Source organism: Leifsonia sp. KNZ12-8B, assembly GCF_056755495.1.
This window is the reverse complement of record NZ_JBPGXM010000014.1, coordinates 1-48,514: the sequence shown is the minus strand read 5'-3', so window position 1 is coordinate 48,514 and position 48,514 is coordinate 1. Positions and strand designations below refer to the sequence as shown.

The 48,514-nt window shown below is 72.1% G+C and carries 49 protein-coding genes and 1 pseudogene; 19 read left to right on the top strand and 31 right to left on the bottom strand.

The window, feature by feature from the left end:
* Positions 1-71: 71 nt before the first annotated feature.
* The 3 genes from ACR9ZG_RS04005 to ACR9ZG_RS03995 all read right to left on the bottom strand — a co-directional run bounded on the left by ACR9ZG_RS04005 (position 72) and on the right by ACR9ZG_RS03995 (position 3,197).
* Complete coding sequence (locus ACR9ZG_RS04005; protein WP_481283533.1) at positions 72-1,403, bottom strand: class II 3-deoxy-7-phosphoheptulonate synthase; 1,332 nt, start codon at positions 1,401-1,403, stop codon at positions 72-74.
* Positions 1,404-1,525: 122 nt separating this feature from the next.
* Positions 1,526-2,215, bottom strand: coding sequence for a lysophospholipid acyltransferase family protein (locus ACR9ZG_RS04000; RefSeq protein WP_481283530.1), 690 nt, complete (start codon positions 2,213-2,215; stop codon positions 1,526-1,528).
* Between the two features lie 28 nt (positions 2,216-2,243).
* On the bottom strand, positions 2,244-3,197 hold the full coding sequence (locus tag ACR9ZG_RS03995) for an ROK family glucokinase (RefSeq protein ID WP_481283529.1): 954 nt from the start codon (positions 3,195-3,197) through the stop codon (positions 2,244-2,246).
* Positions 3,198-3,376: 179 nt separating this feature from the next.
* On the opposite strand from ACR9ZG_RS03995, the gene ACR9ZG_RS03990 reads away from it, so the two are divergent.
* The gene (locus ACR9ZG_RS03990; protein ID WP_481283528.1) at positions 3,377-5,209 is read left to right on the top strand and encodes an AMP-dependent synthetase/ligase; all 1,833 of its coding nucleotides are present in this window, start codon (positions 3,377-3,379) and stop codon (positions 5,207-5,209) included.
* Positions 5,210-5,254: 45 nt separating this feature from the next.
* On the opposite strand, the gene ACR9ZG_RS03985 is transcribed toward ACR9ZG_RS03990, so the two are convergent.
* The 4 genes from ACR9ZG_RS03985 to ACR9ZG_RS03970 all read right to left on the bottom strand — a co-directional run bounded on the left by ACR9ZG_RS03985 (position 5,255) and on the right by ACR9ZG_RS03970 (position 11,460).
* Positions 5,255-6,100: an NAD-dependent epimerase/dehydratase family protein gene (locus tag ACR9ZG_RS03985; RefSeq protein WP_481283527.1), complete on the bottom strand. Its 846-nt coding sequence runs from the start codon at positions 6,098-6,100 to the stop codon at positions 5,255-5,257.
* Between the two features lie 24 nt (positions 6,101-6,124).
* On the bottom strand, positions 6,125-6,616 hold the full coding sequence (gene def / locus ACR9ZG_RS03980; RefSeq protein ID WP_481283526.1) for a peptide deformylase: 492 nt from the start codon (positions 6,614-6,616) through the stop codon (positions 6,125-6,127).
* Positions 6,617-6,665: 49 nt separating this feature from the next.
* Positions 6,666-7,973 (bottom strand): MinD/ParA family ATP-binding protein, encoded by a 1,308-nt coding sequence (locus tag ACR9ZG_RS03975; RefSeq protein ID WP_481283525.1) that lies wholly within the window; start codon positions 7,971-7,973, stop codon positions 6,666-6,668.
* Between the two features lie 82 nt (positions 7,974-8,055).
* Positions 8,056-11,460 carry a pyruvate carboxylase gene (locus ACR9ZG_RS03970; RefSeq protein ID WP_481283524.1) on the bottom strand — a complete coding sequence of 1,135 codons (3,405 nt, stop codon included), beginning with the start codon at positions 11,458-11,460 and terminating at the stop codon, positions 8,056-8,058.
* Between the two features lie 70 nt (positions 11,461-11,530).
* Here ACR9ZG_RS03970 and ACR9ZG_RS03965 point away from each other — a divergent pair, with 70 nt between their 5' ends.
* A complete protein-coding gene (locus ACR9ZG_RS03965; protein ID WP_301208160.1) occupies positions 11,531-12,352 on the top strand; it encodes a ParA family protein in 822 nt (273 codons plus the stop codon).
* A 98-nt stretch (positions 12,353-12,450) separates the two neighbouring features.
* Here the strand turns inward: ACR9ZG_RS03965 and ACR9ZG_RS03960 are convergent, their stop codons facing one another.
* From ACR9ZG_RS03960 to clsA, 4 genes are all read right to left on the bottom strand, one after another.
* Positions 12,451-13,002, bottom strand: a complete 552-nt coding sequence (locus ACR9ZG_RS03960; RefSeq protein ID WP_481283523.1) for a MerR family transcriptional regulator — start codon at positions 13,000-13,002, stop codon at positions 12,451-12,453.
* Between the two features lie 142 nt (positions 13,003-13,144).
* On the bottom strand, positions 13,145-13,837 hold the full coding sequence (gene ftsR / locus ACR9ZG_RS03955; protein ID WP_481283522.1) for a transcriptional regulator FtsR: 693 nt from the start codon (positions 13,835-13,837) through the stop codon (positions 13,145-13,147).
* On the bottom strand, positions 13,837-14,352 hold the full coding sequence (locus ACR9ZG_RS03950) for an FHA domain-containing protein (protein WP_481283521.1): 516 nt from the start codon (positions 14,350-14,352) through the stop codon (positions 13,837-13,839). The genes ftsR and ACR9ZG_RS03950 overlap by 1 nt, the downstream gene beginning before the upstream one ends.
* Positions 14,339-14,992 carry a cardiolipin synthase ClsA gene (gene clsA / locus ACR9ZG_RS03945; protein WP_481283520.1) on the bottom strand — a complete coding sequence of 218 codons (654 nt, stop codon included), beginning with the start codon at positions 14,990-14,992 and terminating at the stop codon, positions 14,339-14,341. Before clsA ends, ACR9ZG_RS03950 begins: the two co-directional genes overlap by 14 nt.
* A gap of 74 nt (positions 14,993-15,066) precedes the next feature.
* On the opposite strand from clsA, the gene ACR9ZG_RS03940 reads away from it, so the two are divergent.
* Positions 15,067-15,891 (top strand): DUF1295 domain-containing protein, encoded by an 825-nt coding sequence (locus ACR9ZG_RS03940; protein ID WP_481283519.1) that lies wholly within the window; start codon positions 15,067-15,069, stop codon positions 15,889-15,891.
* Here the strand turns inward: ACR9ZG_RS03940 and ACR9ZG_RS03935 are convergent.
* Positions 15,875-16,378: a hypothetical protein gene (locus ACR9ZG_RS03935; RefSeq protein ID WP_481283518.1), complete on the bottom strand. Its 504-nt coding sequence runs from the start codon at positions 16,376-16,378 to the stop codon at positions 15,875-15,877. The two genes, ACR9ZG_RS03940 and ACR9ZG_RS03935, sit on opposite strands and share 17 nt — an antisense overlap.
* 32 nt (positions 16,379-16,410) lie before the next feature.
* Here ACR9ZG_RS03935 and ACR9ZG_RS03930 point away from each other — a divergent pair, with 32 nt between their 5' ends.
* Genes ACR9ZG_RS03930 through ACR9ZG_RS03920 form a run of 3 tightly spaced genes read left to right on the top strand, consistent with a single transcriptional unit; the run spans position 16,411 to position 18,061 of the window.
* Positions 16,411-16,884 (top strand): hypothetical protein, encoded by a 474-nt coding sequence (locus ACR9ZG_RS03930; RefSeq protein ID WP_481283517.1) that lies wholly within the window; start codon positions 16,411-16,413, stop codon positions 16,882-16,884.
* Between the two features lie 2 nt (positions 16,885-16,886).
* On the top strand, positions 16,887-17,252 hold the full coding sequence (locus tag ACR9ZG_RS03925; RefSeq protein ID WP_481283516.1) for an RNA-binding S4 domain-containing protein: 366 nt from the start codon (positions 16,887-16,889) through the stop codon (positions 17,250-17,252).
* Positions 17,252-18,061, top strand: coding sequence for a DUF72 domain-containing protein (locus tag ACR9ZG_RS03920; RefSeq protein WP_481283515.1), 810 nt, complete (start codon positions 17,252-17,254; stop codon positions 18,059-18,061). Before ACR9ZG_RS03925 ends, ACR9ZG_RS03920 begins: the two co-directional genes overlap by 1 nt.
* Before the next feature lie 24 nt (positions 18,062-18,085).
* Here the strand turns inward: ACR9ZG_RS03920 and ACR9ZG_RS03915 are convergent, their stop codons facing one another.
* Both ACR9ZG_RS03915 and ACR9ZG_RS03910 read right to left on the bottom strand, forming a co-directional pair.
* A complete protein-coding gene (locus ACR9ZG_RS03915) occupies positions 18,086-18,472 on the bottom strand; it encodes a VOC family protein (protein WP_481283514.1) in 387 nt (128 codons plus the stop codon).
* Positions 18,473-18,550: 78 nt separating this feature from the next.
* Entirely contained in the window at positions 18,551-19,501 is a 951-nt protein-coding gene (locus ACR9ZG_RS03910) for a DnaJ domain-containing protein (protein WP_481283513.1), read from the bottom strand.
* A 153-nt stretch (positions 19,502-19,654) separates the two neighbouring features.
* On the opposite strand from ACR9ZG_RS03910, the gene ACR9ZG_RS03905 reads away from it, so the two are divergent.
* Positions 19,655-20,041 carry a VOC family protein gene (locus ACR9ZG_RS03905; RefSeq protein WP_481283512.1) on the top strand — a complete coding sequence of 129 codons (387 nt, stop codon included), beginning with the start codon at positions 19,655-19,657 and terminating at the stop codon, positions 20,039-20,041.
* Position 20,042: 1 nt separating this feature from the next.
* Here the strand turns inward: ACR9ZG_RS03905 and ACR9ZG_RS03900 are convergent, their stop codons facing one another.
* Genes ACR9ZG_RS03900 through ACR9ZG_RS03875 form a run of 6 tightly spaced genes read right to left on the bottom strand, consistent with a single transcriptional unit; the run spans position 20,043 to position 25,254 of the window.
* Entirely contained in the window at positions 20,043-20,924 is an 882-nt protein-coding gene (locus ACR9ZG_RS03900; protein ID WP_481283511.1) for a prenyltransferase, read from the bottom strand.
* Positions 20,921-21,244 (bottom strand): lycopene cyclase domain-containing protein, encoded by a 324-nt coding sequence (locus ACR9ZG_RS03895; RefSeq protein WP_481283510.1) that lies wholly within the window; start codon positions 21,242-21,244, stop codon positions 20,921-20,923. The genes ACR9ZG_RS03900 and ACR9ZG_RS03895 overlap by 4 nt, the downstream gene beginning before the upstream one ends.
* A complete protein-coding gene (locus tag ACR9ZG_RS03890; RefSeq protein ID WP_481283509.1) occupies positions 21,241-21,576 on the bottom strand; it encodes a lycopene cyclase domain-containing protein in 336 nt (111 codons plus the stop codon). Before ACR9ZG_RS03890 ends, ACR9ZG_RS03895 begins: the two co-directional genes overlap by 4 nt.
* Entirely contained in the window at positions 21,573-23,210 is a 1,638-nt protein-coding gene (crtI, locus tag ACR9ZG_RS03885) for a phytoene desaturase family protein (protein ID WP_481283508.1), read from the bottom strand. Before crtI ends, ACR9ZG_RS03890 begins: the two co-directional genes overlap by 4 nt.
* Positions 23,207-24,112, bottom strand: coding sequence for a phytoene/squalene synthase family protein (locus ACR9ZG_RS03880; protein WP_481283507.1), 906 nt, complete (start codon positions 24,110-24,112; stop codon positions 23,207-23,209). Before ACR9ZG_RS03880 ends, crtI begins: the two co-directional genes overlap by 4 nt.
* Entirely contained in the window at positions 24,109-25,254 is a 1,146-nt protein-coding gene (locus ACR9ZG_RS03875; protein WP_481283506.1) for a polyprenyl synthetase family protein, read from the bottom strand. Before ACR9ZG_RS03875 ends, ACR9ZG_RS03880 begins: the two co-directional genes overlap by 4 nt.
* Positions 25,255-25,349: 95 nt before the next feature.
* On the opposite strand from ACR9ZG_RS03875, the gene ACR9ZG_RS03870 reads away from it, so the two are divergent.
* Positions 25,350-25,907, top strand: coding sequence for a MarR family transcriptional regulator (locus tag ACR9ZG_RS03870; protein WP_481283505.1), 558 nt, complete (start codon positions 25,350-25,352; stop codon positions 25,905-25,907).
* Here the strand turns inward: ACR9ZG_RS03870 and ACR9ZG_RS03865 are convergent.
* Positions 25,888-27,381, bottom strand: a complete 1,494-nt coding sequence (locus ACR9ZG_RS03865) for an SDR family oxidoreductase (protein WP_481283504.1) — start codon at positions 27,379-27,381, stop codon at positions 25,888-25,890. The genes ACR9ZG_RS03870 and ACR9ZG_RS03865 overlap by 20 nt on opposite strands.
* An 80-nt stretch (positions 27,382-27,461) precedes the next feature.
* Here ACR9ZG_RS03865 and ACR9ZG_RS03860 point away from each other — a divergent pair, with 80 nt between their 5' ends.
* The gene (locus ACR9ZG_RS03860; RefSeq protein WP_481283503.1) at positions 27,462-27,803 is read left to right on the top strand and encodes a DUF7882 family protein; all 342 of its coding nucleotides are present in this window, start codon (positions 27,462-27,464) and stop codon (positions 27,801-27,803) included.
* 130 nt (positions 27,804-27,933) lie between these two features.
* On the opposite strand, the gene ACR9ZG_RS03855 is transcribed toward ACR9ZG_RS03860, so the two are convergent.
* The gene (locus tag ACR9ZG_RS03855; protein ID WP_481283502.1) at positions 27,934-28,845 is read right to left on the bottom strand and encodes a sigma-70 family RNA polymerase sigma factor; all 912 of its coding nucleotides are present in this window, start codon (positions 28,843-28,845) and stop codon (positions 27,934-27,936) included.
* Between the two features lie 261 nt (positions 28,846-29,106).
* Here ACR9ZG_RS03855 and ACR9ZG_RS03850 point away from each other — a divergent pair, with 261 nt between their 5' ends.
* Complete coding sequence (locus tag ACR9ZG_RS03850) at positions 29,107-30,543, top strand: MFS transporter (protein ID WP_481283532.1); 1,437 nt, start codon at positions 29,107-29,109, stop codon at positions 30,541-30,543.
* 33 nt (positions 30,544-30,576) lie between these two features.
* Here the strand turns inward: ACR9ZG_RS03850 and ACR9ZG_RS03845 are convergent.
* Both ACR9ZG_RS03845 and ku read right to left on the bottom strand, forming a co-directional pair.
* A pseudogene (locus tag ACR9ZG_RS03845) lies at positions 30,577-31,485 on the bottom strand (DNA topoisomerase IB); the annotation flags it as partial.
* 50 nt (positions 31,486-31,535) lie between these two features.
* Positions 31,536-32,492, bottom strand: coding sequence for a non-homologous end joining protein Ku (ku, locus tag ACR9ZG_RS03840; RefSeq protein WP_481283501.1), 957 nt, complete (start codon positions 32,490-32,492; stop codon positions 31,536-31,538).
* A gap of 88 nt (positions 32,493-32,580) precedes the next feature.
* Between ku and ligD the strand changes: the two genes are divergently transcribed.
* From ligD to ACR9ZG_RS03810, 6 genes are all read left to right on the top strand, one after another.
* Positions 32,581-34,593, top strand: coding sequence for a non-homologous end-joining DNA ligase (ligD, locus tag ACR9ZG_RS03835; RefSeq protein ID WP_481283500.1), 2,013 nt, complete (start codon positions 32,581-32,583; stop codon positions 34,591-34,593).
* Positions 34,594-34,671: 78 nt separating this feature from the next.
* The gene (locus ACR9ZG_RS03830; RefSeq protein ID WP_481283499.1) at positions 34,672-34,956 is read left to right on the top strand and encodes a hypothetical protein; all 285 of its coding nucleotides are present in this window, start codon (positions 34,672-34,674) and stop codon (positions 34,954-34,956) included.
* A 3-nt stretch (positions 34,957-34,959) separates the two neighbouring features.
* Complete coding sequence (locus ACR9ZG_RS03825) at positions 34,960-35,568, top strand: hypothetical protein (protein ID WP_481283498.1); 609 nt, start codon at positions 34,960-34,962, stop codon at positions 35,566-35,568.
* Positions 35,565-36,623 (top strand): peptidoglycan-binding protein, encoded by a 1,059-nt coding sequence (locus tag ACR9ZG_RS03820; RefSeq protein WP_481283497.1) that lies wholly within the window; start codon positions 35,565-35,567, stop codon positions 36,621-36,623. The genes ACR9ZG_RS03825 and ACR9ZG_RS03820 overlap by 4 nt, the downstream gene beginning before the upstream one ends.
* Positions 36,614-37,213: an ATP-binding cassette domain-containing protein gene (locus ACR9ZG_RS03815; RefSeq protein WP_481283496.1), complete on the top strand. Its 600-nt coding sequence runs from the start codon at positions 36,614-36,616 to the stop codon at positions 37,211-37,213. Before ACR9ZG_RS03820 ends, ACR9ZG_RS03815 begins: the two co-directional genes overlap by 10 nt.
* Entirely contained in the window at positions 37,210-38,298 is a 1,089-nt protein-coding gene (locus ACR9ZG_RS03810; RefSeq protein ID WP_481283495.1) for a hypothetical protein, read from the top strand. Before ACR9ZG_RS03815 ends, ACR9ZG_RS03810 begins: the two co-directional genes overlap by 4 nt.
* A gap of 49 nt (positions 38,299-38,347) precedes the next feature.
* Here the strand turns inward: ACR9ZG_RS03810 and ACR9ZG_RS03805 are convergent, their stop codons facing one another.
* Positions 38,348-39,922, bottom strand: coding sequence for a bifunctional phosphatase PAP2/diacylglycerol kinase family protein (locus ACR9ZG_RS03805; protein WP_481283494.1), 1,575 nt, complete (start codon positions 39,920-39,922; stop codon positions 38,348-38,350).
* Positions 39,923-40,043: 121 nt separating this feature from the next.
* Between ACR9ZG_RS03805 and ACR9ZG_RS03800 the strand changes: the two genes are divergently transcribed.
* Both ACR9ZG_RS03800 and ACR9ZG_RS03795 read left to right on the top strand, forming a co-directional pair.
* Complete coding sequence (locus ACR9ZG_RS03800) at positions 40,044-40,493, top strand: hypothetical protein (RefSeq protein WP_481283493.1); 450 nt, start codon at positions 40,044-40,046, stop codon at positions 40,491-40,493.
* A complete protein-coding gene (locus tag ACR9ZG_RS03795) occupies positions 40,490-41,854 on the top strand; it encodes an MFS transporter (protein ID WP_481283531.1) in 1,365 nt (454 codons plus the stop codon). Before ACR9ZG_RS03800 ends, ACR9ZG_RS03795 begins: the two co-directional genes overlap by 4 nt.
* Before the next feature lie 116 nt (positions 41,855-41,970).
* Here ACR9ZG_RS03795 and ACR9ZG_RS03790 read toward each other — a convergent pair whose 3' ends face one another.
* The 3 genes from ACR9ZG_RS03790 to ACR9ZG_RS03780 form a co-directional block, all read right to left on the bottom strand.
* On the bottom strand, positions 41,971-42,609 hold the full coding sequence (locus tag ACR9ZG_RS03790; RefSeq protein WP_481283492.1) for a putative glycolipid-binding domain-containing protein: 639 nt from the start codon (positions 42,607-42,609) through the stop codon (positions 41,971-41,973).
* Between the two features lie 5 nt (positions 42,610-42,614).
* Positions 42,615-43,127 (bottom strand): mycothiol transferase, encoded by a 513-nt coding sequence (locus ACR9ZG_RS03785; protein WP_481283491.1) that lies wholly within the window; start codon positions 43,125-43,127, stop codon positions 42,615-42,617.
* Between the two features lie 134 nt (positions 43,128-43,261).
* Positions 43,262-44,503 (bottom strand): citrate synthase, encoded by a 1,242-nt coding sequence (locus tag ACR9ZG_RS03780; protein ID WP_481283490.1) that lies wholly within the window; start codon positions 44,501-44,503, stop codon positions 43,262-43,264.
* Between the two features lie 52 nt (positions 44,504-44,555).
* Here ACR9ZG_RS03780 and ACR9ZG_RS03775 point away from each other — a divergent pair, with 52 nt between their 5' ends.
* Complete coding sequence (locus ACR9ZG_RS03775; protein ID WP_481283489.1) at positions 44,556-45,806, top strand: citrate synthase; 1,251 nt, start codon at positions 44,556-44,558, stop codon at positions 45,804-45,806.
* Positions 45,807-45,908: 102 nt separating this feature from the next.
* On the opposite strand, the gene ACR9ZG_RS03770 is transcribed toward ACR9ZG_RS03775, so the two are convergent.
* From ACR9ZG_RS03770 to ACR9ZG_RS03760, 3 genes are all read right to left on the bottom strand, one after another.
* The gene (locus ACR9ZG_RS03770) at positions 45,909-46,568 is read right to left on the bottom strand and encodes a methionine ABC transporter permease (RefSeq protein WP_481283488.1); all 660 of its coding nucleotides are present in this window, start codon (positions 46,566-46,568) and stop codon (positions 45,909-45,911) included.
* Positions 46,565-47,608 (bottom strand): methionine ABC transporter ATP-binding protein, encoded by a 1,044-nt coding sequence (locus tag ACR9ZG_RS03765; RefSeq protein ID WP_481283487.1) that lies wholly within the window; start codon positions 47,606-47,608, stop codon positions 46,565-46,567. Before ACR9ZG_RS03765 ends, ACR9ZG_RS03770 begins: the two co-directional genes overlap by 4 nt.
* Positions 47,608-48,514: MetQ/NlpA family ABC transporter substrate-binding protein (locus ACR9ZG_RS03760; protein ID WP_481283486.1), on the bottom strand; the 907-nt coding region annotated here is incomplete at its 5' end. The genes ACR9ZG_RS03765 and ACR9ZG_RS03760, both read right to left, overlap by 1 nt.

The window sequence follows — 48,514 nt, the reverse complement described above, 5'->3', positions numbered from 1 at the left end:
AGATGTGTATAAGAGACAGATTCCGGGGGAACAGCGGCAGAACGACGCCCCTCGCGGGTGGCCGGTGCGGCTCAGGACTGGTGCGAGAGCTCCTCGGCCACCAGGAAGGCCAGCTCCAGCGACTGCATGTGGTTCAGGCGCGGGTCGCACAGCGACTCGTAGCGGGTCGCCAGCGTCTCCTCGTCGATCTGCTCCGAGCCGCCGAGGCACTCGGTGACGTCGTCGCCGGTGAGCTCGACGTGGATGCCGCCGGGGTTCGTCCCCGCCGCGCGGTGCGCCTCGAAGAAGCCCTTGACCTCGTCCACGACGTCGTCGAACCGGCGCGTCTTGTAGCCGGTCGGCGTAGTCAGGCCGTTGCCGTGCATCGGGTCGGTGACCCACAGCGGTGTCGCGTCGGAGCGCTTGATCGCCTCCAGCAGCGGCGGCAGGGCGTCGCGGATCTTGCCGGCGCCCATCCGCGTGATGAAGGTCAGGCGGCCGGGCTCGCGCTCGGGGTCGAGCTTGTCGATGAGCCGGAGCATGTCGTCGCGCGTCGTCGTCGGGCCGAGCTTCACGCCGATCGGGTTGCGCACCCGCGACAGGAAGTCGACGTGCGCGCCGTCGAGGTCGCGCGTGCGCTCCCCGATCCAGATGAAGTGCGCCGACGTGTTGTACGGCGTCCCGGTGCGCGAGTCGATGCGGGTCATCGGGCGCTCGTAGTCCATGAGCAGGCCCTCGTGGCTGGAGTAGAACTCCACCCGCTTCAGCTCGTCGAAGTCGGCGCCGGCGGCCTCCATGAACTTGATGGCCCGGTCGATCTCGCGCGCGAGGCCCTCGTACCGCTGGTTGGCCGGGTTGGCCGCGAAGCCCCTGTTCCAGCTGTGCACCTGGCGCAGGTCGGCGAAACCGCCCTGGGTGAAGGCGCGGATGAGGTTCAGCGTGGAGGCGGCGGTGTGGTAGCCCTGCACCAGCCGGCGCGGGTCGGCCTGGCGCGACTCCGGCGTGAAGTCGTAGCCGTTGACGATGTCGCCGCGGTACGCCGGCAGCGTCACGCCGCCGCGCGTCTCGGTGTCGCTGGAGCGCGGCTTGGCGAACTGGCCGGCCATGCGGCCCATCTTGATGACGGGGACGGAGGCCCCGTAGGTCAGCACGACCGCCATCTGCAGCACGGTCTTCACGCGGTTGCGGATCGCGTCCGCGGTCGCTCCGGCGAAGGTCTCGGCGCAGTCGCCGCCCTGGAGCAGGAACGCCTCGCCCTGCGCGGCCCTGGCCAGCCGCGTGCGCAGCTGGTCGACCTCGCCGGCGAACACCAGCGGCGGGAGGGTCGCGATCTCGGCCGAGGCGGCCGCGGCGGCCTCGGGGTCCGGCCACTCGGGCTGCTGCTTGATCGGGAGCGTGCGCCAATAGTCCAGGCCCTCGATCACGGACGCGTCTGGGGTGACGACGGGGTCGGTGGTCGTTGCAAGCACGTGCTGGGACACTGGTCTTCCGCTCGGATCGAGGCGCCGGCACTGCCGCGCGCCGGTGGATGGGGTGACTTCCGAGCCTACCGTGAAAGCTGGGCCCGCTTCTCCTTCACCGTGGACGCGTACACGTCCAGATACTCCTGGTCGCCCAGGCGGTGCAGCTCGTACATGATCTCGTCGGTGACCGAGCGCAGGATGAAGCGGTCGCCCTCCATCCCGTCGAAGCGGGAGAAGTCGAGCGGCTCGCCGATGATGATGCCGATGCGGCCGATCTTCGGCAGGCGGGTGCCGATCGGCATGATCTTGGCCGTGTCGACCATCGCGACCGGGACGACCGGGACGCCCGCCTCCAGGATCATGCGCGCCACGCCCGTGCGGCCGCGGTACAGCTTGCCGTCGGGGCTGCGGGTGCCCTCGGGGTAGATGCCGAGGATCTCACCCCGGGCCAGCACCCGGAGACCGGTGTTGAGCGACGCCTCCGACGCCTTGCCGCCGGAGCGGTCGATGGGGAGCTGGCCGGTGGCGTTCATGAACGCCTTGGTCGCCCATCCCTTCAGCCCTCTGCGGGTGAAGTAGTCGCTCTTGGCCAGGAAGGACACGTGCCGGTCGACCACGAGCGGCAGGAAGATCGAGTCGATGAACGACAGGTGGTTGCTGGCGAGGATGACGGCGCCCTCCGCGGGCACGTTCTCGAGCCCGACGACCCAGGGGCGGAAGATGCCCTTGAGGATCGGCCCAGCGATCACGTTCTTCATCAGCCAGTAGAACATCGCCTCAGAGCCTAACCCGCCGCGGCCCTCAGAGGGAGGCGGCGTGCAGGCGCGCCAGGTCGGCGGCGCCCACCACCCCGGCGTCGTTGACGAGCTCGGCGATCGTGAACTCGGGCTCCGGGTGGTACCCGCGCGCCGGGAGGTTCTCGAGGTAGGCCAGGCGGATGGGCTCCAGGAGGAGCTCGCCGGCCTGGGCGACGCCGCCGCCGAACACGAAGACCTGCGGGTCGAGGATGGCGCCGAGGCTCGCGCACGCCTGACCGAGCCAGTCGCCCAGCTGGCGCAGCGCGGCGAGGGCGCCCGGGTCTCCGGCCATGATGAGCGTGGAGATGTCGGTGCCGTTCAGCTCGCCGCCGTTGCGGGCGCGGACGTCGGCGAGCGCCTGGCCGATGCCTCCGGCGTCCGCCAGCTCGTTGGCCATCCGCTGCAGCGCCCGGCCGGAGCCGTACTGCTCGATGCAGCCGTGCGCGCCGCAGCCGCACGGCAGGCCGCCGGGGACGACGCGCATGTGGCCGATCTCGGCTCCCGCGCCGAACCCGCCCCGGAACAGCCGGTCGTTGCTCACGATCGCGCCGCCGACGCCGGTGCCGATGGTGAGGATGACCATGTCGCTGACCAGCCGGCCCGCGCCGAAGCGGAACTCCGCCCAGCCGGCCGCGTTCGCGTCGTTCTCGATCAGCACCGGCACATCGAGGCGGCGCTCGAGCTTCTCGCGGAACGGCTCGTGCCGCCAGTTGATGTTGGGCGCGTAGTACACGGTCGACTGCGCGGCGTCGATGAACCCGGCCGCGGCGACGCCGACGCCGGCGATCTGCTCCGGCCCCTGCTGCAGCCGCTGAACCATCCCGACGACGGCGTCCTCGATGAGGGCGGGGCTGCTCGCGTCGGTCGGGACGCGCTCCTCCCGCACGATGACGCCGAGCTCGTCGACCACCGCGCCCGCGATCTTGGTGCCGCCGATGTCGATTCCGATCGCGTGCACAGGCGGGCCTTCCTCGAAAGACGGGTGGAGTCGCCCTCCGGACGGGCGGAGGGCGTGGAGGTGGGGCGGCGGGTCGCGCTCGCGGGTGACTCCCGGCCGCACCATCTAGAGTGTAGTTAACCCGTGGGGCCGAAGCCATTCGGCCGCACAGCCCGTCCGCCGGTACCGAGGGAGCTACCGTGATCCAGTTCGAAACACCCGCCATCGTCCCCGCCGACCCCGAGGCGAACGCCACCGACCTCCTCGTGGACCGGGTGGCGGCCACGCCGGACGCGCCGCTGTTCGCCCTCCCCGACGGCGCCGGCTGGCGCGACGTCTCGGCCGCGGAGTTCCACCGGCAGGTGATCGCGCTGGCGAAGGGGCTCGTGGCCGCCGGCATCCAGCCGGGCGACAAGATCGGGCTGATGTGCCACACGCGCTACGAGTGGACGCTCATCGACTTCGCGACCTGGTTCGCGGGCGCCGTGCTGGTGCCGGTGTACGAGACCTCCTCCCCCGCCCAGATCCAGTGGAACATGGCCGACTCGGAGGCCGTCGCGATCATCCTCGAGACCGCGGAGATGCACGCCCGCTTCGACGAGGTGCACCCCGACCTCCCGCTCATCGGCAACGTGTGGCAGCTGCACCTGGGCGACCTCGACAAGCTCGTCGCCGCCGGAGCCGGCGTGCCGGACGAGGAGATCGAACGGCGCCGCCGCCTCGCGAAGGGCAGCGACCTCGGCACGCTGATCTACACGTCCGGCTCGACCGGGCGGCCGAAGGGCTGCGTGCTCACCCACGCGAACTTCGTGGAGCTGTCGCGCAACTCGGCCGAAGCGCTCACCGAGCTGATCCACCAGCCGGGCGGAGCCTCCACCCTCCTCTTCATCACGACCGCGCACGTGTTCGCGCGGTTCATCGCGGTGCTCTGCGTGACCGGCGGCGTGAAGGTCGGCCACCAGGCCGACACGAAGCAGCTGCTCCCGGCGCTCGAGAGCTTCAAGCCGACCTTCCTCCTCGCGGTCCCGCGCGTGTTCGAGAAGGTCTACAACTCGGCGGAGCAGAAGGCGGAGGCCGGCGGCAAGGGCAAGATCTTCCGCGCGGCGGCCGAGGTGGCGGTGGCGCACTCGAAGGCCGTGGAGGCCGGCGCCTCGATCCCGCTCGGCCTGAGGCTGAAGTTCGCGCTGTTCGACCGGCTCGTGTTCTCGAAGCTGCGCGCGGCGATGGGCGGCCGGGTGCGGTACGCGGTCTCCGGCTCCGCTCCGCTGGGCTCGCATCTCGGGCACTTCTTCCACAGCCTCGGCATCAAGGTGCTGGAGGGCTACGGGCTCACCGAGACGACCGCGCCGGCGACCGTCAACCTCCCGTCGAAGTTCAAGATCGGCACGGTCGGACCGGCCCTGCCCGGTGTCTCGATCCGGCTGGCGGACGACGGCGAGATCGAGGTGAAGGGCGTCGACGTCTTCAAGGAGTACTGGAAGAACCCCGCGGCGACCGAGGCCGCCTTCGACGACGGCTGGTTCAAGACCGGCGACCTCGGGTCGTTCGACGCCGACGGCTTCCTGACGATCACCGGACGCAAGAAGGAGATCATCGTCACCGCGGGCGGCAAGAACGTCTCGCCGGCGGCGCTCGAGGACCCGATCCGCTCCAACCCGCTGGTCGGGCAGGTGATCGTGGTCGGCGACCAGAAGCCGTTCATCTCCGCCCTGATCACGCTCGACACCGAGATGCTGCCGACCTGGCTCGCGAACAACGGCGAGGACAAGGACATGACGCTCGCCGAGGCGTCCATCAACCCCGCGGTGCACGCGGAGATCCAGCGCGCCATCGACGTGGCGAACGCGGGCGTCTCGCGCGCCGAGAGCGTCCGCAAGTTCGTGGTGCTGGCGACCGAGCTGACGGAGGCGAGCGGGCACCTGACGCCGAAGCTGAGCATCAAGCGCAACGTGATCCTCGCGGACTTCGCCGACGTGATCGACGGCATCTACAGCGACAACCCGCGCACCGAGGGCTTCTCGCTGGCGCACTGACCGCGTGCGGGCGGGCGCGCCGCGCAGCGCCGCGGCGCCCGCCGCTCAGACCTCGTCGCGCCAGGAGTGCTGAGGGGCGTAGCCCAGGAGGCGGCGGGCCTTCGCGATCGACAGGAGGGTGTCGTTGACCCCCAGGTCGCCCTTCAGCTCGACGCCCGGGAAGACCTCCGCCACCAGTTCCGCGTTGGGGCGCGCCATCACCGTGTCGGCCGCCGCGATGATGAAGCGGTCGAAGCCGGTGGTGTCCCACTCCAGCGCCTTCAGGATGGCCTGGGCGCCATCGCGCGCGTCGATGTAGCCCCACAGGTTCCACTTGCGCAGACGGGCGTCCGCGTCGAACGACGGGAACGCGGCGTAGTCCGCCGGCTCCATCACGTTCGAGAAGCGCAGCGCCACGATCTTCAGGGCCGGGTCCCAGCGCACCAGCTCGATCGCCATCTGCTCCTCGAGGTGCTTCACCAGCGAGTAGGTCGACTCCGGTCGCGCCGGGTACTCCTCGTCGACCGGGATGTACGGCGGCGGCACGTCGAACGGCAGGCCCAGCACGGTCTCGCTCGACGCGTACACGATGTTGCGGATGCCGGCCCGCCGCGCCGCCTGGAATACGTTGTACGTGGCGCGGATGTTGTTGTGGAAGGTCGCCGCGTCGGGCGCGATGCCCGGCGCCGGGATCGCGCCGAGGTGCACGATCGCGTCGAAGCCGGTGTGCTGGTCCTCGACGCCCAGGATCGCGTCCAGGACCTGGCCGAAGTCGGTCAGGTCGACGCGCACGAAGCCCGGTCCGCGCTCCCCGTTCGCGTCGAGGTTGATGACGGTGTGGCCGGCTGCGCGCAGCTCACGCACGACGGTGCGCCCGAGCTTGCCCGATCCTCCGGTGACGGCGATGTCCATGCCGTCGAGTCTAGGGGAGGGAGGCTAGAACCAGTCGCTCTCGCGCACCTGCTTCATCGCCTCGCGACGGGTGTCCTTGTCGAGGCGGTCGAGGTACAGCATCCCGTTCAGGTGGTCGGTCTCGTGCTGCAGCGCCTGCGCGAGCACGCCGGTGCCGGAGATCTCGATCTCCTTGCCGTCGAGGTCGACTCCGCGGACCCGGGCGAACGGATAGCGCGCCGTCTTGAACCACAGTCCGGGCACCGAGAGGCAGCCCTCGTCGACCAGCTCCGGCTCGCCAGACACCTCCACCAGCTCGGGGTTGATGACGTAGCCGACCTGACCGTCGACGTTGTAGCTGAACACGCGCTGGTTCACACCGATCTGCGGCGCGGCCACCCCGGCACGGCCGGGCGGCAGCACGCTGTCGACCAGATCCTCCACCAGCCCGCGCACGCCATCGTCGATCTGGTGGACCGGCTCGGACGGCGTCTTCAGCACGGGGTCGCCGAACAGGCGGATCTGGCGTTCGGTCACGGGTACTCCTCGGTGATGGCGTTGCTGGTGGTGGCGGTGCGGAGCTGCGTCAGTCGCGTTCGGCCGGCAGCCCCTCGACCACGAGTGCGGCGAGTGTGCGGGCCGAGAGCTGGGTGAGCGGCTTGAGGTTCTTCCACGAGACCACGGACCCGGCCGCCAGCTGGGGGTCGTACGGGATACGGACGATCTCGCGCACCCTCGAGCGGAAGTGCGACTCGATCTCCTCGAGCTTCACCAGGTTCGTGCCCTGCGTGGCCGTGTTGAGCGCGACCACGGCGTTGGAGACCAGGTCGCCGTAGCCGTTCGCCTCCAGCCAGGTCAGGGTCTCGGAGGCGAGGCGCGCCTCGTCGACGCTGCCGCCCGAGACGATCACGATCTCGTCGGCGCGCTGCAGCGTGGCCCGCATGACCGAGTGGACGATGCCGGTGCCGCAGTCGGTGAGGACGATCGAGTAGAACCGCGCGGCGAGGTCGGCGACCACGTTGTAGTCGTTCTCGTCGAACGCCTCCGACAGCAGCGGGTCGGTGTCGGAGGCCAGGATGTCGAGCCGGGTCTCGTCGCGCGACACGAGGGCCGAGAAGTCGGTGAAGCCGCCGATGCTCGCCGCCTTGTGCACGACGTCGCGGACGGTCGCGCGCGTCTGCTTGGGCACGCGCTCCGACAGGGTCCCGCGGTCGGGGTTCGCGTCGATCGCGACGATGCGGTCCTCGCGGGCGCTCGCGAGCGCCATCCCGAGCAGCGTCGTCACGGTGGTCTTGCCGACGCCGCCCTTGCGGGTGAGCACCGGCACGAACCGCGTGCCGCCCTCGAACTGCTTCTGGATGCGGTGGTCGAGCTCCTTGCGGGCGCGCACCTTCGCCGAGTCGCCGAGGTTCACGCCGCGGAACGTCGCGTTGTACACGAAGCGCTGCCACGGCCCCTCAGGCCCCGGCCGCGTCTTGCGGTTGATCTCGAGGAGCCGGTCGGCGGTCAGCATGGCCGCCGACTCGGGCTGCGGCGACGCCTCGCCGCGCAGGCGGTCGCGGCGCGACACCCCGTCGCGCGCCGGGGTCGGCGGCACGTCGGCCGCACGAGCCGGCTCGGGCGCGGTCGGCGTCGGGCCGGTGGCCGGCGAGGCCGCCAGCCGCGACGCGACGATGGCGACGGAGGTCGTGGTCGGCTCGGTCGGCGACGCGACGAACCCGGGGTCGACCGGGACGTCGTCGATCGCGACCGCGGCCTCGTCGGCCGGCATCTCCGGCGGCGGAGGCGCCGGGAGGTCGACGGCGATCTTCAGCGTCTCGGACGGTGTGAGCGTGAGCCCCTCGTCCGCGCGCGCGAGGGCACCGTCCTCGGGCTCCTCCGGCTTGTCCACCACGTCTCCTGCATTCTCCTTCCGCCTCCTGCGAGGCGACGGCGCCATTCTAGGCGTCAGCGTGTCGGGTCGTCGTGCTCGGCCGTCAGGCGGGGGTGATCACGACGAGCAGGTCGCCGGCGTCGACCTGCTGGGTCTTCGGGATCGCCAACCGCTCGATCGTGCCGCCGACGGGGGCGGTGATCGCCGCCTCCATCTTCATGGCCTCGATGGAGGCGACCGCCTGCCCGGGCGCGACGACGTCGCCGACCGCGACCTGCAGGGTCACGACGCCGGAGAACGGTGCGGCGATCTGGCCGGGCTTGGCCGTGTCGGCCTTCTCGGCCGCCTTGGTCTCGACGACGATGCTGCGGTCGCGGACGAACACCGGGCGCAGCTGCCCGTTGAGCGTCGTCATGACCGTGCGCATGCCCTTCTCGTCGGCCTCGCCGATCGCCTCCAGGCCCAGGTAGAGCCGCACGCCCTTGCTGAACTCGATGACGTGCTCCGAGCCCTGCGCGAGGCCGTACAGATAGTCGAGCGTGTCGACGACGGAGAGGTCGCCGAACAGCTCGCGCATCTGCTCGTAGATCCGCGTGGGGGCCGGGAAGAGGAGGCGGTTGAGGGTCGCGCGGCGCTCGGCGCTGTCGCCCTCGAGCGCGCTGGCGTCGTCCGCGGAGAGGTCCTCGACGCCGACCTTCACGGTCTTGCCCGCGAGCACCTTGGTGCGGAACGGCTCCGGCCAGCCGCCGGGCAGCTCGCCCAGCTCGCCGGCCATGAAGCCGACCACCGAGTCGGGGATGTCGTAGTTCTGCGGGTTCTCGGCGAAGTCGTCCGGGTCGGCCTTCACCGCGGCGAGGTGCAGGGCGAGGTCGCCGACGACCTTCGACGATGGGGTGACCTTCGGGATGCGGCCGAGGATGCGGTTGGCCGCCGCGTACATGTCCTCGACGAGCTCGAAGTCCTCGGCGAGCCCCAGCGCCTTCGCCTGCTGCCGCAGGTTCGACAGCTGGCCGCCGGGGATCTCGTGCTTGTACACGCGACCGGTCGGGCCCGGGAGGCCGGACTCGAACGGCGCGTAGACGTGGCGCACGGCCTCCCAGTACGGCTCGAGGTCCTCGACCGCGGAGAGCGAGATGCCGGTGTCGCGCTCGGTGTGGGCGAGCGCAGCGACGAGGGCGGAGGCGCTCGGCTGGCTCGTGGTGCCGGCCATCGGCGCGCTCGCGACGTCGACCGCGTCGGCGCCCGCGCGGGCGGCGGCGAGCAGCGTGGCGAGCTGGCCGCCCGGGGTGTCGTGCGTGTGCACGTGCACAGGGAGGTCGAACCGCTCGCGGAACGCGCCCACCAGCTTCTCGGCGGCGCTCGGCCGCAGCAGGCCGGCCATGTCCTTGATGGCGAGGATGTGCGCGCCCGAGTCGACGATCTGCTCCGCGAGGCGCAGGTAGTAGTCGAGGGTGTAGAGGTCCTCGTTCGGGTCGAGCAGGTCGCCGGTGTAGCAGACGGCGACCTCCGCCACCGCGGAGCCGGTGGCGAGCACCGACTCGATCGCCGGGCGCATCTGCGACACGTCGTTGAGCGCGTCGAAGATGCGGAAGATGTCGACGCCGGTCGAGGCGGCCTCGCGCACGAAGGCGTCGGTCACCTGGGTCGGGTACGGCGTGTAGCCGACGGTGTTGCGGCCGCGCAGCAGCATCTGGATGTTGATGTTCGGCAGGGCCTCGCGCAGGGCGGCCAGGCGCTCCCACGGGTCCTCGCCGAGGAAGCGGAGCGCGACGTCGTAGGTCGCGCCTCCCCACGCCTCCACCGACAGCAGCTCGGGCGTCATGCGGGCGACGTACGGCGCCACGGCGAGGAGGTCGCGGGTGCGGACGCGCGTCGCGAGCAGCGACTGGTGCGCGTCGCGGAACGTGGTCTCGGTCACGGCCAGCGCGGTCTGCTGCCGCAGCGCGTCGGCGAAGCCCTTCGGGCCGAGCTCCAGCAGGCGCTGGCGCGAGCCGGATGGCGCCGGGGCCGCGAGGTCGATGCGCGGGAGCTTGTCGGCGGGGTCGGCGGTCTCCGGCCGCGGGCCGTTGGGCTGGTTGACGGTCACGTCGGCGAGCCAGTTGAGCACCTTGGTGCCGCGGTCCTTGGAGGCGCGCCCCTTGAACAGCTCCGGCCGCTCCTCGATGAACGAGGTCGAGACGTTGCCGGCGATGAAGTCAGGGTCCTCCATCACGGCCTGCAGGAACGGGATGTTCGTGGCGACGCCGCGCACGCGGAACTCGGCCAGCGCACGGCGGGCGCGCAGCACGGCGGCCGGGAAGTCGCGGCCGCGGGTGATCAGCTTCGCGAGCATGGAGTCGAAGTGCGGGCTGATCTGGGCGCCCGGGTTGATCGTGCCGCCGTCGAGGCGGATGCCGGCGCCGCCCGGCGAGCGGTACGTCGTGATCTTGCCGGTGTCCGGGCGGAAGTTCGCGGTCGGGTCCTCGGTCGTGATGCGGCACTGGAGGGCCGCGCCGCGCATCTGCACCGTCTCCTGGCTGAGGCCGAGGTCGGCGAGGGTCTCCCCCGCCGCGATCCGGATCTGCGACTGGACGAGGTCGACGTCGGTGATCTCCTCCGTGACGGTGTGCTCGACCTGGATGCGCGGGTTCATCTCGATGAAGACGTGCTGGCCGGCGCGCTCGCCCGCGGTGTCCAGCAGGAACTCCACGGTGCCGGCGTTCTCGTAGCCGATCGACTTGGCGAAGGCGATCGCGTCGCGGTAGAGCGCCTGGCGGATGTCGTCCGAGAGGTTCGGCGCCGGGGCGATCTCGACCACCTTCTGGTGGCGGCGCTGCACCGAGCAGTCGCGCTCGAACAGGTGCATGGTGTCGCCGGTGGAGTCGGCGAGGATCTGCACCTCGATGTGGCGCGGGCGCAGCACGGCCTGCTCGAGGAACATGGTCGGGTCGCCGAACGCGCTGTCGGCCTCGCGCATCGCCTCCTCGAGCGCCGGACGCAGGTCCTGCTTGCTGTTCACGCGGCGCATGCCGCGCCCGCCGCCGCCGGCGACGGCCTTCGCGAAGATCGGGAAGCCGATCTCGTCGGCGCCGGCGAGCAGCTCCTCGATGTCGCGCGAGGGCGGGGTCGACTTGAGGACCGGGACGCCCGCGGCGATCGCGTGCTCCTTGGCGGTGACCTTGTTGCCCGCCATCTCGAGCACCTCGGCGCGGGGGCCGATGAAGGCGATGCCGGCCGCGCGTGCGGCGTCGGCCAGCTCGGGGTTCTCGGAGAGGAAGCCGTAGCCGGGGTAGATCGCGTCGGCGCCCGACTCCTTGGCGACGCGGATGATCTCCTGCACGTCGAGGTATGCCCGCACCGGATGCCCCGGCTCGCCGATCTGGTACGCCTCGTCGGCCTTCAGGCGGTGCATCGAGTTGCGGTCCTCGTACGGGAAGACGGCGACGGTCTGAGCACCGAGCTCATAGGCGGCCCGGAAGGCCCGGATGGCGATTTCACCGCGATTGGCAACGAGGATCTTACGGAACATGGGGACCTTTCGAGCAGGGGTCGACACCACACAGCAAACGGTTAGGTTCTCCAAGACTAGTAAAGGTAACGTGGCTCTCGTGCACGTACTCAGCGTTAGCTCCCTCAAGGGCGGTGTCGGAAAGACCACGGTGACGCTCGGACTTGCCTCGGCGGCGTTCGCGAAAGGACTCCGCACCCTGGTCGTCGACCTCGACCCGCAGTCCGATGTGTCGACCGGCATGGACATCCAGGTCGCCGGCCATCTCAACGTGGCCGACGTGCTGGCCTCCCCCAAGGAGAAGATCGTCCGCGCGGCGATCGCGCCCTCGGGCTGGACGAAGGGCCGCTCGGGCAAGATCGACGTCATGATCGGCAGCCCGTCGGCGATCAACTTCGACGGCCCGCACCCCAGCATCCGCGACATCTGGAAGCTGGAGGAGGCGCTCGCCAACGTCGAGCACGACTACGAGCTCGTGCTCATCGACTGCGCGCCCTCGCTCAACGCGCTGACCCGCACCGCGTGGGCGGCGAGCGACCGCGTCGCCGTCGTCACCGAGCCCGGCCTGTTCTCGGTCGCGGCCGCCGACCGCGCGCTGCGCGCGATCGAGGAGATCCGCCGCGGCCTGTCGCCGCGCCTCCAGCCGCTCGGCATCATCGTGAACCGCGCCCGCGTGCAGTCGTTGGAGCACCAGTTCCGGATCAAGGAGCTTCGCGACATGTTCGGCCCGCTGGTGCTGTCGCCGCAGCTGCCGGAGCGCACCTCGCTGCAGCAGGCGCAGGGAGCGGCCAAGCCCCTCCACGTCTGGCCCGGCGAGAGCGCGCAGGAGATGGCGCACAACTTCGACCTGCTGCTGGAGCGCGTGCTGCGCACCGCCCGCATCGGCGAGTACGCGACCCAGCCCACCGCCTGACCCGTTCCTCGGGCAGGCACGCGAGTACGCCCGAATTCGGGCGAAAACCGCCGACTACGCGGAGAATCCGCGTACTCGACGGTTGGAGTCGGGAGGGGTCAGGAGGCCTTGGTGCGGGCGGCGCGGCGCGCGGCCAGCTCGTCCATGGCGTCGGTCTGCGTGTCGAGCTCGACCAGGCTCGACTCGACCTCGCGGAGCACCTTGCCGACCGCGATGCCGAAGACGCCCTGCCCGCGGCTGACCAGGTCGATGACCTCGTCGTCGGAGGTGCAGAGGTAGACGCTCGCGCCATCGCTCATCAGCGTGGTCTGGGCGAGGTCGTTGACCCCGGACTCCCGCAGCTGGTTGACCGCCGTGCGGATCTGCTGCAGCGAGATGCCGGTGTCGAGGAGACGCTTGACGAGCTTCAGCACGAGGATGTCGCGGAAGCCGTACAGCCGCTGCGAGCCCGAGCCGGCTGCGCCGCGCACCGTGGGCTCGACGAGCCCGGTGCGGGCCCAGTAATCGAGCTGGCGGTAGGAGATGCCGGCCGCGCGGGCGGCGACGGCGCCGCGGTAGCCGTTGGTGTCGTCCATCTCGGGGAGGCCGTCGGTGAACAGCAGGCCCAGGTCGTAGCGGGCGACGCCGCCGTCACGACTCAGTTCGCTCATGGTGTTCGCCTCTCGACCGTTCGGATACCGCACACCGTGATGACCGGCGCTTCATCAACGGTACCCATGCGGAGGTCACCGGGCAACGACATCCGGACAATCGGCTCGGCGTGTCGAGGTCGGCGGGAGCCGATCGCGGCCGTCAGGGCCGCAGGCGCGCGAGCGCCGCGCGGATGATGCTGCCGCGGACGACGTCGAGCTGCCCCGCGATCTCGCGGGCGAGCTCGGCGGTCCTGGCCTGGCTCGACACGTCGTTGCGGCGCGCGATCGGGACGAGAGCCGTCTCGATCAGGCCGATCTCGCGCTCGGCGGCGGCACGGAATCCGCGCAGGTGCCGCGGCTCGATGCCCGTGCGGCTCAGCTCCGCCAGCGCCTTGAGCACGGTGAGGGCCTCGTCGCCGTAGACGTCGCCCGGCGTGATGAGGGAGGCGCTGATCGCCTCCTGCAGCAGCTCGGCAGAAGCGCCGGCCTCCCGCAGGAGCTCGTCGCGCTGCAGCCGGGTGCCCTTGTCGAGGATCGACGGCGCGCGACCGGTCCCCGGCATCGCCGGGTGCCGGCCGGCGTCGAGGTCGGCGAGGTACTTCTTGATGACCTTGAGCGGGAGGTAGTGGTCGCGCTGCATCTCGAGCACGGTCCGCAGCCGCTCCACGTCGGCGGGCGAGAACTTGCGGTACCCCGAGGCCGTGCGCGACGGCGAGACCAGTCCGCGCTCCTCGAGGAAGCGCAGCTTCGACGACGACAGGTCGGGGAACTCCGGCGTCAGCCGCGCGAGGACCTGGCCGATGCTGAGCAGGGCGGGGGACGCGGACTGCGCCCTCGCTGCCGGCCGGGCCACTAGCCGTTCGCCGCTGCGGCGAGGTCTTGGCGCGAGGCGTAGAAGGTCAGGCGGAACTTGCCGATCTGCACCTCGGCGGAGTCGGACAGGAGCGCGCTCTCGATGCGGACGCCGTCGTAGTACGTGCCGTTGAGCGAGCCCAGGTCGCGCACCTCGAAGGCGGTGCCGCGGCGGGTGAACTCGGCATGGCGGCGCGAGACGGTCACGTCGTCGAGGAAGATGTCGGCGTTGGGGTGCCGGCCGGCGCTCGTCACGTCGGCGTCGAGGAGGAACCGCGCGCCGGTGTTCGGTCCGCGCCGCACGATCAGCAGCGCCGACCCGGACGGGAGCGCACTGATGGCCTCCTGCTCCTCGGGCGAGACCTCCCCGTCGAGCGGGAACATCTTGGACACGAACTCCTCGCCGAAGCGGGCCGTCGTGTCCTCGTTCCCCGCCGCGCGCAGGGGGTTGTTCTCGGCGTCGCCGTCGGCGGGGCCGCTGGATGGAACGTTCTGGGTCTCGTCAGGCACCGTCAACCTCCTTCTCGTCCAGCGTATCGGAAAGCCGGCGCCTGTCATCGGCCGGAAGGCGGATTACGCGAGCGGTTTCGCGGATGTACACGATTCCGGCCCACCAGTAGAGGAACGCGCCCCACAGCGCGAAGGCCCAGCCGAGCGGCAGCGACCACGGCGCCAGCGGCTCGAACGCCTCCCCCAGCATCAGCAGCGGGAGCGCCCAGAACAGGCAGAACGTCGCGACCTTGCCCAGGTGGTGCACCGGGAGGGGGCCGAACCCGTGGTTCGCCAGCACGACCCCGAGGACCGCGAGCATGACGTCGCGGGCGACGATCACCGCGACGAGCCACCACGGGATGACCTCGCGCCAGGCGAGGCCGATCAACGCGGCGAAGATGTAGAGCCGGTCGGCCGCGGGGTCGAGCAGCTGGCCCAACCGGGAGACCTGGCCGAGCCGCCTGGCCAGCCAGCCGTCGAGGAAGTCGGTGATGCTGGACACGACCAGCACCAGCAGCGCGAGCGCATCCTCCCCCGCGATCACCAGGACGAGGAAGACGGGGACGAGGGCCAGCCGGAAGAAGCTGAGGACGTTCGGGATCGTCCAGACGCGCGAGCTCACCCCGTCGGGCGGGACCGCTGCCTGGGCGCCGACACCATCCACTCCTCCACTCTAGCGAGCGGCGCTCCGCGGCCTGCATCCTGACCGCGCGCGCCCCACGCCCCTAGGATGTGGCCGTGGATCCGATCATCGTCTGTCTCTGGCTGCTGGCGGCCGTCTGCGCCGCGACCTGGGTGCTGTCGCTCGTCACGAACGAGCACTCCTGGGTCGACCGCATCTGGTCGATCGTGCCGGTGGCGTACGCCTGGATCTTCGCCGGGGCGGCCGGGCTCGCCGACGCGCGGCTCGACCTGGTCGCCGTGCTGGTGACGCTGTGGGGCCTCCGGCTCACGTTCAACTTCGCCCGCAAGGGCGGCTACCGGCCGGGCGGAGAGGACTACCGGTGGGAGGTGCTGCGCGGCCGGATGAGCCCGGCGCTGTTCCAGGTGTTCAACCTCCTGTTCATCGTGATCTACCAGAACGTGCTGCTCCTGCTCATCACGCTGCCGATGTGGACGGCGTACCAGCACCGCACGCCGCTGAACCCGCTCGACCTGGTCTGCGCGGCGCTCTTCCTCGCCTTCCTGGTCGGCGAGACCGTCGCCGACCAGCAGCAGTGGGAGTTCCACCGCTGGAAGAAGGCGGAGGCCGCCGCCGGCCGCACGCCCGACCCACGGTTCCTGCAGACCGGGCTGTTCCGCTACTCCCGGCACCCTAATTTCTTCTTCGAGCAGGCGCAGTGGTGGGTGGTGTTCCTGTTCGGGTGCGTGGCCGCCGGCTCGCTGCTGCAGTGGACCGTGATCGGACCGCTGCTGCTGACCGGGCTGTTCATCGGCTCCACCGTCTTCACCGAGAGCATCTCGCGCTCGCGCTACCCGGAGTACGCGGAGTACCAGCGCCGGGTGTCGCCGATCGTGCCGTGGCTCCCGGCGCGCGGAGAGGTCGTCAGCGCGCCGCGCTGACCGAGCCCGGCCGCGGCGGCTTCGGGAACGCCGAGCGCATGTGGTCGGAGTCGAGGTAGTCGGCCACGCCGATCAGGATGAGGCTGAACACGATCTGCTCGGTGACCATCCAGAGCGGGTACAGCCCGGGGACCGCGGCGATGACGAGCGTGACGACAGGGAAGATCTTCGAGAACAGCCGCAGCCGCGAGTACGCCCAGTAGTAGCCCTTGGTGGCGCGCCAGGCGAAGTAGAACAGCGTGACCGTCATGCCGAGGACGACGACCGACCGCATCCACACAGGGAAGGGCACCGATACGCCGTCGAGGGCGAGCACGACGGCGACGGCGACCGCGGCCGTACCGATCAGCAGCTCGACGACGAGCAGCCAGGCGATGACGTGGAAGGCGCGCCGGGTGCGCGGGTCGTCGCGCCCCTCCTCCGGCACCGTGTACGCCGCATGGCGGCCGCCCGCGAGGCGGTCGAGACGCGAGAGCAGAGCTTCCACCCCTCCACCGTAACCCGGACTACGGTGGAGGCATGTCGTGCATCCGCTTCAACACCCCTGCCCAGCGCCAGGCGATGCGGGCGGCCCGCCCCGCCATGCTCACGGCCGAGGAGGCGGCGGCGCTGCACCCGGCGCCCGAGGTGACCGAGAGCAAGATCCGCCGGCTGCGCCTGCTCGCGACCGACGCGAATCCGAAGATCCGGGAGGCCGTGGCGAGCAGCTACAACACCCCCGTCGACGTGTTCGAGGCGCTGGCGAAGGACCCCGACGATGGCGTGCGCGGGTGCGTGGCGAAGAACGAGGCGACACCCTGCGACATCCTGCGCGAATTGGCCGCCGACCGGTCCGAGACCGTCCGCGGCTGGGTCGCTGTCAACTACTTCGTGCCGGCCGACGTGATGGAGACCCTCGCGAAGGACAGGAGCCGCACGGTGCGCAGCCTCGTGCAATGGAAGGCGTCGCTGGCGGAGGAGTCGCTCGCCGAGCGCGAGGCCGCGGCGGTCTGACCGTGGCCGACAGCGTGCGCGTCGACTCCTGGGCGTGGGCCGTCCGGCTGTTCAAGACGCGCTCGGCGGCCTCCGACGCCTGCAAGGCGGGCCACCTCAAGGTCAACGGCGAGCGCGCGAAGCCGTCGCAGCCGGTGAAGGTCGGCGACGAGGTGCGCGCGTTCGTCGCGGGCAGCGAGAAGATCTACATCGCCCGCCGGCTGATCGTGAAGCGCGTCGGTGCGGCGGTGGCGGCCGAGTGCTTCGAGGACCGCACGCCGCCTCCCCCGCCGAAGACGGAGGCGCCGCTCGCCGTGCTGCGCGAGCGCGGCGCCGGTCGGCCGACCAAGCGCGACCGGAGGCTCCTGGACCAGCTGCGGGGACGCTGATGGCGCGGGCGCGCATCGGCATCTCGGGCTGGACGTACGCGCCGTGGCGCGGCGTCTTCTACCCGAAGGGGCTGCCGCACCGGGCGGAGCTGCCGTACGCGGCCGAGCGGCTGGACTCGATCGAGATCAACGGCAGCTTCTACTCGCTGCAGCGCCCCTCCAGCTACCGCACGTGGGCCGAGCACACCCCGGACGACTTCGTCTTCGCGGTCAAGGGCGGCCGGTACATCACGCACATCCTGCGGCTGAAGAACGCGAGGACCGCGGTCGCGAACTTCTTCGCGTCGGGAGTGCTGGCGCTCGGGCCGAAGCTCGGGCCGCTGCTGTGGCAGCTGCCGCCCACCCTGCCGCTCGACCCGGAGGAACTGGACGCGTTCCTGGCGATGCTCCCGCGCTCGACGACGGCCGCCGCGACGCTCGCGGGCGAGGCGACGCTCGACGAGGACCGCACGCACACGGCCGTCACCGCCGACCTGCCGCTGCGGCACGCGGTGGAGGCGCGCCACGAGTCGTTCACGGACCCCGCGTTCGTCCGGGTCGCCCGGGACCACGGCGTCGCCGTGGTCGTGGCGGACACCGCCGGCCGCTACCCCGTGATCCGCGAGGTGACCGCCGACTTCATGTACGTGCGCCTCCATGGCGACGAGGAGCTGTACACGAGCGGGTACGACGACGAGGCGCTCGACCGCTGGGCCGCCGACATGCGGGGCTGGCTCGCCGACGGCCTCGACGTCTACGCGTACTTCGACAACGACGTGAAGGTGCGGGCCCCGTACGACGCGATGGCACTGCGCGAGCGGCTGCGCTGAGGGGGCGGCCCGGGCAGGGCGGCGTCAGTTCTGCAGGACCGACAGCACGTTGCCCGCCGGATCGCGGAACCAGGCGATGTCGGGCCCGCGGTCCTGACTGCGGCCGCGCATCACGCCCTTCGCGTCGGTGGGCAGCTCGTCGCCGTAGATCTTCGTCGTCACCCCGCGCGCGTTGAGGTCGTCGACCGCCGCGTCGATGTCCGCCACCACCAGGTTCAGGATGGTGAAGCTCGCGGGCGTGTGATCGGGCTTGGGGTAGATGAAGACGTGCCCGCCCGCGGGGAGGGCGAGGTCGAGGTTGCCCATCGGGCCGTCGGTCACCTCCAGCCCGAGAGTGTCGCGATAGAAGGCGCGCGCCGCGTCGATGTCGTCGACGCTGAAGCCGCTGAAGATGTCGAGTGGGGTGACCATGGGGTCATGGTCGCGCGCGGCACCGGCCCGTGTCTAGACGAACTCCGGCTGGACGAAGCGCGGCTGGACGAACTGAAGCTAGACGAAGCGCAGCGACTCCTGGAGGCGGGTGCGCAGGTCGAAGACACGGTCGACGCTCTCGCGGCCGGCCGCGCTGGCCCCGTCGCGCAGGATCGACGGCAGCAGGGAGCGGCGCACGAGCAGCGAGCCCGCCAGCCTCCCGCGCTGGACCACGTCGAACGGGACCGCGAGGTCGTCGTCCGGCACGACGACGATCAGCCCGGTGAAGCGGACGCCCGCCTGGCGGCCCACGGCCTTCGCCGCACGCTGGAGCTCGCGGAACGGCTCCTCGCCCGGGTGGAGCGTCGGCCCGACGATCTCGCCCTTCGCCAGCTTGACCTCGCCGCCCCAGTCGGCCGAGCGGACGGCGAACAGGCCGGCGGGGCCGAGGACGATGTGGTCGAGCTTGTCGTCCGAGTGCGGCACGGCGACGTCGTTCCAGATGGTGAAGCCGATGCCGAGGCCGGCCACCGCGCGGGCGGTCGCCTCCTCGGCGAGCGCCTCCGCCAGCAGCCCGCGGATCTCGCGCGGAGCCGACCGCACCAGTGCGGGGTCGTAGGGGTCGTCGAGGTCGGTGCCGCGGCCCATCCACTCGCGCATGAGGGAGAGGTAGCGCTCGCGCGCGCGGCCGCCGGGGTGCCCGTAGGAGCGGGCGCGGACACCGGCGCCGCCGCTGCCGCCGCGCTGCCGGGTGGGGTGCACGGTCGCGCTGAATCCGCCGGGGCCGGCATCGCCGGAGACGGCGTCGACGACGACGCCCTCGCCGCGGTCGTAGCGGGCGCGGTCCTCGGGGTCGCCGATGAGCTCCCACGCCGCCTGGACGGCCTGGAACGCGGCGGCCGAGCCTCCGGTGTCCGGGTGGGTCTCGCGGAGCAGGCGACGGTACGCCCGGCGCAGCTCGTCGTGGCCGACGGTCGCGCTGACGCCGAGCACCTCGTAGGGGGTGGGCGAGGCGGGACTGTCGCTCATCGTGCTCTCGGGTCTGGTCGGAACAGGGGTCGAACACCGAGACTAGCGCGCGGATCCGCGAATTCGCTCGATGTGCGTGGTCGCCAGATTGCGGCCCGTTTCTGACCGCATGCGGGTGGAGAGTGGAGGGACAACCGAGAGAGAGGGACGAACATGGCCATCACCGACTGGCGCATCGAGCTCATCACGCTCCCCGTGGCCGACGTCGACCGCGCGAAGGAGTTCTACGTCGACCGGCTGGGCTGGAACGCGGATCACGACCACCGCGTCTCCCCCACGCTGCGCTTCGTGCAGGTCACGCCTCCGGGCTCCGCGTGCTCCATCGCGTTCGGCGAGGGGCTCACCGAGCGCGAGCCCGGCACGATGTCCGGCCTGCAGATCGTGATCCCGGACGCGGACGCCGCGCTCGCGCACCTGCTGGAGAACGGCATCGCGGCCGAGGGCGTCGCCGACCTGGACTGGGGACGGTTCGTGACCTTCGCTGATCCGGACGGCAACGAGTGGGCGCTCCAGCAGCTGCCGCCACGGCCGGCCGAGTGAGTCAGGCGTTCCAGACCCAGATCAGCAGGAGCGTCACCACGAAGCCGCACGCGTAGTTGATCCACAGGAAGCGCCGCCAGCCCCGGTTGGCGGCGCTCGCGCGCTCGTCGGGCACCGTGAGGTAGGGCGCGGCTGTCGCGATGTACGGCAGGGCCAGGACCGCGGCGAGCGGCCCCGGCCACGGGGTGAACAGCATCGCGACGCCGGCGAGCGCCCAGGCCGCGACCGCCAGCTGCGTGGTGCGCGCGGCGCCGAGCACGGTCGCGATCGAGGCGATGCCTCCCTCCCGGTCGGGCACCACGTCCTGCACGGCGCCGAAGGCGTGGCTGCCGACGCCCCACAGGAAGAAGGCGACGAGGATCAGCCACAGGCCCGGCGTGAAGGCCGCGCCCGCGAGCACGAGGCCGTACAGTGCCGGACTGACGAAGTGGAAGCTGGAGGTCGCCGAGTCGAGGAAGGGCACCTCCTTGAACCGCAGCCCCTTCACCGAGTAGGCGACGACCGCGAACAGGCTGAGCGCGAGCACCAGCCAGGACAGCGGCGAGCCGACGATCACCAGGTAGACGACGAACGGCACGCAGGCCACGGCGGCCGCGATGAGCGTGCGGCGGTGCATCCCGCGGTCGAGCAGTGCCCCCTCTGCGCCGCCCTTGCGCGGGTTGCGCAGGTCGGACTCGTAGTCGAAGACGTCGTTGATGCCGTACATCGCGAGGTTGTACGGGATGAGGAAGAAGAGCGTGCCGACGATCAGCGTCGCATCCACCTGCCGCGTGGTCAGCAGGTAAGCCGCAGCGAACGGGAAGGCGGTGTTGATCCAGCTGAGCGGGCGGGAGGCGAGCAGCAGCTGGCGCAGCGCGGAGGGAGGGGCGGCCTGGGCGGTCATGAGCGGGTCCTCCTCCGCCGCAGCAGCAGCCAGACCGCCGGGAGCAGCAGGAGGGCCGCGAGGGGGTACGAGAAGTCCTCGATCGGCACGAGGCCGAGCCGAGCCCCGCTGATGCGGTCGTCGGCGTAGGTCATCAGGCCGACCCCGATCATGAGGTTGTCGAAGACGGCGGTGAGGACGAGCACGACCACGGCGGCGATCGCGACGGGGAGGGTCCAGCGGCGGAGCAGCTCCCTGCGGTCCGGCGAGATCGCCAGTGCGATGCCGAGCACGATGGCGGCGACGGCGACGAAGACGACGCTCAGGAGGAGGTACGTCACCGCTCCTCCCGCCTCGCGGCCGCGCGGTCGAGCACCAGCCGGGCGCCGAAGATCAGCACGAGCGTGAGGTAGCAGAGGAAGAGGAGGAAGAAGACCTCCTCCAGGGTCAGCTCGGGCGCCAGCTCGATGCCGGTCAGCGCGGGCGACGGCCCCCGCGCGAACACGCCGAGCGCGATCCCGGCGGCGTCCCACGCCAGGAAGAACAGCACGCCGACGGCGACGGTGATCGCCGCGCGGCGCGCGTCCCGCCAGAAGACCAGGCGGAAGCGGCGGTCGAGCAGCACCATCGCGGCCAGCGCGACCAGGAGGCACGCCAGGTAGGCGACGCTCACGACACGGGCTCCCGGTGCGCGACCGGCCGCAGCGGCTCCGGCAGCGGACCGGCGGTGAGGTCGCCGCGCAGGCGCTTCACGACGAGCTCGGCGCTGATGAGGCACATGGGCAGGCCGATGCCCGGGATGGTGGAGCAGCCGGCGTAGTAGAGGTCCTCGACCCGGCGCGAGGCGTCGCCCGGCCGGAAGAACGCGCTCTGCCGCAGGGTGTGTGCGGGGCCGAGCGCGCCTCCGCGCCACGCGTTGAACGAGGAGGCGAAGTCGTCGGGGCCGACCGTGCGGCGCAGGATCACCCGGTCGGCGAGGTCGGGGATGCCCGCCCAGGAGGCGATCTGCGCGATGGCGGCGTCGGCGGTGCGCTCCACGAGCCGGTCGCCTGCGCCGTCGATGCCGCCGGCGCCGATCGACACGTCGGCGGGCACGGGCACCAGGACGAACAGGTTCTCGCAGCCGGCCGGCGCCACCGACGGGTCGGTCTCGCTCGGCTTGCAGACGTAGAGCGACGCCGGGTCGGGGATGCCGGGGTCGGCGCCGTAGATGCGCTCGAAGTTCGCCGCCCAGTCGGTGGTGAACAGGAGGTTGTGGTGCGTCAGCTGAGGCAGCCTCCCCTCGACGCCGAGCATGGCGAGCACCGCGCCGGGGCCGGGGTCGCGGCGGTCCCAGGAGCTCTCGGGGTGGCTGCGGAGCGCGGGCGGCAGCAGGTGCGTCTCGGTGAAGTGGAGGTCGGCCGCCGACACGACGACGTCGGCGGCGAGCTCGTGCCTGCTGCCGTCGGCCGTCTCGTAGGTCACGCCCGCGGCGCGCGCCCGCGCGCTCGAGAGCAGCGAGCGGCCGGACGGCGGCGCGGTGCGGATGCCCGTCACGCGGGCGCCGGTGACCAGGCGCGCTCCTGCCTGCTCGGCGAGGGCGGCGATCCGTTCGATGAGCGTCGTGAAGCCGCCGAGCGGATAGCGGACGCCGTCGTCGAGGTCGAGGTGGCTCATCAGGCTGTACATGCTCGGAGCGCGGTCGGGCGAGGTGCCGAGGAAGACCGCGGGATAGCCGAGGATCTGGCGCAGCACGACGTCGTCGACCGTGCGGGCCGCATGGCTCTCGAGCGAGCGCAGGAGCAGACGGGCCAGCGTGCCGGTCCGGCGCACGACCTCCCCGCTCAGCAGCGGCCGGTAGGAGGCGAAGGTGCCGTAGAGGAAGCGGTCGACGGCCAGGCGGTAGGTCTCCCCCGCGTCGGCCAGGTAGCGGTCGAGGGCGGCGCCGGCGCCAGGCTCGACGCTCTCGAACAGCGCCCGGTTCGCCTCCCCCGCCTGCCGCACGTCGAGCGGAGGGCGGCCGTCCTCGGCGAAGACGCGGTAGCCGGGGTCGAGGGTGACGAGGTCGAGCTGCTCGGCGGTGCTCGTGCCGAGCAGCCGGAAGAAGTGGTCGAACACCTCCGGCATGAGGTACCAGGAGGGGCCGGTGTCGAAGCGGAAGCCGTCGTGCTGCCACAGCCCGGCCCGGCCGCCGACCTCGCGGTTCTGCTCGAGCATCGTCACCGTGTGGCCCTCGCGCGCGAGGAGCGCGGCGGTGGCGAGACCGGCGATGCCGCCGCCGATGACGGCGACCGTCCGCGGCGGCGTCGTGGCCGCGCCCGCGTTCATCGCAGCATCCCGGTGCTCGCGCGCACGACGATGGTGAGCTTGGTCCGGTTCGGGACGCTGATCCTCCTGCGCAGCAGCTCGCTCGCCGGGGTGGCGCGGATGCGGTCGCTCAGCTCGGCGAACAGGCCGTGCGCGGCCGCGATGGCCCGGCGGCAGTTGTCCGGCAGCTCGGGGATGGCGTCGGCCGCCGCCGCGAGATCGCTGTCGATGTCGACCACCAGCGCCAGCTTCTGCCGCTCGGTCAGCCGCGCGGGGTCGATCCCGGGGAAGTAGCTGCGGCAGAGCTCGGCGTAGTCGACCGCGAGGTCGCGCAGGAAGTTGATCTTCTGGAAGGCGGCACCGAGCCTGCGCGCCCCCGCCTCCAGCCGGCGGCGCGTCGCGTCCGGCACCGGGCGATCGGCGAGGAACACCGCCAGGCACATCAGCCCGACGACCTCGGCCGAGCCGTAGATGTAGGCGCTCAGCTCGTCGGCGGTGAAGTCCACGGGGCTGAGGTCCCGGCGCATGGAGGCGAAGAAGGGCCGGGTGAGGTCGGTCCCGATCCCCGTCGCCCGGGCGGTGACGGCGAAGGCGTGCACGACGACGTTCGCGCTGTAGCCCGTGCGCATCGCACGCTCGGTGTCCGCTTCGAGGGCGTCGAGGAGCTCGCGCTGGTCGTCCACGCTCAGACCGGCCTGGGCGGCGGCGCCGTCGACGATCTCGTCGGCGATGCGGACCAGCGCGTAGACGTCCTCGATGCGCGGGCGGACCTCCGCTCCGAGCAGCCTGGTGGCCATCCCGAACGAGGTGGAGTACTCGCGGATGATGGTGGCGGCGCCGCCGTGCGCGGCGCGCGTGTACAGCGCGAGGTCGGTGGGAGGGGCGCTCGCGGCTGCGGCGGGCGCCTCGGGTGCGCGGGTCATACGGTCCTCCCGATGCAGCTGCGGGCGAGGTCGGAGAGCGGGGCGGCGAGCGTCGACGGCACGCCGGGGTCGTCGAGGAGCGCGAGCGCGGCCGACACGTGATCGGCGAGCAGGCCCTCGACGAACCGGCGGGCGCCGCACGCCTCCAGCGCGGCGGCGAGCGCCTCCGCGTCGTCGTCGCCGGGATCGTGGCGCTCGAGGAGGTCGGCGACGGCGGCCCAGCCGGTGGTGCTGCGGGCGTAGGCGATGAGGGTCGTCTCCTTGCCCTCCCGGAGATCGCTGAGGACGCTCTTGCCGGTGACGTCGGGGGCGCCGAACACGCCGAGAAGGTCGTCGCCGAGCTGGAAGGCGATGCCGACGAGCCGCCCGTACTCGGCGAGGCGGTCGAGGAGGTCGCCCTCCGCCCCGGCGAGGATGGCCCCGGCGAGCAGCGGGCCGGCGACGGAGTATGCGGCGGTCTTGTGCTCGGTCATGCGGAGGACATCGGCGAGCTCCGGGCTGCCGAGCCCGGTGGAGAGCCGCACGTCGGCGAGCTCGCCGGCCGCGGTGACGAAGACGGAGTGGTCGAGCACGTCGAGCAGCCGGTCGCGCATCCCGGCGGGCACGTCGAGCCGGGCGACGACCGAGGACGCGGCGTGGATGAGCAGGTCTCCGGCGAGGATGGCGGCGGATTCGCCCCACAGCCGGGCCGTCGGTCCCGCGGCACCGCGCTCGGCGGCGTCGGCTGCGAACTCGCCCGCGATGTTGGGACGACCGCGGCGTACGACGTCGCCGTCGATGACGTCGTCGTGGAGGAGGAAGGCGGTGTGCAGGAGCTCGAAGGCGACGGCTGTGTCGAGGGCGGCGTCGGCGAGCGCCGGGCCCCCCGCCTCCCCGCTCGCCCCGGAGAGCGCGCGGAACGCGGAGAGCACGAACCGGGGGCGGATGCGCTTGCCGCCGTCGGCCGCGGCGCGGGCGCTGCACCAGAGCCGGAGGTACTCGTCGCCGTAGCCGGCGGCGCGGGCGATGCGCTCGGCGAAGAAGGCGGCGATCCTGCCGTCGACGGCCGCGAGGTCGTCGACGGCCGGGATGGCGGTCGTTGCCGGGAAGGCGGGCGTGGCCGGGACCCCCGCGAGGTCGATGCGCGGCTGGAGCTGAGTCATCGTGGCCTCCGTCTCTCGCGTCGCCTGACGACATTGTCTAGCTTGGTTAGCAAATAACTTAGCATGCTTCTCACGTTTGGGAATAGGATGTGCGCATGGCCTCGAGGGACGACGCGCGCCGCATCAGCGGGGCGCTCACCGACCCCCGCGTCATCGACCCCCGGCAGGAACTCGTCCGCCACGACGACCTGAGCGAGGACGAGCTCGCGCAGGTGATGGGCGTCCTCGACGCGATGCGCGAGTGGCGCGAGGCCGAGCAGCGGCTCAGCTTCGAGTCGCGCAGCCGCATGAAGCTCAACGAGACCGACATGAAGGCGCTGCGGTACATCATCGCGTCCAGCAACGCCGACGTCGCGGTGACCGCGGGCGCGCTCGCCGAGCACCTCCACATCTCCACCGCGTCCACCACCAAGCTGCTCGACCGGCTGGAGCGCGCCGGGCACATCGTGCGCCGGCCGCACCCCACCGACCGCCGCGCCGTGACCGTCGACATCACGCCGGAGACGCACCGCGAGGTCCGCCGCACGATGGGCCGGCAGCACGCCAGGCGCTTCGAGGTGGCCAGGGCGCTGACGCCGGCGGAGCGGGAGATCGTCACCCGCTTCCTGCGCGACCTCAGCGCGACCACGCTCATCACGGCGCCCCCGGACTGACTCCGGCGCGCTGCGAGCGCTCCGCCTCCGCGACGATCCGGTTCGCCATGCCCTCGAACACGATGCCGTGGAAGGGCAGGATCGCGAACCAGTACAGCCGGCCGGAGAGCCCGCGCGGGAAGAACACCGCGCGCTGGCGGTAGCGCGACCCTCCACCCTCCGCCGGCTCGACGTGCAGCTCGAGCCAGGCGCGGCCGGGGACGAGCATCTCGGCGCGCAGGCGCAGGTCGCTCCCCCGGCGCAGCTGCTCCACCCGCCACCAGTCGAGCGCCTCCCCGGTGTGCAGGCGGTCGGCGTCGCGGCGCCCGCGCCGCAGGCCGACGCCGCCGACCAGCTTGTCGAGCCAGCCGCGCAGCGCCCAGGCCAGCGGGAAGGAGTACCAGCCGCGCTCCCCGCCGATGCCCTCGACCACGCGCCACAGGGCCTCCGGGTCGGCGCGGCTGGTCCGCTCGCGCACGTCGGTGTAGACGGTGTGCCCGGACCAGTCCGGATCGCTCGGCAGCGCGTCGCTCGGGGCGCCGGAGACCGAGGAGTTCAGCCAGCTCGTCTCGACATCCCCCGCCCGCATCTTCGCGAGCGCCAGTCGGACGGAGGCGCGGTAGCCGGTCAGGCCTCCCGCGGGCGGCGGGATCACGGCGTCGATGTCGTGCTCGCGCACCACGCAGTCGTACTGCAGCGACTCGATGATCGGCACGGCGAGGCTGCGCGGGATCGGGGTGACGAGGTTCACCCATTGCGACGCGAGCCACGGCGTGAACACGGGGAGGGAGGCGATGGGCCGCTGGGGCAGGCCCGCCTCCACCGCGTAGCCGTTCATCATCTGGCCGTAGCGCAGGATGTCGGGGCCGCCGATGTCGAAGGCGCGCGAGACCTCCGCGGGCAGCTCGGCGGCCTCCAGGAGGTAGTGCAGCACGTCGCGCACCGCGATCGGCTGGATGCGGTTGCGCACCCAGCGCGGCGCCGGCATGTACGGCAGCACCTCGGTGAGGTGCCGGATCATCTCGAACGACGCGGACCCCGAGCCGATAACGACGCCCGCCTGCAGCACCACGGTCGGGACGCCGGAGGCCAGGAGCACGCGGCCGACCTCCACCCGCGAGCGGAGATGCTGCGACAGCGGACCGTCCGGGTGCAGGGCCCCGAGGTAGACGATGCGCGAGACGCCCGCGGCGGCCGACGCGTCGGCCACGGCCCGCGCAGCCGCCGCCTCCTCCTGCTCGAAGTCGCCGCGGGCGCGCATCGAGTGCACGAGGTAGTAGACGACGTCCATGCCAGCCACCGCACGCGCGACGGCCTCCGCGTCGCCGAGGTCGCCCTCCACCACCTCCACCCGGTCCGCCCACGGCACGTCGGCGAGCTTCTGCGGCGAGCGCGCGAGCACGCGCACGGTGTGCCCCCTGGCGAGCAGCCGGGGGACCAGCCGGCCGCCGATGTAGCCGGTGGCGCCGGTGACGAGGATGCGGCGGGCGGTCATGCGCCGACCATACGCCTGGCGTACGGCGCGTGGCTTCCCGGAATACCCGTCGGCTCAGGCCGTCCCGTACGCTGAGAGGCATGGGCAAGCTCGTTTACGGAGGGACAACGGAGATCGGCTTCGACGACCGTGTCCTTGCGCACCTGCAGATCGTCATCGGCCTCAAGCTGCGTCGCAAGGAGGGGTTCTTCTTCTCGTGGCGCGACGAGCAGAGCGTCGGCGATGGCCGCAGCGCCATCTGGATCGACCCCGCCGTTCCGCTGCTGTTCCGCTACAGCGGCGGACGGCCTCCGCGCATCAACCGGGAATGGCTGGAGCAGCTGACGATCTCGTCGAACAGCGCGCAGGGCCTCCAGCTCACCGAGGAGATCGGGGCGGTCGGCGCCGACGAGGTCCAGGCCGACACGCCGCCCGGGCGCTAAGGCCGGGCCGAGAGGCCGGGCCGACCTCCCGCAGACGACGAAGAACCCCGCGCTCGTGGAGCGCGGGGTTCTTCGTGGTCCAGGCGGCTCGGCCGCTCAGCGGAGGCGGCCGCTCAGCGCAGGCGGCCGCTCAGCGGAGGTACTCGAGCAGCTCGGGGCAGCGCAGGCGCTTGAGGCTGCGGGTCTCCAGCTGGCGGACCCGCTCGCGGGTGATGCCGTAGACCTCGCCGACCTCGTCGAGCGTCATCGGCTTCTGCCCGTCGAGGCCGAAGCGCATCCGGATGACCTTGGCGTCGCGCGGCGGCAGCTCGCGGAGGCGCTCCTCCAGGTCGCGGTGACGGAACTCCACCTCGACGGTCTCGGAGGGGCCGGGGGCGTCGCCGTCCTCGATCAGGTCGCCGAGCTCCGCGCCCTCGTTCTCGCCGACCGGCACGGCCAGCGACACGGTCTCGGAGTCGCTCATCTGCAGCTTGTGCACCTCGTGCGGCTCGAGGTTGGCCGCCTCAGCCATCTCCTCGAGGGTGGGCGTGCGGCCCAACTCGCCGCCCAGGTCGCGGCGGATGCGGTCCAGCTTGTCGATCTTCTCGACGGTGTGGACGGGGATGCGGATCAGGCGCGCGGTGTCGGCGATGCCGCGGAGGATCGACTGGCGGATCCACCAGGTGGCGTACGTCGAGAACTTGTTGCCGGTGCGGTAGTCGAACTTCTCGACCGCGCGCACCAGACCGAGGTTGCCCTCCTGGATCAGGTCCATCACCGGGAGGCCGCGGCCGGCGTAGCGCTTGGCGATGCTGACCACCAGGCGGAGGTTCGCCTCGATGAAGCGCTCGAAGGCGCGCTTGCCGTCGTCGGCGAGGTACTGCAGCTCACGCTTCTCCCGCGGGGTGAGTCCCGGCCGCTTCGCGAGCCGCTCGCCGGCGAGCACGCCGACCTCGATGCGCTTCGCCAGCGCCACTTCTTCGTCCGCCGTCAGCAGGCGGGTCCGTCCGATCGAGTTGAGGTAGTCCCGTACGGGGTCACTGGTCACTTCGAGCACAGTCATCGTTGCATCCCATTCAGCTCGTCTGTCGGTGCGATCCGCCACCGCGAACGGTGGGGTCGTTAGCCAAGGTAAGCAAGGGGCCCACTGCCCCAACAAGGGGTTGACAGGCGCTGCTGGAGTGCGCTAGCCGGACATCGCTGCGCTTTCTGCGCGGTTTGTCAAGGTGCTCCCGGAGCATTCGAGGCACTCGTACAGTCCCGAAACGTGAGTGCGCAGACATCCGACCCCCGGGCGGGGTCACTGAAGACCATCCGGACGACGATCCCGGCGAGGCTCGACCGCCTCCCCTGGTCCCGGTTCCATTGGCTCGTCGTGCTGGGGCTCGGCACCGTGTGGATCCTCGACGGGCTCGAGGTCACCATCGTCGGAGCCATCGGCAGCCGGCTCACCGAGCCGGACTCCGGCCTCGGCCTGACCACCGCGGAGGTCGGTCTCGCCGCCGCGATCTACGTCGCCGGCGCGTGCGTCGGCTCCCTCGTGTTCGGGTATCTGACCGACCGGTTCGGCCGGAAGAAGCTGTTCATCCTGACGCTGGGCCTCTACCTCGTCGCGACCGTGCTGACCGCGTTCTCGTTCACGCCGTGGATGTTCTACCTGTTCCGGTTCTTCACCGGCGCGGGCATCGGCGGCGAATACGCGGCCATCAACTCGGCGATCGACGAACTGATCCCGGCGCGGCGCCGCGGCCTCGTCGACCTCGCGATCAACGGTTCGTACTGGCTGGGGACGGCCTTCGGCGCCATCCTCACCGTCTTCCTGCTCAACGAGGACCTGTTCGCACCGGACATCGGATGGCGCATCGCGTTCGGCCTGGGCGCGGTGCTGGGCCTCGTGATCCTCCTGGTCCGCCGCAACGTGCCGGAGTCCCCGCGCTGGATGTTCATCCACGGCCGCGACGAGGAGGCCGAGAAGGAGGTCGCCGAGATCGAGGAGGGCGTCGAGAAGGACACGGGCACCGCCCTCGATCCGGTCCCCGACGACAAGGGCATCGAGATCCACCAGCGCCGGTCGACCGGCTTCGGCGAGATCGTCCGCGTCGCGGTGACGCAGTACCCGAAGCGGTTCGTGCTCGGACTGTCGCTGTTCATCGGCCAGGCGTTCCTGTACAACGCGGTGTTCTTCACGTACTCGCTGGTGCTCACCAAGCTGCTGGGCGTTCCGGACGACGTCGCACCGTGGGCGCTCGTACCGATCGCGATCGGCAACTTCCTCGGCCCGTTCCTGCTCGGCCATCTGTTCGACACCGTCGGTCGCCGGTTCATGATCACGCTGTCGTACGTCGGCTCCGGCGTGCTGCTGGTCGGCACCGCCATCCTGTTCGACATGGGCGCGCTGGACGCGTTCTGGCTCACCGCCTGCTGGATGGTCGTGTTCTTCTTCGCGTCCGCCGGCGCCAGCTCCGCGTACCTGACCGTGAGCGAGATCTTCCCGATGGAGACGCGCGCCATGGCGATCGCGTTCTTCTACGCGGTCGGCACCGGCATCGGCGGCATCATCGGCCCGATCCTGTTCGGGCACCTGATCGAGGGCGGCATCCACTCGGTCGTCCTCGGCTACTACCTCGGCGCCGGCCTCATGATCGCCGCCGGGCTGGTGGAGCTGTTCCTCGGCGTGGATGCGGAGGGCAAGTCGCTGGAGGACATCGCCTCCCCCCTCTCTGCCCAGACCCCGGCGCAGAAACCGGCGACGAAGTCCTGAGCTGACTGCGCTTCGCGCGATCGAGTCGGCGTGCAAGAGCTCCAGGAGCGCAGGCTCGGGGGCACGGCCTCCTGACACGTCGATGATCTCGCCCTGGCGGTAGCGGTCGAAGATGCGCGGATCGATGTAGCTGTTGCGCGCGATCGCCGGGGTGTTGCCCAGGGCCGCCGCCGCCTCGTTCACCGCCGCGCTGATGCGCTTCTTGCGCTGCGAGTCCGAGCCGCCTGGGCCCAGCTCGGCGAGCGCCTTCGCGGCGACGATCGTGCCGTGCAGGGTGCGGAAGTCCTTCGCGGTGAACTCGCCCCGGGTCTGCCGCCGGATGTACTCGTTCAGCGACGCCGGGCGGATGGTGTGCCAGGTGCCGTCCTTCCACGACAGCAGGCGCGAGCGCTGACCGCGCAGGGCGACGATCGACGAGAGCAGCTCGGCGAGGTCGGCGTCGCTGATCGTGCTGGCCCACTTCTGCGCCGACTTGGCGGGGAAGGTCAGCGTGATGTCGTCGCCGTCGATGCGCACGTGCCGGCACAGCAGCGTGGTCAGCCCGCGGCTGCCGTTGGCGTGCAGGTACTCCTCGCTGCCGATCCGGATGCTGCCGAGGTCGATGATGCGGAACGCGGCGGCGAGGATGCGGTCGCGCCCGAACCCCTCCTCGCGGAGGTCCATCGTCACCTTGCGGCGCGCCGACGGCAGGGTCTCGGCCAGCTGCGCCGCGCGCTCGAACTTGAGGCGGTCCTGATGCAGCCGCCAGGTGTCGTGGTAGCGGTACTGCCGGCGACCGGCCTGATCGGTCCCGACCGCCTGGATGTGGCCGCGCGCGTCTGGCGAGATCCACACGTCCTGCCAGGCAGGAGGGATGACCAGCGAGCGGATGCGCTCCAGCTCGCGCTCGTCCACGATCCGGTTGCCCGCCTCGTCCTCGTAGACCGGCCCGGAGTCGGTCATCCTCCGGTGGTAGCCGGGGCCGGACGGATTGCTGCGCTTGAGCCGCGGGCTCACGCGGGCTTCTTCGCCGTCTTCTTCGCCGGCGCCTTCCTGGTGGTGGTCGACTTCGAGGTGCTGGACTTCGAGGCCGTCGCGCTCTTCGTCGTGCTCTTCGCGGTCGCGGACTTCTTCGCCGCGGGCTTCTCGTCGTCCTTCGCTCCGCCGGAGGACCGCGACGACCGGCTGCGCTCGACGCTGCGCTGCAGCGCCTCCATGAGGTCGATGACCTCGCCGCCGCCCTTCTTGCCGCCCTCGGCCTCCTCGCCGAACGTCTCGGCGGTGTCGACGCTCTCGCCCTGCTCGAGCTTGGCGTCGATCAGCTTGCGCAGCTCCTCCTGGTACTCGTCGCTGAACTTCTCCGGTTCGAAGTCGCCGGCGAAGCTCTCCATGAGGGCGGCCGACAGCTTGAGCTCGCGCTCGGTGATGCGCGGTGAGGAGTCGAGGGCCGGGAAGTCCGCCTCCCGGATCTCGTCGTGCCACAGCAGCGTCTGCAGCACGAGCACGTTGCCGCGCACCCGCAGGGCGCCGAGCCGGGTCTTCTGCCGCAGCGCGAAGTTCACGATCGCCGTGCGGTCCTCGTCCTCGAGCGTCTTGCGGAGCAGCGCGTAGGCCTTGAGCGACTTGGAGTCGGGCTCGAGGTAGTAGCTGCGATCGAACATCATGGGGTCGAGCTGCTCGTTGGGCACGAACTCCACGACGTCGATCTCGCGGCTGCGCTCAGCCGGCAGCGAGGCGATGTCCTCCGCGGTGAGGATGACCGTCCGCTCGCCGTCGTCGTACGCCTTCACGATGTGCTCGTACGGGACGATCTTGCCGTCGATCTCGCAGCGGCGCTGATAGCGGATGCGCCCGCCGTCCGCGTCGTGCACCTGGTGCAGGGGAACGTCGTGGTCTTCGGTCGCGCTGTAGACCTTCACCGGCACATTGACCAGTCCGAAGGTGATGGCGCCCGTCCAAATGGCCCTCATGCCGTACATGGTGTCCGTGCCGGGCCCGGTAATCAAGCCTGACCTGGACGGGAGGGCCACGCCGCCGCCCCTGGCGTACGGTGTGGCCATGGCTGCCCAGGACTCCGCACCGCCGGCGAGCACCGAGGATGCGAGCACCGAGGAGGTGCGCATCGACGGCCACCGGGTCACGCTCACCCACCTCGACAAGGTCATGTACCCGGAGACCGGGACGACCAAGCGCGACGTGATCGACTACTACAGCGCCGTCGCCGACGTCATGATCCCGCACGTGCGCGACCGGATCGCGACCCGCAAGCGCTGGGTCGACGGCGTCGGGACGCCCGAGCATCCCGGCCAGGTGTTCTTCCAGAAGAACCTCGACCAGCGGTCGACGCCGAGCTGGGTGCGCCAGCGGGAGGTCGTGCACAAGAGCAGCACCAACTCCTATCCCCTGGTGAACGACCGGGCGACGCTGATCTGGCTCGCCCAGACGGCCTCCCTGGAGCTGCACGTGCCGCAGTGGCGCGTCGGGCGCGGGCGCGGCTTCCGCAACCCCGACCGGTTCGTGATCGACCTCGACCCCGGCGAGGGCGTCACGCTCGCCGACTGCGCCGAGGTCGCCCGGCTGGCCAAGACCATCCTGGGCGGGATGGGTCTCTCGCCCGTGCCCGTGACCAGCGGCTCGAAAGGCATCCACCTCTACGCCGGCCTCGACGGGTCGCAGACCGGCGAGCAGGTCGCCGCGGTCGCGCACGAACTGGCCAGGGCGCTCGAGGCCGACCATCCGGACCTCGTCGTCAGCGACATGAAGAAGGCGCTGCGCGCGGGCAAGGTGCTCATCGACTGGAGTCAGAACAATCCGGCCAAGACGACGGTCGCCCCCTACTCGCTGCGCGGGCGGTTCCGGCCGACCGTCGCGGTGCCGCGCACCTGGCGGGAGCTCGCGGCGAAGGACCTCCGCCACCTCGAGCTCGGCGAGGTGCTGCAGCGCATCCGCCGCCGCGGCGACCCCCTCGCCGGGCTCGCGGCCGGCCGGCTCGACGAGGAGGAGCTGCGGGAGGAGGTGGAGCGGGAGGACGTGAAGCGGGAACGCGTAGAGGTTCCGGCCTCCTTGCCCTCGGCCACCGTGCCCTCCGCCGCCGTGCCCTCCGCCACCGTGCCCGTCTCCCCCATGCTCGCGACGCTCGGCTCGGCCGCCGACATCTCGGACGAGTCCGAGTGGGCGTTCGAGATGAAATGGGACGGCATCCGCGCCGTCGCCGAGGTGCGCGACGGCCGCCTCCGCCTCACCACCCGCAACGGCAACGACGTCACCGTGACCTATCCCGACCTCGCCGGGCTCGTCGACCTCGCGGACGGCCACGACCTCGTGCTCGACGGCGAGGTCGTCACCCTGGACCGGTCGGGCCGCCCGGACTTCGGCCTCCTGCAGACCAGGATGGGACTCACCCGTCCCGCCGACGTCCGCACGGCCCTGACGCGCGCGCCCGCGCACTACATGGTGTTCGACATCCTGGAGCTGGACGGCGCCGACCTGCGGGCCCGCACCTACGACGAGCGGCGCCGGACGCTGCTCGCGACCCTGACCCCGCCGCCGGACGACGCGGTGCAGGTGCCGCCCGCGTTCGACGGCGACCTCGCCCACGCCATCGCCTCCAGCGCCCAGCTCGGGCTGGAGGGCGTGATGGCCAAGCAGCGCGACAGCACGTACGCGACCGGCCGCCGCTCTCGCGCCTGGATCAAGATCAAGCACCACAAGACCCAGGAGGTCGTCATCGGCGGCTGGACCCCGGGCACCGGCCGCCGCGCGAACACGATCGGCGCGCTGCTGCTCGGCCTCCCGGACGGCGACGGCCTCCGCTACGTCGGCAAGGTGGGCACGGGCTTCAGCGACGCGGTCCTCGACGAGCTGACCGCCCTCCTGGGCCGGATCGAGGTCCCGGACAGCCCGCTGCGCGACGTGCCGCGCCCCGACGCGCGAGCGGCCCACTGGGTGCGGCCGCAGTACGTGGGCGAGGTGGAGTTCGCGGAGTGGACGGGCACCGACCGCCTGCGGCAGCCGAGCTGGCGCGGACTGCGACCCGACAAGGCGGTGGAGCAGGTGGTGCGGGAGGGGTAGACAGGTCTTGCAAGAAATATATATGTAACACTATGGTCGGTCTCGACGCGGGGATGCGCCTCGCGCCGAAGGGAACCGATGATGATCCGCAGACTCGCGGCGGCGGCGACTGTCGCAACGCTCGTCACAACCGGCCTGGTCCTGGACACGGCGAGCGCGCCGAGCGCCTCGTCCGTCGAATGCGTCCAGAACGTGACGATCTGGCAGGCGTACAACAAGTGCGCCGGAGTGCCCGCACGGCACTGGGACGCGATCCGCAACTCCGCCTCGAAGTACGGGAACTGGGCCTCCGCGGGGCAGTGGTCGCGGCAGTCGTCCTGCTGGGCGAACGTCGTCTCGTACGGCTACTCGCTCAAGGCCTGAGCGGTGAGGCGAGGGGCACTCCGCGGAGCGGTCGCAGTCGCGTCGGCTCTGCTCGCGTGCACGCTCGCGGGCTGCTCGTCGCCCGGAGCCGCGGCGGCACCGCAGGAATCGATCGATCTCACCGGTCCGTGGGCGGCCGACTTCGAGCGGGCGTATGGGCAGGCCGGCAGCGACTACGAGCGCCGGGTGCTCCGGGACGGCACCGTCACCGCCGTCGAGTACGAGCAGACCAGGCAGCACCTGCGGTCGTGCGTGGGCGACTCGGGGTACACGATCGAGTGGGACGCGCGAGGCGGATTCGAGCTGGGCTCGGCCTCCGGGACGTACCCGGACGACTTCTTCGCGGCCTCCGACCCCGTCCTGCGGTCCTGCGAGTCGCGGTGGGTCGGATCGATCACGTATCTCTTCGAGCAGGTGCGGCGGAATCCCGAGAAGAAGGACGAGGGCGCGATCCAGCTCAGCTGCCTCCGCCGCGCCGGGCTGGTCGACGCCGCATACAGCCGCGAGCGCTTGCAGCGTGACACCGAGAAGGACTCCCTCCCCTACGATCCGATGTCCGAGGCGGCGCAGCGATGCGCGCTCGACCCGCTCGGCCTCTGGTACACGGGATGAGGCGCATCGTGGCGGCCGGCGGATCGGTCCTCGGCATCGCGGGCGTCGTCGCGGCGAGCGCCGCAGCGGCCGCCGTCGCGCTGCTCGTGCCGATGCCGGGCCCCGCGACCCTCGCCGCTCCGCAGCGGGCGACGACCGTTGCGGTGACGGAACGCACCTTCGACGACTCCCGGCAGGCGCAGCTCCGGGTCGTCCGGGGGTCGCCGCGCTCGGTGACGGCGCCCCGCAGCGGCCTGCTCACCTCGCTGGACTGCGCGAGCGGCGGCCCGGTCGGCTCCGGGTCGGTCGTCGCGACGATCGACGGAACTCCGGTGATCGCACTCGCGACGAGCCTGCCGCTCTGGCGAGACCTCCATCCCGGTGATCGAGGCGATGACGTGCGCGCACTGCAGGCCGAACTCAGCCGGCTGGGGCACGGCACCGAGGCGGACGGCGTCGTCGGACGATCGACCGTGCGGGCGGCCGGCGAGCTTCTCAGGGCCGCAGGGACACCACCGGACGCCTCCGCCGACGCGGCCACGATCTCCGCCGCCCGGTTCGCGTGGCTCCCCGCCGCCGAAGGGACGGCCGAACGCTGCTCGGGAATCGTCGGCGCCCCCGTCGCGGCGGGCAACGAGCTGATCGGATTGCCGCCGGAGGTCGTCGCCGCGCGCCTGAGCAGCATCCCCGGCGATGCCTCCCCCGGCCCGCGCGTCGTCCGGCTGGGCGGCCTCGAGGTGAACGTGGACGGCGACGGTGCGGTCACCGATCGCGATGCGCTGCGACGACTGGCGGGCGCCCCCGAGGTGGCGGCGGCCGTCGCAGACACCAGGGGTTCCGCATCCCTCGTCGTGCAGTGGAGACTGGCTCGGCCGATCGATGTGCTCGTGGTTCCGCCATCGGCCCTCTGGGATGTGCGCGACGGACGCGGCTGCGTCCTCGCCTCGGGCGCTGCGGCGCCCGTCCTCGTCGAGGTCGCCGGGTCCGATCTCGGTCAGTCCTTCGTGCTCGCCCCGGCGAAGCCGACAATTCACGCCGTCGTGGTTCGTCCCTCGAAGACTCGACCGTGTCGGTGACCCTGCACGGCGTCGGCTATGCCCTTCCGGGAGGCCGCCTGCTGTTCCACGACATGACCCATGTCTTCGCACCCGCGACGGTCACGGGCGTCGTCGGTCCGAGCGGAAGCGGCAAGTCGACGCTGCTCGGCATCGTCGCCGGGATGATCCGTCCCTCGACCGGTCGCGTGGAACGGCCGGCGGGTCGCTGCGTCTGGGTCTTCCAGAACCCGCACGGCGTGGCCCGCCGTGCCGCCCTCGACCACGTCGCGCTCCCGCTCCTCGCCCGCGGCCACTCACGTCGAGCCGCTGAGCGGACGGCGCTGGGCCTGCTGGAGACGTTCCTGCTGGCTGACCGCGCGGCCACGCCGTTCTCGGCACTGTCAGGTGGAGAGGCGCAGCGGCTCATGCTCGCGCGGGCGGTGGCCGCCGAGCCGGACGTCCTCCTCATCGACGAGCCGACCGCCCAGCTGGATCGCGACACCGCACGCCAGGTGAACGCCGTCATCGCCCGTACTGCGCAGGGCGGAGCCGCCGTCGTCGTCGCGACCCACGACGATGGCACACGCGAGGCCTGCGACCAGCTTGTCCACCTCGGGGATTCCGGATGACGGCGACCCGGCCCCGCGCCCGCATGCGTGTCCGCGAGGCGCTGCGCGAGGCGGCGCGCGACATCCGCTCCGGCGCGGGCAGGACCGTGCTGTTCGCCGTCGTCTTCCTCGTGGCGGCGGGCGGTCCGGCGCTGGGAGCAGTGCTGAGCTCCCTCGACACCATCGTCGCCGCGCGCGACTACGTCGCCGCGGGTGCAGCGACATACGTCGTGAAGGCGGACGCTCGCATCGACGGTCGCGCGTGCGACGCCCTCGTACGCGACGCGAACGTTCGCGCCGCCGGGGCGGTGCGCGCCGCCGATGCCCCGCTGACGGACGCAGCGCTCCCCGGCACCCCCATCCCGCTGTTCTCGGTGACCGGCGGGTTCGCGGCGGTACTCGGCGTCAGCGCCGACCGGGCGGGCATCCTGGTGAGCGCCCCCGTCGCCGACTCCCTCGGGGTGCGCCCCGGCGATGCCCTGGAGACGACGAGCGGGTCGGTGCCGGTGACTGCAGAATTCGCGTATCCCGACGACGGACGGGATCCGCTGCTCGCCTTCGCCGCCGCCGAACCCGTGCCGGACGACGGCCGCCGGTTCGATGCCTGCTGGGCCGTCATCTGGCCGGCCGACGAGCACGCGGTCGCCGCGCTCGGCCGGACCGTCGTGCCAAAGGCGGCCGATGGCGACGGCCGCGCCCTCCTGTCCCAGCTCAATCCGGGGCGCGGGGGCCGCTTCGACACGACCACGCCGTTCGGTCGCGCGCCGGCCGTCCTGCTGGCCGTCGCGGCCGGGTCGGTCGTCGGTGCCCTGTCGGTGGCCCGCCGCCGGCTCGCGATCGCGTCGGACCTGCACGTCGGGGCCGGTCGCGGCGCCATCATCGTCTCTCTCGTCGCGCAGACCATGTGCTGGGTGACGTGCGGCGGCTCCGCTGCCCTGGCGATCGCGGTGCTCGCGCTCCGCGTGGAGGACGCCGACCGCCTCCCGCTGCTCGCCCAGACCGCGGTCGTCGTCGCCGCTGCGGGCTCGGCCGCCATCGGAGCCACCGCTCTCGCGGTCGGCGTCGTGCGGGAGAAAGCGCTGTTCTGCTACTTCCGGAGCCGCTGAGGCCCACCGCCGGATGCGGCTGCCGTCGGCCGGACCCTCACTCCGGTCCTCACGCCGGCCGCTCCTCCCCGTGCGCCGCCGGCGAGTACACCCGCAGCGCGCCCGGGAGCAGGCGCAGCCGCAGCCGCTTCGGGTCGCCGGGGGTGGTGGTCGACGCCTCGCCGTCGTGCGCGTAGCCGGGGTCGTCGCCGGCCGCCGCGATGGTCAGGTCGCGCGTCGTGTACTGGTCGATCACCGGCGGGCCCTGCAGCATCGGCAGGCGGGCGACCAGCGCATCCGCCGTACCGCCGAGGGCCAGGGCGACCGCGCCGCGGGTGCGGGGGCGGCCGCCGGCGAAGAGGACGCGGACGTCGAGGAGGCCGTCGTCCAGCCTCCTGCGCTCGATCGGCGCCACGGTCACCGGGTAGTACCGGTCGACGCCCACGAAGACCGACCAGACGCGGCGACGCCGGCCGTCGAGCTCTACGTCGAGCGGGCTGCCGTCGCGGACCACCCGGATCGCCGCGACCAGCGCGGCGATCGGCTTGCCGAGGCGCTTCTCGTGCCGCTCCCGCTCGGCGACGAACGCGGGGTAGATGCCGACGGAGGCCGTGTTCAGCACCGTGATCGGCTCGCCGTCCGCGAAGGCCAGCTCCGCGACGTCCACCGCGCGGCCGGTGCCCGCGGCGAGCGCGTCGAGCGCGTTGTCGATGCTGTCGAGCAGAGCGGCCTTCGCGAAGTGGTTGAAGGTGCCGCCGGGGAGAACCAGCAGCGGCAGCTCCGCCCGTCGCGCCAGGTGCGCGACCGCGGCCACCGAGCCGTCGCCGCCGGACACGCCGAGGATGCGCGGGGGGTCGGCCGACTGCAGGCGGTCGGAGACGATCGCCGCCACATCGTCGCCCTCCTGGAGGGTGTGCACGACGGCGCGCGGCAGGCGCTCGTTCAGCACCTCCCCCGCGTCCGGGCGGCCGAGCCCCGCGCCGGACGACGGGTTCACGACGACGAAGAGACCCTCGCCGTCCGTGGAGGCCGGGAGCTCGATCGTCTCCGCGGTCGGCGGGTCGCGGCGCGCCTCGGCGAGCGCCTTGCCGGCCGGGAGCACCGCCCGGAGCGCCAGCGCGGCTCCCGCGCCGATGGCTGCGCCGCCGATCACGTCCGACAGCCAGTGCGCCCCCGTGTGCAGCCGCGAGTAGCCGACCCCGGCGGCGAGCGGCGCGAGCGCGGCGCCGGCGGCGGGCCACTCCAGGGCGACGCCTGTCGCGAACGCGGCCGCGCTCGCGGTGTGCCCCGACGGGAACGACGGCGACGTCGGCGACCGGCCGGCGCTGACCTCCATCCCGATCTCCCGCCGGCTGCAGCGGTCGCCGCCGACCAGCTGCTTGCCGACGACGTTCGCGACGAGGCTGGCGATGCCCAGGGACGCCAGGCCGCGGAGGGCCGCACGCGGCCTCCCGAGCAGCATGAGGACGCCCGCCGCGGCGAACCAGAGCTTGCCGTGGTTCGCGGCGCGGGTCAGCAGGGTCCAGAAGCGATCCGAGGCCGGCCCCGTCGTCCTCGCGTTGATGCGCGCCGCCACCGCCTCGTCGGCCCGCTTGATGCGTGCGGGGATCGGGATGCGGCGGGACGGACGACCGGAGGCTGCCATGCCGGTCAGCGTACGCCGCGCGAGCGATGGGCCGCGCGGCAGGCGGGTCCGCGCCGGGCCGGCCGGTCCGCGGCGCGCCCGGTTTGCCGCCGGGCGCGGCGACGGCGGTAGGATCGTCATCGTGAGCAGCACGCACGTCACCGCCCCCCGCCCGACCACTGTCGACGACGAGGCCGTCGCCGGCGACGAGAACGGCTCGCTGGTCCGCAGCCTGAGCGCCACCCTCCCCGGCCCGCTCGGCAAGGCGATCGCGACCGTGGTCGTGCTGGTCTCGCTCGTCTTCTTCGTGTGGAGCCTCGTCGCCACCTGGACCGGCAACGCCGACGCGGCGCTCCCGCTGTTCCAGGTGACCGTCGCCGGCACCGTCGTCTCGCTCAACGCGCTGTACGCGAGCCGCACCTTCAGCTACGTCATCACGCTCATCGGCGCGGTGCTCTGGCTCTGGGTGTCCGTGACGCCGTTCGTGCCGTTCTGGCAGACGGTGCTGCAGGCGCTGACCTTCACGATCATGGCGGCCGGCGTCGTGTACTCGACCGCGGCGGTCGCGCTCAGCAAGAAGCCGCGGTTCTGACCCCGGAGCCCGCTCAGCCCGAGCAGGAGGCGCGCCCGGCGACCCCGGACGGCTCCACGCTCGCGCGCCGACGGCACTTCGTCGACCTCACGCCGCTGCGGTACTCCCCCGCGTTCGCACGGCTGTGGCTGGGGGGCGCCATCTCGGGGATCGGCGGCCAGATGACGGTCGTCGCCGTCGGCCTCCACATCTACGACCTCACCGGCTCCACCCTCGCTGTCTCGCTCGTCGCCCTGTTCGCGCTCGGGCCGATGATCGTGTTCGGGCTGTACGGCGGCGTGCTCGCCGACGCGTTCGACCGGCGGCTGGTCGCGCTGGTGACCGCGGTGGTGGCGTGGGCCTCCACCGCCGGGATCGCTGTCCTCGCCTGGCTCGACGTTCCGGTCGTGTGGCCGCTGTACGTGCTCACCACCATCAACGCGGTCGCCACGGTCATGATCGGCGCCACCCGGCAGGCGATCACGCCGCGGCTGATCCCCGACCGCCTGCTGCCCGCGGCGAGCGCGCTCGGCGGCATCTCCATGGGCGTGATGGTGACCGTCGGCCCCGCGCTCGCCGGCGTCCTGGTCGCGACGGTCGGCATCCCGTGGACGTACACGGTCGACGTGATCCTCTTCACCGCCGCCTTCCTCGGCATCTTCACGCTGCCGCCGATCGTGCCCGAGGGCGAACGGCAGGGCGCGGGCTTCGCGTCGGTGCTGCAGGGGCTGCGCTTCCTGCGGACGGCGCCGAACCTCCGCATGACCTTCGTGCTCGACATCATCGCGATGACGTTCGGGCAGCCGCGCGCGCTGTTCCCCGCGGTCGGCGCCCTGCTGATCGGCGGCGGCCCGGTCACGGTCGGCATCCTCACCGCCGCCGGCGCGGTCGGCACGCTGCTGTCGAGCGTCTTCTCGGGACGGCTCGGTCACGTCCGCTGGCAGGGGCGCGCGGTCGAGCGGGCGATCATCGTCTACGGCGCGAGCATCCTGGGCTTCGGGATCGTGCTGGCCGTCGTCGCGTTCGCCGGGCTGAGCGGCGGACCGGACTCGATCGCCGAGGCGAACCTCCCCGCGCTCGTGGTCGCGACGCTGCTGCTCGCGGCGTCGGGCGCGGCGGACAACGTGAGCTCGATCTTCCGCATGACGATCCTGCAGGCGTCGGCGCCGGACGTGATGCGCGGGAGGCTGCAGGGCGTCTTCACGGTCGTCGTGACCGGCGGCCCGCGGCTCGGCGACCTCTACATCGGCGTGCTGGCGCTCACCGGCGCGCTGTGGTTCCCGCCGCTGCTCGGCGGGCTCGTGATCGTGGTGCTGGTGGCGACGGTGGTGCGGGTGCAGGGCGCGTTCCGCCGGTACGACGCGCTGGCGCCGACGCCGTAGCGTGCGCACGGAGCGTGCGCACGATTTGCGCCGAATCTCGGTAATGGCCGCCCGAGAACCACGATTTGCGCCGAATCTCGGGAATGGGCGCCACGCCCTGTGGAGTGCGCGGGGGTTCAGCGCGGGCGGGCGCGGCGCGCGAGCCGCGGGTAGTCGACCACCAGGCCGTCCTCGTCGACCGTCAGGTCGGCCATGAAGTCGCGCGTCTCGCTGCGGTACCGCACCACTCCCCGACCCGACGCCGGGTCGAAGGGCGCCGCGGAGCTGTAGACCTGGCCGCTCGGGAGGACCGCCAGCGACGGCAGCGCCACCCACGCCATCAGGAGGCGCGTCTCGGGCAGCACGTCGTCCAGCGCGCCCAGCCGGAGGATCGGCATGGTGTTCGTCACCGGGCACAGCGCGAGGTCGCAGTCCTCCGCGCCGGCGAGCGCCCCCGGGTCCGCGATGCCGGGGTCGGGCATCCGCTCGCCGTGGAAGGAGTCGTCGCCGCGCGCCTGCGCGGTCGCCTCCCAGCGCCCGTCCCCGTGCCGCACCAGCTCGAGGGCGCGCGTGAAGCCGCGGCCGCGCACGGTCACGTCGAGCCGCTCGGTCACCCAGCCCGGCCCCGTCTGCAGCGTCCACGCCGTGACGTAGTCCGTCGTTCGGGAGGTGCCCAGGGCGTCCAGCCGATCGGGTGCGAGCGTGACGGTCGCCGCCTCCAGCCGCTCCGGGTCCTCGTCGCCGACCCACTCGACATGCCGCACCGCTCCGCGCACGGCGATCACCTCCGTTCGAGGACGCCCTTCACATACGACGCCTGGCCGGCATGCTGCAGGTCGTCGGAGATCACACTCACCAAGCGCACGCCGAGCGTCACCGGCGGGTCCCACGAGCGATCGATCACCCGGCCGAGGTCCTCGTCGCCGATCGAGGCGAGGAACGCGACCGTGCGGTCGTGCACCGCCTGGTGGTAGCCGATGAGGTCCTCCGCGCGTGCCGAACCCAGCACGGCCACCTCGTCGGAGCTGTGCCCGTACCCGGTGTCCGACTCCGGGAGCGGGAGGCCGAACCGCGCCGACCAGCCGTCCTCGGTCCACGCCTGCTCGCGGCCGGCGACCTCCGACACGTGGTCGTCCTGCACCCGGGTGAGGTGCCACACCAGCCAGGCGATCGAGTTCGCGTCGGGGTCGATGCGGGCGCCGAGCGTCTCGGCGTCCAGGCCGCGCACGGTGCTGCGCACGGTGTCGGCGATCCTCCCGAAGGCGTCGGTCAAGAGCTCGGTGCTGACGGTCACGTGTCCTCCTCGTCGCCCGGCGCGGCCGGGGCGCGCGCTCGCGCGCACTGAGCACGATACGCTCACCGGCCCGCCGCGCGGACGCCCGGCTCGCCGGGTCAGGCCGGCTCGCCGGGTCAGGCCGGCTCGCCCGGTCAGGCCGTCCCGCGCGACGGCACCGTCTGCGGAGGCTGCGTCCGCGGGGGCTGCGTCCGAGACGGCCGCGCCTGCGCCGGTACCGTCCGTGGTGGCAGCACCTGCGGCGCGGGCGGCCCGACGTAGCGCGCCGACGGCCGCAGGATCTTCCCGTCGGCGGCCTGCTCCAGCGCGTGCGCCGTCCAGCCGACCGTGCGCGCGACCGCGAACGTCGGCGTGAACATCGATCGCGGGAGGCCGCACAGCTCCATCACGACGCCCGCGTAGTACTCGACGTTCGTGTGCAGCTCGCGCCCCGGCTTCAGTTCGGCGAGCGCCTCCTGCACCCGCTCCTCCACCGCGACCGCCAGCTCCACCCGCGGACCGCCGAAGCCCTGGGCGACCTCCCGGAGCATCCGCGAGCGCGGGTCCTCCGTCCGGTACACGGCGTGACCGAAGCCCATGACCCGGCCGCCGCCCGCGACCGTGCGCCGCACCCACTCCTCCGCCCGCTCGGGGGTTCCGATCTCGTCGAGCGTGTCGAGAGCGCGGCTCGGCGCGCCGCCGTGCAGCGGTCCGGAAAGCGCGCCGAGGGCGCCGTCGACCGCGGCGGCGAGGTCGGCGCCGGTCGAGGCGATGACGCGCGCGGTGAAGGTGGAGGCGTTGAAGCCGTGGTCGATGGCGGCGGTGACGTACGCGCTCAGCGCGCGCTCGTGCGTCTCGTCGGGCACCCGCCCGGTCACGAGGTACAGGTAGTTCGCCACATGCCCGAGGTCGTCCCGGGCGGCGAGCGGTGCGCGGCCGTCGGCGAGGGCGTGGAGGCTCGCCAGCAGCACCGGGGTGACGGCGGCGAGCCGGATGGCCTGGTCGATGCGCGCGTCGGGCGCCTCGTCGTAGAGCGGGCGGACGCCATCGGCGGCTCCCACGGCGGTCAAGGCCATCCGCAGGCCCGCCAGCGTGTCGCCGCCGGCCGTGAGCCGGGCGATGGCCGGGAGCACGGCCTCCACCTCCTCCGGCACCCGCCGGGCGGCCGCGATCCTGGCGCGGAAGGCGGCGAGCTCGGCGGCGTCCGGCAGGTGCCCGAGCAGGAGGAGGTGCCACGCCTCCTCGAAGGTCCGCTCGCGCGCCAGGTCGACCGCCGAGTACTGGCGGTAGTGGTAGAAGCCCTCGTGCCCGCGCACGTCGCCCAGCTCGGTGCGGGCCGCCACCACGTTGGTGAGGCCGCGGGGCACGTCGATCAGGCTGTCGTCCATCCGGTCCATGCAGCTAGTGTGAGCGTGTATTGAACGACTCGTCAACGTTGATCGGATCAATGTGGAACAGCTTCCGCGCCTCACCGCCGACCAGACCGCCGAGCGCCTCGGGGTCAAGCTCGAGACCCTTTATGCGTACGTCGCCCGCGGCCGCCTGCGACGCGTCCGCACCGCCGAGGGATCGCTCTTCGACCCGCTCGAGGTGGAGGAGTTCGCTGCGTCTCGACGGCGCCGGCCGACGTCCCCGCCGCACGCGGAGGGGCGGCCGCTCATGGTCATCGACACGTCCTTCGCTCAGATCGAGGATGGAGAGCTCTGGTACCGCGGCCGCCCCGCCGCCGAGCTCGCGCGCGAGCCGTTCGAGACCGTGGCCCACTGGGCCCTCTCGGGGCGATGGGAGGCCGACGCGCGCTTCTCCGCGGGCACGGGCGTCGCTGCCGCACGCCGGGTCGCGGACGCCCTGCCCGCCGCGGCCGGGGACCGGGACCGGCTCGCCGTCGCGGTCGTGGCGCTGGCCGCCGCGGACCCGCTGCGGGCCTCCCTCGACCCGGCCGTGGTGGCGTCGGCCGCCGAGCGGCTGGTCGCCGGGATGGTGGAGGCGCTGCCCGAGCGCGCCGCGGGCGACCCGGGCGCCGCCCTCCCGCACCGGCTGTGGACTCGCCTCACCGACGCGCCCGCCGCTCCGGAGGCGCTGGCCGTGCTGAACGCGGCGCTGGTCCTCCTCATCGACCACGACATCGCCGTGTCGACGCTCGCGGCGAGGGCCGCGGCGTCCGCCCGGGCCTCCGCGTACGCGGTGGTGAGCGCGGGACTCGGCGCCCTGGACTCCCCGCTGCACGGCAGCGCGAGCCGGGCGGCGCACGGCATGCTCGCGCGCGTGCTCGGCGGCGAGGAACCGGCGCGCGTGGTCGCCGGCACGGTGCTCGCGGGCACCGGTCCGGTGCCCGGCTTCGGCCAGCCCCTCTACCCGCAGGGCGACCCGCGGGCGGCGGTCCTGCTCCAGATGCTGGCGCAGGTGCCGGGCGCCGCACCGGTGCTCGCCGCGGTGGAGGCCACGGTCGCGGTGCTCCACGAACGCACCGGCGCGCGTCCCAACGTCGACCTGGCGCTCGGCGCCCTGTCCCTCGCCGCCGGGATGCCGGACGACGCCGGCGAGGTGGTGTTCGCCACCGCGCGGGCCGCCGGCTGGGTCGTGCACGCGCTCGACGAATATGCGCAGCCCGCGCTGCGCCTGCGGCCGCGCGGCCGCTACGTCGCGACGCCCGCCGCATCCGCCGAATCCGCCGCGCCCGCCGCGCCGCCCGAGTCGTGAGCAGGTACGGGTTGCGCCCGCGAGTCGTGAGCACATGTCACGACTCGGCGGGGCAACGCGCACCGAGTCACGACTCGGCGGGGCGCGCGGAGGACGCGCGGCTCAGCGGCGCAGCGCCTTGCGGGCCAGCCAGTTGCCAAGGAACTGCGCGACCTGCACCAGGATCACGATCGTGATGACCGCGACCCAGGTCACCGCCCAGTTGTAGCGCTGGTAGCCGTACGAGATCGCGAAGTTCCCGAGGCCTCCACCGCCGATGCTGCCCGCGATGGCCGACAGGTCGACGATCGCCACGAAGATGAAGGTGTAGCCGAGGATGAGCGGCCCCAGCGCCTCCGGGATGAGCAGCGTCGTGATGATCCGCCAGGGGCTCGACCCCATCGCCCGCGCCGCCTCGATGACGCCCGGCTCGATGGTGACGAGGTTCTGCTCCACGATCCGCGAGATGCCGAAGGTCGCCGCGATCGTCATCGGGAAGATCGCCGCGGGCGTCCCGAGGAAGGTCCCGAGGACCGCCTGCGTCAGCGGCGCGATGGCGGTCATGAAGATGATGAAGGGGATGGGCCGCACGAAGTTCACGAGCACGTTCAGCACCGTGAACAGCACCCGGTTCTCGAGCAGGCCGCCGCGCCGGGTCGTGTAGAGCAGCACGCCGAGCGCGAGGCCCAGGACGCCGCCGAGCACGAGCGTCGCCACGACCATCCACAGCGTCTGCCCGATGGACTCGACGTACACGGGCCCGAGGTTGGTCCAGTCGTTCACGCGGCCACCTCCTCGACCTCGGTCACTGCGCGGAGCTCGGCGATCAGGGCGTCCACATCCGCCGGCTCGCCGAGCAGCTCGAGGGTGAGCGAGCCGAACGACCGCCCCTGCAGCGCCGAGATGCCGCCGTAGACGATCTCGAACCGCACGTTGTGGCGGCCGACCGCGTCCGAGAGCACCGACCCCAGCCGGCCGTCGTCGTGGATGCGCGCCGACACGATCCGTCCGAAGTGCTTGCCGCGCAGCCGCTCGACGTCCGCCTCCCCCGGCTGGTTGCGCAGCACGGTGCCGACGAAGCGCTGCGCCGTCGGCGTCTGCGGGTTCGAGAACACCTCGAACACCGTCCCGGTCTCGATCACCCGGCCGGCGTCGAGGACGGCGACGCGGTCGGCGATCGAGCGCACGACCTCCATCTCGTGCGTGATGACGACGATGGTCACGCCCAGCTCGTCGTTGACCCGCTTGAGCAGGGCGAGCACGTCGGAGGTCGTCTCCGGGTCGAGCGCGCTGGTCGCCTCGTCGGCGAGCAGGATGTCGGGGTTCGTCGCGAGCGCACGGGCGATGCCGACGCGCTGCTTCTGACCGCCGGAGAGCTGGTCGGGGTAGGCCCACGCCTTGTCGGTCAGCCCGACGAAGGCCAGGAGCTCGGCCACCCGCTGCTTGCGCCTGTCCGCCGGCCAGCCCGCAACCTTCAGCGGGTAGGCGATGTTGCCGAACACCGTCCGCGAGCGGAACAGGTTGAACTGCTGGAAGATCATGCCGATGCGGGCCCGCACCGAGCGGAGGTCGCGCTCCGACAGCGCGGTGATGTCGCGTCCGTCGACGACCACCGAGCCGGCTGTCGGGTGCTCCAGCGCGTTGATGAGCCGCACGAGCGTGCTCTTGCCCGCGCCCGAGTAGCCGATGATGCCGAAGATCTCGCCGCGACGGATCTCGAGGTCGACGTCGTCCACCGCCGGCGCCGCGGCGCCACCCGAGCCGAAGCTCTTGGTGACGCCGCGGAAGGCGATGATCGGGTCGCCGGAACCGGTGTCCGGCACTACTGCGCCGCCTTGATGGTCTTCTTGAGGTCGTCGAGCACGTCGATCAGCTCGGACTGCGGCTTCTCGACGATGACCGCGGTGTTCTTCGACTCGGCGAGCACGGCGTCCGTGACCTCCTTGGAGTGGTACAGCTTCGCCACCTCGAGGTAGGTCTTGTTGTCCTTGTCCTTGTCGCGGGCGACGAAGGCGTTGATGTACGGCTCGGCCGTCTCGCTCTTCGGGTCGTCCTGGAACAGCGCCGACTTGGGGTCGAGGCCGGCCGTGAGGGCGAAGTTGTTGTTGACGATCGCGCCGTCGGCCGAGTTCAGTGCCGGGGCGGTCTGGGCGGCGTCCACCGGGATGACGGTCACCTTGCTGGCGGCGGCGTCGATGTCGGCCGGGGTGGCGAGGGTGCTGCCGCCGTCCTTCAGCTTCAGGAGGCCGGCCTTCTGCAGCACGAGCAGCGCACGGGCCTGGTTGGTCGGGTCGTTCGGGATGGCGATCTTGGCGCCCTGCGGGATCGCGTCGACGGAGTCGTACTTGTGCGAGTACAGCGGCAGCGGCACGACCAGGGTGGAGGCGATCGGCACGAGGTCCTGCTTGGCCTGCACGTCGTAGTTCGCGAGGAACTGGAGGTGCTGGAACAGGTTGAGGTCGATCTGGCCGTCCGCCAGCGCCGGGTTCGCCTGGGTGTAGTCGCTGAAGCCGACGACCTGCAGGTCGATGCCCTGGGCGGCCGCCTTCTTCTTCAGGATCGGCCAGTACGGCGCCGACTGCTCGGTGGTGCCGATCTTGACGACGGTCTTCTTGCCGCCGTTCGCCTGCGAGGACCCGGCCGCGGTCACGTTGACCACGATCAGGACGACCGCCACGATCACCGCGACGGCGGCGATGACGATGCCGACGATCCAGCCGGTGCGGGAC

What these genes read in the sequence shown, in the direction of transcription:
- ACR9ZG_RS04000 (WP_481283530.1), bottom strand. Translation starts at nt 2,215, where the DNA reads ATGTTCTACTGGCTGATGAAGAACGTGATCGCTGGGCCGATCCTCAAG.
- ACR9ZG_RS03880 (WP_481283507.1), bottom strand. Translation starts at nt 24,112, where the DNA reads ATGACCCGCGCACCCGAGGCGCCCGCCGCAGCCGCGAGCGCCCCTCCC.
- ACR9ZG_RS03870 (WP_481283505.1), top strand. Translation starts at nt 25,350, where the DNA reads ATGGCCTCGAGGGACGACGCGCGCCGCATCAGCGGGGCGCTCACCGAC.
- ACR9ZG_RS03875 (WP_481283506.1), bottom strand. Translation starts at nt 25,254, where the DNA reads ATGACTCAGCTCCAGCCGCGCATCGACCTCGCGGGGGTCCCGGCCACG.
- ACR9ZG_RS03780 (WP_481283490.1), bottom strand. Translation starts at nt 44,503, where the DNA reads ATGGACCGGATGGACGACAGCCTGATCGACGTGCCCCGCGGCCTCACC.
- ACR9ZG_RS03805 (WP_481283494.1), bottom strand. Translation starts at nt 39,922, where the DNA reads ATGGCAGCCTCCGGTCGTCCGTCCCGCCGCATCCCGATCCCCGCACGC.
- ACR9ZG_RS03860 (WP_481283503.1), top strand. Translation starts at nt 27,462, where the DNA reads ATGGGCAAGCTCGTTTACGGAGGGACAACGGAGATCGGCTTCGACGAC.
- ACR9ZG_RS03910 (WP_481283513.1), bottom strand. Translation starts at nt 19,501, where the DNA reads ATGAGCGACAGTCCCGCCTCGCCCACCCCCTACGAGGTGCTCGGCGTC.
- ACR9ZG_RS03830 (WP_481283499.1), top strand. Translation starts at nt 34,672, where the DNA reads ATGATGATCCGCAGACTCGCGGCGGCGGCGACTGTCGCAACGCTCGTC.
- ACR9ZG_RS03960 (WP_481283523.1), bottom strand. Translation starts at nt 13,002, where the DNA reads ATGAGCGAACTGAGTCGTGACGGCGGCGTCGCCCGCTACGACCTGGGC.
- ACR9ZG_RS03855 (WP_481283502.1), bottom strand. Translation starts at nt 28,845, where the DNA reads ATGACTGTGCTCGAAGTGACCAGTGACCCCGTACGGGACTACCTCAAC.
- ACR9ZG_RS03820 (WP_481283497.1), top strand. Translation starts at nt 35,565, where the DNA reads ATGAGGCGCATCGTGGCGGCCGGCGGATCGGTCCTCGGCATCGCGGGC.
- ACR9ZG_RS03905 (WP_481283512.1), top strand. Translation starts at nt 19,655, where the DNA reads ATGGCCATCACCGACTGGCGCATCGAGCTCATCACGCTCCCCGTGGCC.
- ACR9ZG_RS03900 (WP_481283511.1), bottom strand. Translation starts at nt 20,924, where the DNA reads ATGACCGCCCAGGCCGCCCCTCCCTCCGCGCTGCGCCAGCTGCTGCTC.
- ACR9ZG_RS03915 (WP_481283514.1), bottom strand. Translation starts at nt 18,472, where the DNA reads ATGGTCACCCCACTCGACATCTTCAGCGGCTTCAGCGTCGACGACATC.
- ACR9ZG_RS03985 (WP_481283527.1), bottom strand. Translation starts at nt 6,100, where the DNA reads ATGGACATCGCCGTCACCGGAGGATCGGGCAAGCTCGGGCGCACCGTC.
- ku (WP_481283501.1), bottom strand. Translation starts at nt 32,492, where the DNA reads ATGAGGGCCATTTGGACGGGCGCCATCACCTTCGGACTGGTCAATGTG.
- ACR9ZG_RS03865 (WP_481283504.1), bottom strand. Translation starts at nt 27,381, where the DNA reads ATGACCGCCCGCCGCATCCTCGTCACCGGCGCCACCGGCTACATCGGC.
- ACR9ZG_RS03920 (WP_481283515.1), top strand. Translation starts at nt 17,252, where the DNA reads ATGGCGCGGGCGCGCATCGGCATCTCGGGCTGGACGTACGCGCCGTGG.
- ACR9ZG_RS03970 (WP_481283524.1), bottom strand. Translation starts at nt 11,460, where the DNA reads ATGTTCCGTAAGATCCTCGTTGCCAATCGCGGTGAAATCGCCATCCGG.
- ligD (WP_481283500.1), top strand. Translation starts at nt 32,581, where the DNA reads ATGGCTGCCCAGGACTCCGCACCGCCGGCGAGCACCGAGGATGCGAGC.
- crtI (WP_481283508.1), bottom strand. Translation starts at nt 23,210, where the DNA reads ATGAACGCGGGCGCGGCCACGACGCCGCCGCGGACGGTCGCCGTCATC.
- ACR9ZG_RS03810 (WP_481283495.1), top strand. Translation starts at nt 37,210, where the DNA reads ATGACGGCGACCCGGCCCCGCGCCCGCATGCGTGTCCGCGAGGCGCTG.
- ACR9ZG_RS03930 (WP_481283517.1), top strand. Translation starts at nt 16,411, where the DNA reads ATGTCGTGCATCCGCTTCAACACCCCTGCCCAGCGCCAGGCGATGCGG.